The organism is Micromonospora solifontis (genome assembly GCF_003725545.1).
In the GTDB taxonomy this organism is placed as follows: domain Bacteria; phylum Actinomycetota; class Actinomycetes; order Mycobacteriales; family Micromonosporaceae; genus Micromonospora; species Micromonospora solifontis.
Genome location: NZ_RJLN01000042.1, coordinates 1 through 45,592, shown reverse-complemented (window position 1 = coordinate 45,592; position 45,592 = coordinate 1). Strand labels below are relative to the sequence as shown.

Genomic DNA, 45,592 nt, shown 5'->3' with positions numbered 1-45,592 from the left:
GTGGCCGCGAGGGCGGCGCGGACGAGGGCGAGGGCGCGGTCCGGGGGGATGCCGAGGCGGCGGGCCTCGGCGGCGTACTCGGTGGCGGCGCGGTGCAGCCGGTCGGTGGCGTCGTCCCGGCCGGGAGCGACCACGGTGCCGTGCCGGCCCCGGGTCTCCACCAGCCCCGCCCCCTCCAGTTCCCGGTACGCCCGGGCCACCGTGTTCACCGCCAGTCCCAGGTCGGTGGCGAGCTGCCGGACCGCGGGCAGCCGGGTGCCCACCGGCAGCCGGCCGTCACCGATCATGCTCGCGAGCTGCCCGCGCACCTGCTCGTACGGGGGCACCGCCGAGGTCGCGTCGATCCGGATGCGCGTGCTCATCCCGCCCCTCCCGGCGTACCCGGGTCGGTCTCCTCGTCCACCTCGACGTCCACCTCCCGGGCGGCGGCGCCGTCGGCCAGGTCGGCCACCCGCCCGTACCGGCTGGTGGCGGCGAGCGCGGCGCCGAAGAGCACCAGTTGGTTGAGCAGGTAGAGGTAGAGCAGCAGGCCCACCGCGGTGGCCACCACCGTGTACGCGGGGTTCCGCTCGGTGCGGACCACGTAGTAGCGCCCGACCGTGTTCAGCAGGGTGATGCCGATCGCCACCACCAGGACCACCGGGCGCAGCCGACGCCGGCTCATCCGCAGCCGGGGCACCGCGACCAGCAACGCCACCGCCAGTACGGCGTTGACCAGCACGCTGAGCACCGCGCTGACCGTGGTTAGCCCGACCGATCCGGTGCTGCGCAGCAGGAAGCGCAGCAGCGACTCCAGCGCGTCGACGGCGGCCACCGAGACGCCGAGCAGCACGAAGACCGCGACCAGTACACCCAGGTCGACCAGCCGGCGCACCACCAGGTTGCCGGGCTGCTGGTTGAGGCCGTACATCAGCCGCTGCGAGGAGCGGATCGCCTCCACCCAGCCGATCCCGGTGAAGACCAGGATGATCAGGCCAACCACGCCGACCGTGTTGCTGCTCTCGGCGATCTGCTGCGGGTCGAGGAACGGCAGGTTCCGCTCCAGGAAGTCCGCCGCCGCCCTGCTGACCTCGTGGTTGTCCTGGAGGATCGTGCCGAACACCCAGTACGCGACCAGGGCGAGCGCGAACACCGCGAAGAAGCCGTAGTAGGCGATCGCGGCGGCGAGCCGGCCGGCGAGCACGTTGGCGTAGAGCGCCCCGGCCCGCCACAGGTGGTCGAAGGCCGGCAGCCGGTCGCGCGCGGCGTCGATCCGACGGTTCGCCGCGGCCTCGATCCGGCCGATCACCTTCATCACGTCATCCTCGCCGATCCGCCGTCGCCCCGGAGGCGGGCGGGCCGCGTGCTCAGCTCAGCCGCCGAGCCGGAAGTCCCGGCGGGGCTGCCACCGGGTCGCCCCGCTGTGCGAGAAGAGGGTGAACCCCTCCACCTCGAACAGCGCGGAGAAGTCGGCGAGGTCCTCGTACGCCTTGTCGAGCACCTCGGCCGGGACGTCCTGGGCCACCGTGACGTGCGGGTGGTACGGGAAGCGCGCCTCCCGGTGCAGTTCGGGGGCCGAGTTGATGGCGGCGGCGAGCAGCTCGCACTCGCTGATCCCGGCCGCCACCGCCACGAAGACCACCTGGGTGACCGGCCGGAACGTGCCGGTGCCGCGCAGGTGCAGGGTGAACGGCAGGTGCGTGGCGGCCACCCGGGCCAGGTGCGCCTCGACGGCGGGCAGTGCCCGTACCGGGATCTCGGTGGGCCCGAGCAGGGTGACGTGCGCCGGGACGGCCTGCGGGTCGCCGGCCTCGATCCGGCGGCGGGTGAGCATCCCGCCCCACGGCTCGGGGATGTCCACCGCGATCCCGATCTGGATGGTGTCGCCGGCGTCCGGCGCCCCGTCCCTGCCATCCACGCTCCGCGCCACCCCTCCGGCCACCGACTGTGTCCACCCGTCCCGTCGCGCCCGGGCCGCTACTCGGCCCGCACCGGCGGGAAGAAGCCGATCCGCTCGTACGCGGTCGCCAGCGTCGCGGCGGCGACCGCCCGCGCCTTCTCCGCGCCGTGCGCGAGCAGCTTGTCGAGCTGCGCCGGGTCGTCCAGGTGGGCGCGGGTGCGCTCCTGGATCGGGGTGACGAACTCCCGGACCACCTCGCCGAGGTCCTTCTTCAGGTCGCCGTAGCCCTTGCCGTCGTACGCGGCGACGAGGTTGTCGATGCTCCGGTCGGAGAGCGCCGAGTAGATGGTGAGCAGGTTGGAGATGCCCGGCTTGCCCTCGGCGTCGAAGACGATCTCACGGCCGGTGTCGGTGACCGCGGAGCGGATCTTCTTGGCCGAGCGGGCCGGCTCCTCCAGCAGGTCGATGATGCCGGCCGGCGAGGAGGACGACTTCGACATCTTGGCCGTCGGGTCCTGCAGGTCGGTGATCTTGGCGGTGTCCTTGACGATGTGCGGCGCCGGCACGGTGAAGGTCGGCCCGAACAGCGAGTTGAACCGCTGGGCCAGGTCCCGGGAGAGTTCCAGGTGCTGCCGCTGGTCCTCGCCGACCGGGACCGCGTGGGCCTGGTAGAGCAGGATGTCCGCGGCCTGCAGGATCGGGTACGTGAACAGGCCGACGCTGGCCCGCTCGCTGCCCTGCTTCTGCGACTTGTCCTTGAACTGGGTCATCCGGCTGGCCTCGCCGAAGCCGGTGATGCAGCCGAGCACCCAGGCCAGCTGCGGGTGCTCGGGCACCTGCGACTGGACGAAGAGGGTGCTCCGCTCCGGGTCGAGGCCCAGCGCGAAGAGCTGCGCCGCCGCGACCCGGCTGCGCTGCTTGAGCACCTTCGGGTCGTGCCCGGCGGTGATCGCGTGCAGGTCCACCACGCAGTAGAACGCGTCGTGGCTGTCCTGCAGGGCCACCCAGTGCCGCAGCGCGCCGAGGTAGTTGCCGAGATGGAACGAGTCGGCGGTCGGCTGGATGCCGGAGAAGACGCGCGGGCGGGCGGGTACGTCGGACATGGCGGCAATTCTGTCAGCAACGTCCGGCGTACGTCATGACGGGCCGGCGGGTCGGCGCTCGGCGGCGGTGACCGGGCCGCTGACCTCGCGTCGCTGCTCCGGTAGGCGCGCGGCGGAAACCGCCAGGCGGGACACCCGCCGCCCCTCCAGGGTGAGCACCCGCAGCAGCCACCCGCCCGGCGGGTCCTCGGGATCGGGCCCGCCGGCGCCGCGCCGGTCCGGGGCCACCGGGACCTCGTCGCCGGCGACCGGGAGCCGGCCGAGCGCGGCCATCACGTACCCGCCCACCGTCTCGTACGGCCCGGCGGGCAGCGGGACCCCGGTGCGCTCGGCGAAGTCGGCCAGGTTGAGCCGCCCGTCGACGACGGCGGGCAGACCGCCGTGGGCCGGATCGGGCGGGATGTCGTCGTACTCGTCGTGGATCTCGCCGACCAACTCCTCGACCAGGTCCTCGCAGGTCACGATGCCGGCGGTACCGCCGTACTCGTCGATGACCACGGCCAGGTGGTGCCCCTCCCGGCGCATCTCGGTGAGCGCGGCGAGCACCCGCTTGCTGCCGGGGAGTCGCTTGACCTCGCGGGTCAGCTCCCCGACCGTGGCCCACCGGTCCCGTTCCGGGCGGAGCAGCACGTCCCGCAGGTGAACGAAGCCGACCACGTCGTCGTGGGTGCCGTCGACCACCGGGTAGCGGGTGTGCGTCTCGGCCCGGACCAGCCGTTCCGCCTCGGCGAGGGTGAGCCCGGCGGAGAGGAACACCACTTCGGTACGCGGCACCATCACCTCGCGGACCAGCCGCGCGCCGGCCACCAGCACCTCGTCGATGATCCGCCGCTCGTCGGGGTCGAGCACCGTGTTGGCGGCGACCAGGTCGCGCAGCTCGGCCTCGCTGATCCGCTCGCGGCCGGCGGCCGGGCTGGCGCCGAGCAGGTCGGTGACCAGGCGGGTGGCACCGTCGGCGGCGCGGACCACCAGTCGGGCGACGGTCCGGGCGACCGGTCCCGGCTCGCGTCGGGCCCGCCCCGACGGTCGTCGTCGGAGTCCGGGACCGCCTGCCTCCCGCATGACAAGGATGGTAGACAGCGCCCGCCGGGCACCCGCGCTGATGTTCGGATCTGTTCAATCATGACGGATTGTGGTGGAATAGCGGTGGACTGCGGGCAGCGGAGGCACAGCCGGCGGCCCTAGGGTGGTCGACGGACGGCCGGCGCGGGGCCCGGCCAGGCAGGGAGGACCCGACGTGAAACTGCTCGTCACCGGCGGCGCCGGCTACATCGGCAGCGTGGTGACCCGGATGCTGCTGGACAACGGCCACGAAGTGACCGTCCTGGACGACCTGCGCACCGGCCACCGGGAGGCGCTCGCCCCCGAGGCCACCCACGTCGACCTGCCGGTCCACGAGGCCGCCCGGGTGCTCACCCCGGACGCCGGGTTCGACGGCGTGCTGCACCTCGCCGCGCTGATCGCCGCCGGCGAGTCGATGGTCAAGCCCGAGCTCTACTGGCACACCAACACCGTCGGCTCGCTCGCCCTGCTCGACGCGGTCCGCGCCGCCCGGGTGCCCCGGCTCGTCTTCTCCTCCACCGCCGCCGTCTACGGCAACCCCAGCGAGCTGCCCATCCCGGAGACCGCCGTCAAGGCCCCGACCAACACCTACGGGGCGACCAAGCTGGCCGTCGACATGGCGCTCACCTCCGAGGCGATCGCGCACGACCTGGCCGCCGTCTCGCTGCGCTACTTCAACGTCGCCGGGGCGTACCTGCACGGCGGGCGGGCCATCGGGGAACGGCACGACCCGGAGACGCACCTGATCCCGCTGGCCCTCGACGTGGCCGCCGGCCGGCGCGAGAAGCTGCAACTCTTCGGCGACGACTACCCCACCGTCGACGGCACCTGCGTCCGCGACTACATCCACGTCGAGGACCTGGCCCGGGCCCACCTGCTGGCACTCGACGCCGCGACGCCCGGCCGGCACCGGATCTACAACCTGGGCAACGGCAACGGCTTCACCAACCGGCAGGTGATCGAGGTGGTCCGCGAGGTCACCGGCCACCCGGTGCCGGTCGAGGTGGCCCCGCGCCGCGAGGGCGACCCGGCCGAGCTGGTCGCCTCCGCCGCGCTGGCCCGCGCCGAACTCGGCTGGGTGCCGGCCAAGCCCACCCTGCACGACATGGTGGGCGACGCCTGGGCGTTCTACCGCGAGCACGTCCTGGGGCGGCGATGACCGGCGCGGCCGCCGCGTCGCCGCCCACGCCGTCCGGCGACGTCGCCGCCCGCGCCACCGCCGGCTTCCGGCAGCGGTACGCCGCGGAGCCGGCCGGCCGCTGGGCGGCTCCCGGGCGGGTCAACCTCATCGGCGAGCACACCGACTACAACGACGGCTTCGTGCTCCCCTTCGCGCTGCCACTGCGTACCGTGGTCGCCGCGGCCGGACGGGACGACGAACGTTGGACGGTCTGGTCGGAGCTGGACGACGACCCGGTCGAGTTCGGGCCGCGGGAGGCCGACGAGCCGGGCGCGGTCACCGGCTGGGCCGCCTACGTGGCCGGCGTGGTCTGGGCGCTGCGGGCCGCCGGCCACCGCGTCCCCGGCGCCCGGCTCGCCATCGCCTCCGACGTGCCGGTCGGCTCCGGGCTCTCCTCGTCGGCGGCCATCGAGTCCGCGGCGCTGGCCGCCCTGGTCGAGCTGGGCGGCCTGGACCTGCCGGCCGCGCGCTGGCCCCGGCTGGCCCAGCGGGCCGAGAACGAGTACGTGGGCGCACCCACCGGGATCATGGACCAGTCGGCGGTGATCCGGGGCCGGGCGGGGCACGCGCTCTTCCTCGACTGCCGCTCCGAGGAGGTCGAGCAGATCCCGTTCGACCTGGGCGCCGCCGGGCTGGCCATGCTGGTGATCGACAGCCGCGCCCCGCACCGGCACGCCGACGGCGAGTACGCCTCCCGCCGGAAGTCCTGCGAGGAGGCGGCGCGGATCCTCGGGGTGGCCGCCCTGCGCGACGTCGACGCGGCCGACCTCGACGCGGCGCTGGGCAGGCTGCCCGACGACGAGACCCGCCGGCGGGTTCGGCACGTGGTCACCGAGGACCAGCGGGTGCTCGACACCGTCGACCTGCTGCGCGCCGGCCGGATCCGCGACATCGGCCCGCTGCTGACCGCCTCGCACGCCTCGATGCGCGACGACTTCGAGATCACCGTGCCGGAGGTAGACACCGCGGTCGAGGCGGCCCTGGCCGCCGGGGCGTACGGGGCCCGGATGACCGGCGGCGGCTTCGGCGGCTGCGTCCTCGCCCTGGTCGACGCGGACTCCGCCGACGCGGTGGCGGCCGCCGTCACCGCCGCGTACGCCGCACGCGGCTTCGCCGCCCCCGGCACCCTGACTGTCCTCCCGGCCGCCGGCGCCACCCGCCTCGACTGACCACCGCACCGCGAGTGCGGCCTCTTACACGGAAAGAGTCGCCATTCTCGCGCTCATGGCCACTCTTTCCGTGAATCAGCGCCCGTGGTGGTCGGTCAGCCGGCTTCGACGATCATGCCGGCGCCGACCGTGCGGTTGGTGGTCTCGTCGATGATCACGAAGCCGCCGGTGGTGCGGTTGCGGCGGTACTCGTCCGCCAGCAGCGGCACGGTGGTGCGCAGGCGGACGCGGCCGATCTCGTTGAGTTTCAGCTCGCCGGCCGCCTCGTCCCGGTGCAGCGAGTTGATGTCCAGCCGGTAGTGCAGGCCACGCACGATCGCCCGCGCCGAGCGGGTGGTGTGCTTGATGGCGTACCGGCCGCCGACCTGCAACGGGCGGGTCTCGTCCATCCAGCAGACCATCGCCTCGATGTCCTGCGCGACGGCCGGGGCGTTGTTCGGCCGGCAGATCATGTCGCCGCGGGAGATGTCGATCTCGTCGGTCAGCCGGACCGTCACCGACATCGGCGGGAACGCCTCGGCCACCGGGCCGTCCGCCGTCTCCACCGAGGCGACCCGGCTGGTGAAGCCGGACGGCAGCACCATCACCTCGTCACCGGGCTTGACCACGCCCGAGGCGACCTGGCCCGCGTACCCCCGGTAGTCGGTGACGGTGGTGGACTGCGGGCGGATCACGTACTGCACGGGGAAGCGCACGTCGACCAGGTTGCGGTCCGAGGCGATGTGCACCCGCTCCAGGTGGTGCAGCAGCGACGGGCCTTCGTACCAGGGCATGTTCTCCGACCGGGAGACGATGTTGTCGCCCCGCAGCGCGGAGATCGGGATGACGGTCAGGTCGGGCACCTCGAGCTTCGCGGCGAACGCGGTGAACTCGGCGGCGATCCGCTCGAACACCTCCTCCGACCAGTCGACCAGGTCCATCTTGTTGACGCAGAGGACCAGGTGCGGCACCCGCAGCAGCGAGCAGAGGAACGCGTGCCGGCGGGACTGCTCGACGAGGCCCTTGCGGGCGTCCACCAGGATCAGCGCCAGGTCGGCGGTGGAGGCGCCGGTGACCATGTTCCGGGTGTACTGGATGTGCCCGGGGGTGTCGGCGATGATGAACTTCCGCCGCGGCGTGGCGAAGTACCGGTACGCCACGTCGATGGTGATGCCCTGCTCCCGCTCCGCCCGCAGGCCGTCGGTGAGCAGCGCCAGGTTCGTGTACTCGTCGCCCCGGGCCGCGCTGACCGCCTCGACCGCGGCCAACTGGTCGGTGAAGAGCGACTTGGTGTCGTACAGCAGCCGGCCGATCAAGGTCGACTTGCCGTCGTCCACACTGCCCGCGGTGGCGAAGCGCAGCAGGTCCATCGGCCGGGCCTCGGCGGCGGCCGGGGACTGGGTCTCGGCGCTCATCAGAAGTAGCCCTCCCGCTTGCGGTCCTCCATGGCGGCCTCGCTGACCCGGTCGTCACCGCGGGTCGCGCCGCGCTCGGTGATCCGGGTGGCGGCGACCTCCTCGATCACCTTCTCCACCGTGTCGGCGTCCGACCGGACCGCCGCGGTGCAGGAGGCGTCACCCACGGTCCGGTAGCGCACCTGCGCCTTGAACCGCTCCTCGCCCGCCCTGAGCCGGATGAACTCGTTGACCGCGTAGAGCATGCCGTCCCGCTCGACCACCTCGCGCTCGTGCGCGTAGTAGATCGACGGCAGCGGGATCCGCTCCCGCGCGATGTAGTGCCACACGTCCAGCTCGGTCCAGTTGGACAGCGGGAAGACCCGGATCGACTCGCCCGGGTGGTGCCGGCCGTTGTACAGCGACCACAGCTCCGGGCGCTGGTTCTTCGGGTCCCACTGGCCGAACTCGTCGCGGAAGCTGAACACCCGCTCCTTGGCCCGGGCCTTCTCCTCGTCCCGCCGGGCGCCGCCGAACAGCGCGTCGAACCGGTGCTTCTCCACCGCGTCGAGCAGCACCGGGGTCTGGATCCGGTTGCGCATGCCGTCCGCCGACTCGCGGACCAGCCCCGCGGCCAGGGCCTCCGGCACGCTCGCCACGATCAGGTGCAGGCCCATCTCGGCGACCCGCTGGTCGCGGTATTCCAGCACCTCGGGGAAGTTGTGCCCGGTGTCCACATGCATCACCGGGAAGGGGATGTTGGCCGGCGCGAACGCCTTCTGGGCCAACCGGAGCATCACGATCGAGTCCTTGCCGCCGGAGAAGAGCAGCACCGGCCGCTCCATCTCGGCGACCACCTCGCGCATCACGAAGATGCTCTCCGCCTCCAGGGCGTCGAGGTGGGAGACCTGGTACGCCGCCGGGGACGTCACGACACGAATCCGTTCATCGAATTCCAGACCTTTCCGGTCGGACTCGTCAGGAAGAACGTTCAGGCTACCCGGAATGCCGCTGCAACGCTGCAAGCAACCGGCTGGCGAGATCCTTACGGCAGACCAGCAGGTCGGGTAGGCGCGGGTCGGCCTCGTTGTATTTCAGCGCAGAACCGTCGATCCGGGAAGCGTGCAGTCCGGTGGCCGTCGCCACAGCGACCGGCGCCGCCGAGTCCCACTCGTACTGACCACCCGCGTGGATGTACGCGTCCACCTCACCGGTCACCACCGCGGCGATCTTCGCGCCCGCCGAGCCCATCGGCACCAGGTGCGCCCCGAGGTCCTCGGCCAGATCCGTCAGGAAGACCGGCGGGCGGCTGCGGCTGGCCGCCAGCCGGATGGTCCGCCCACCCGGCGCGGTCGCCGCCTCCAACGTCATCGGCGGGTACGCCGGCGGATAGTCGGTGGCCAGCACCCGGTGCTGCGCCGGCAGCCCCACCGCCCCGGCGACCAACCCGTGCGGCGTCGGCGCGTTGCGTGCCCAGAGCGCCACGTGCACCGCCCAGTCCGTGCGGCCCTCCTCGGCGAACTCGCGGGTGCCGTCCAGCGGGTCCACGATCCACACCCGGTCGGCGGTCAGCCGGGACACCGCGTCCGGGCTCACCTCCGCCGTCCAGGCCAACCGGGAACCCTCGTCCTCCTCCGACAGCACCGCGTCCGCCGGCCGCCACTTCGCCAGCTCGGTACGGATCAGGTCGTGCGAGACCTTGTCCCCGGCCGACTTCAACGCCCCCGGGTCGGCGAAGCCCATCTCCGTACGCAGGTTCATCAGCACCTGCCCGGCGCGCGCCGCCAACCAGCGGGCGAACGCACCGTCGATCATCGGAGGACTGCCCATGCTTTCCGCTCCCGTCGCTCGCCGTCGTCGGCCCCCGCCTCGTCGAAGGCGCAGCCTACCGGCACGGACCCGCAGCGGCGGCGCGTCACGCCCCGTGGAACAGGTTCTGCGTCGGCTCCACGCCCTTGGTGATCACCGACTCCACCACGTCCGCCGCCCGGTCGACCAGGAACTCCAACTCCTTGCGCTCGGCCGAGGAGAAGTCCGACAGCACGTAGTCCGCCGGGTCCTGCCGCCCCGGCGGCCGGCCGATGCCGAACCGCACCCGGACGTAGTCCTTCGTGCCCAGGGACTTCGACATCGAGCGCAGGCCGTTGTGCCCACCCTCGCCGCCGCCACACTTGACCCGCAGCTGACCGTACGGGATGTCCAACTCGTCGTGCACCGCGATCACCCGGCCCGGCGGGATCTTGTGGAACTGCGCCAGCCCGACCACCGGCCCGCCGGACAGGTTCATGTACGTCAGCGGCTTCACCAGCACCAGCTTCGGGCCGCCGAACCCCAGCCGCCCCTCGGCGACCTCCGCCACCGCCCGCTTGTGCCGCCCGAACTTCCCGCCCAGCCGCCCCGCCAACAGGTCGGCCACCATGAAGCCGACGTTGTGCCGGTTGCCCGCGTACTCCCGACCGGGGTTGCCCAGGCCGACCACCAGCCACGGCCCCGACTCGTCCGTCACGCCACGTCCTTCCGTCCAGCCCGACACCGGGCGACTCGCCCCGATACGCCGACAGGCGCCCCCGGGAACCGGGGACGCCTGTCGCGCACAGCCTGCGAACCGATCAGGCCTCGGTCGTCTCGGCGGTCTCCTCGCCACCCGCGGCGGCCGGCTCGCCGGCCTCGGCGCCCTCGGAGGACTCGGCGGTCTCCTCGCCGACGCCCTCCTCGATCTCCTCCTCGGCCACCTCGACCTCGGGGAGGGTGGCCTCGAGCTGCTCGGCGGTCGGGGCGGCGGTCACCGAGGCGACCGGCAGCTCCGAGTCGGCGGCCAGCTCGACGCCGGCCGGCAGCTCCACGTCGCCGGCGGTGATCTGGGTGCCGGCCTCGGCGCCCTCGATCGAGGCCTCCAGGTGGTCCGGCACCTTGGTGGCGTCGGCGGTCACCGAGAGGGTGTCGTGGTCGTGGACGATCAGGGTGTCCTTGGCGGCCTCACCGGTCAGCTGGACCGGGACCTCGACGGTGACCTTCTCGCCGCGGCGGACCAGGAGCAGGTCCACGTGCTCGAAGGTGTCCTTGATCGGGTCACGCTGGATCGCCTTCGGCAGCGCCAGCACCTGGGTGCCGTCGCTGACCTCGATCGCGAAGAGCTGGTTGGCACCGCCCTTGCGGATCGCGGCGGCGAACTCGCGCGCCGGAAGCGCGATGTGCTTCGGCTTCTCGCCGTGGCCGTACAGCACGGCGGGCACCTTGCCGGCCCGGCGGGTACGACGGGCACCACCCTTGCCGAACTCGGTACGGGGCTCGGCGCTGATCTTTACCTCGGACACGGGGAAACTCCTGATGCTTCGCTGCGGCGGCTTGTCGTCTTGCGGTGCTGGGGCGAGGGGCTCGCTGGGGCTCATGCGTCATGAACGACTGCCCGGAGCACCGCGTCGATGACGGCGCCTCCGTGCGGTGCTTTTCAGCGGCCCGCCGGGCACCCTCGCCGTGGCAACCGCACCAGTCTACCCGAGGGATTTCCCGGCTTTCCGGCAGTCCCCATATCACCGCCGGTGGCACTTCGCCGGCCGCTTCCCGGGCCGGCGGCGACCCACCGCGGCCGCCGCCGGCCCGGGACGCGACTCAGCTCAGGCCACCGAAGAGCGTGGTCACCGAACCGTCGTCGAAGACCTCCCGGATCGCCCGGGCCAGCAGCGGCGCGATCGACAGTACGGTGATCTTGTCGAGCTGCTTCTCCGGCGGCAGCGGCAGCGTGTTGGTCACCACGACCTCGCTGATCGGGCTGTTCTTCAACCGCTCGGTCGCCGGGTCGGACAGCAACGCGTGGGTCGAGGCGACCACGATCTCCGCCGCGCCCGACTCCTTGAGGATGTCCGCGGCCTTGGTGATCGTGCCACCCGTGTCGATCATGTCGTCGACGATCAGGCAGACCCGGTCCTCGACCTCACCGACCACCCGGTTCGCCACCACCTGGTTCGGCTTCAGCGGATCCCGGGTCTTGTGGATGAACGCCAGCGGGCAGCCACCCAGCCGGTCCGTCCACCGCTCGGCCACCCGCACCCGGCCCGAGTCCGGCGCCACCACGGTCATCGGCCGGCCCGCGTACTTGTGCTCGACGTACTCGGCCAGCACGTCCATCGCGAACAGGTGGTCCACCGGGCCGTCGAAGAAGCCCTGGATCTGCGCGGTGTGCAGGTCGACCGTGAGGATCCGGTTCGCGCCCGCCGTCTTCAGCAGGTCGGCCACCAGCCGCGCAGAGATCGGCTCCCGGCCGCGGTGCTTCTTGTCCTGCCGCGAGTACGGGTAGAACGGCAGCACCACGGTGATCCGCTTGGCCGAGCCACGCTTCAACGCGTCGATCATGATCAGGGTCTCCATGACCCAGGTGTTGACCCCGTGCGTCACGGACTGCACCACGAAGGCGTCCGAACCACGCACGGAGTCCTTGAACCGTACGAAGATCTCGCCGTTGGCGAAATCGTACGAGTCGGAAGGCGTCGGCGCGACGCCGAGCACCTCACCGATCTCCTTGGCCAGCTCCGGAAAACCCCGTCCGGAGAAGAGCATCAGGCTCTTGCGGTTTTCGGCGACGATGCTGCCCATGGGCCCGTCTGCTCCCGTATGTCGGTGGTTCCCGGCGGTCGAGGAGCCGGGCACTATTCGGTTGCAGTATCCCCCGTGTTCACCGCTCCACCCACGGCCCGGCGATCCCCGTGGAGTCAGTCACCTTCGCTTGCGGCTCCGGCCTCACCGGACGCACCCTCGCGAGCCCGCTCCGCCGCCTCGGCGGACACCGTCCCGGCCCGCTTGCGGGCCACCCAGCCCTCGATCGCGCGCTGCGGCGCCCGGGTCACCCCGAGCGCCCCCGGCGGCACGTCCTGGCTGATCGCGCTGCCCGCCGCGATGTACGCCCCCGCACCCACCTCGACCGGCGCGATGAGGCTGGTGTCGCAGCCGACGAAGGCCGCCTCACCGACCACCGTGCGGCTCTTCTTCACCCCGTCGTAGTTCACGAAGATCGTCGCCGCGCCGATGTTCGCCCGCGCGCCGATCGTCGCGTCCCCGACGTACGACAGGTGCGGCACCTTCGCGCCCGGCCCCACCTCGGAGTTCTTCACCTCGACGAAGGTGCCCACCTTCGCCTTCTCCGCCAGCTTCGCCGCCGGCCTCAGGTAGGCGAACGGTCCCACGGTGGCCCGCGGCCCGACCTCGGCGCCCGTCGCGTGGCTACGCACCACGCTGGCGCCCTCCCCGACGGTGGTGTCGATCAGCGTGGTGTCCGGGCCCACGATCGCCCCGGCGCCGACCACCGTCGCGCCCTGGAGCTGCGTGTTCTGGTCGATCACCGCGTCCCGCTCCACCCTGACCGTCACGTCGATCCACGTGGTGTGCGGGTCGAGGATGCTCACCCCGGTCCGCATCCAGCCCTCGTTCACCCGGTCCCGCAGCAACCGGCGCAGCCCGGCCAGCTCGACCCGGTCGTTGCAGCCCAGCGTCTCCACGTGGTCCGGGGCGCAGTGCACCGCCACCGGCTCACCGGCGTCGCGGAGCAGCCCGAAGACGTCGGTCAGGTACTCCTCGCCCTGGTCGTTGTCGGTGGAGAGCTTGCCCAGCGCGTCCCGCAGCCGGGCCACGTCGAACGCGTAGATGCCCGCGTTGATCTCCCGCAGCGCGCGCTGCTCCGGGGTCGCGTCCCGCTCCTCCACGATCTGCGCCAGCCGGCCGTCCGCGTCCCGCACGATCCGGCCGAGGCCGGTCGGGTCGGGCACCTCGGCGGCGAGCACGGTCGCCGCCGCGCCGGCACCCTCGTGCGCCTCGACCAGCGCCGCCACCGTCTCCGGCCGCAGCAGCGGGACGTCCCCGTTGATCACCACGACCGTGCCGGTGACCTCCGGGACCGCGTCCAGCGCGATCCGTACCGCGTGGCCGGTGCCGAGCTGGCGCTCCTGCAGCACCGGGGTGGCCTCCGGCGCGACCTCGGCCAGGTGCCCCCGGACCTGGTCGGCGCCGTGCCCGACCACCACCACGGTGCGGTCCGCGGCCAGCGGCGCGGCGGCGGCCAGCACGTGGCCGAGGAGGGTACGGCCGAGCAGCGGGTGCAGCACCTTGGGCAGGGCCGACTTCATCCGCTTGCCCTCACCGGCGGCGAGCACGACAACGGTGCGGAGGTGGGGCTGGGACACGACGTGGCTCCCGTCGGGACGGCGACAGTCTCGCGGCCATGCTAACCACGTGGCTTGCCGCAATTCGCATCCGGCCGCACAAATGCCGTCCACGCCTGTGAACTGACTGAGCTGGGGTGCCTGGATTCGAACCAGGAGCTCAAGGCTCCAAAGGCCTGCGGGTTGCCGTTACCCCACACCCCATCGCAGTGTCAAGACCTGACGGCCACTGATTCAGGCCCGCTTGTCGTCGGCGATCCGGAACAGCTCGGCGATCATACCTTCGATCCGCCAGTAGAGCGCGCGGCTACGCGGCACGGTGATCACCAGACAACCGTGATAGTCGTCGCCGGTGTTCCGGCGGACCGTGGTCGGGTTGTGCCGCTTGAGCGTCGTGCGGCCGAACCGCTCAGCGGGCAGCCTCAGCCGCTGCACCCACCAGCGGACCGCCGCGTCGGCATCGGCCGACTCGTGGATGCTCACCCGGTACGTCGGCGCCGAACGGTCGACGCCGCAGCTCTCCAGGAACCGGAGGAAGATCGCCAACAAGCCCGGATCACTGTTGATGAACTGCACCTTCTCCGACCGGCGCCACGGCTTGGACTTGGCCCCCTCGCACCAGTAGATCGCCGCACCGAGCATCAGCAGGACCCGCTCGTCGACCTCACCGACGACCTCGGCAGCGCGCTCATGCTCGGCCGCCTGCGCCGCGTCGCGCAGCTCGCGGTACGCGCCCCACCGGGCGTCGGTCATCACCTTCGAGTGCGCCCGTCGCCGCTCCGCCGCCGCCTCGTCCGGATCCAGCGGCAGGTGCCTCACCCACTGGTACGCGGTCGACTTCGCCACGCCGAGCTGCTCCGCGATCTGGTTGACCGACCGCCCGTGGGCGCGCAGCCGCACCGCCTCGGCGCGCAGGTCGTCCCTGGCCCGGGGACGGCGGGTCCAGTCGGGCGGTGGTACGCCGTGCAACAGCGCGTACACCCGGTCGCGGCCGATGCCCAGGCGGGCCCGGATGTCCCGGACGGACAGCTTTTCCTCGACGCGCAGGCGGCGCGCCTCGTCGGCGAGCGGGTCGGTCACGAGAGGACGCTAGAACGTGCGTACGACAGTCTGTCCATTCATGAACGACGGAGTGCGCTGCGATCTAGCACGCCTCTGGTTACGGTGACGTAGGCGTAACCCGTTTCGCTGGGAGGTGCCATGTCGACCGCCCTGACCGGCCCCGACGCGGGCCCGAAGCCGCTCACCCAGGGGCACCAGTCCCGGGGCATCCTGATCGCCCTCTGGGCCTTCGTGGTCATTCCGTTCCTGGCCCTGCTGGCCGCCGTACCGGTGGCCTGGGGCGGCTGGCTGGGCTGGAGCGACGTGCTCGTGGCGGCCTTCTGGTACGTGCTCTCCGGGCTCGGCATCACCGTCGGCTACCACCGCTACTTCACCCACGGCTCGTTCCGGGCGAAGCCGTGGCTGCGGGTGGGCCTGGCGGTGGCCGGGTCCTTCGCGGTGCAGGGCGAGATCATCCAGTGGGTGGCCGACCACCGGCGCCACCACGCGTTCTCCGATCTGGAGGGCGACCCGCACTCGCCGTGGCGGTTCGGGGAGAGCGTCGGAGGGCTGGCCCGCGGGTTGTTCCACGCGCACGTCGGCTGGCTGTTCGACCGGGAGCTGTCCAACCGGGAGCGGTTCGCGCCGGATCTGCTCGCCGATCGGGCCACCCGCCGGGTCGACCGGCTGTTCCCGCTGCTGGTGGCGGTGTCGCTGCTCGGGCCGGCGGCGATGGGCGGGCTGCTGACCTGGTCGTGGCAGGGCGCGCTGACCGCGTTCTTCTGGGGCGGACTGGTCCGGATCGCGCTGCTGCACCACGTGACCTGGTCGATCAACTCGGTCTGTCATGTGTACGGGGAGCGGCCGTTCGCGGTGCGCCAGGGGGACCGGGCGTCGAACTTCTGGCCGCTGGCGCTGCTGTCGTTCGGGGAGAGCTGGCACAACCTGCACCACGCCGAACCGACCAGTGCCCGGCACGGGGTGCTGCGCGGCCAACTGGACCCGTCGGCGCGGGTGATCTGGTTGCTGGAGAAGGTCGGCGCGGTGTGGGCGGTGCGCTGGCCACGGCCGGAACGGATCACCGCGAAGCTGGTGGGGTCGGGCCGGGCGCGGCGGTAACCGGTCGTCTGGGGCGACGCCGGCCTGGCAGGATGGCCGGATGACCGAGCTTCAGCCCGACCGCCGGGCCCCGGCCACGGGACGGGGCGGCAGGGTGAGCACACAGATTCCACGGCAGGGCGTCACCGAGCGCCGGCGAGGTGACGAGATGACCGAGGTTTCCGGCAACGACGCCAGCTCGGCCCGGCGGCGCGCCGTGCCGGCGGCCAAGCCTTCCTCCCGGGTACGGATGTCCGCGACCCAGCGGCGCGAGCAGCTGATCTCGATCGCCCGGCAGATCTTCGCCGAGCGCGGTTTCGACGCCACCTCGATCGAGGAGGTGGCCGCCCGGGCGAAGGTGTCCAAGCCGGTGGTGTACGAGCATTTCGGCGGCAAGGAGGGGCTCTACGCGGTGGTGGTGGACCGGGAGGTCCGGTCGCTGCTGGAGCGGATCACCACGGCGCTGACCGCGGGGCATCCCCGGGAGCTGCTGGAGCAGGCGGCGTTGACGCTGTTGACGTACATCGAGGAGGAGACCAGCGGGTTCCGGGTGCTGGTCCGGGAGTCGCCGTTGATGTCGGCGACGGGCAACTTCAGCAGCGTGATGAACGACGTGGCGCACCAGGTGGAGCACATCCTGGGTGCGGAGTTCTCCAGCCGGGGGTACGACCCGAAGCTGGCGGAGCTGTATTCGCAGGCGCTGGTGGGCATGGTGGCGTTGACCGGGCGCTGGTGGCTGGAGGTGCGCAAGCCGCGGAAGGAGACGGTGGCGGCACACCTGGTGAACCTGGCCTGGAACGGCCTGTCGCATCTGGAGGCGAAGCCGGGTCTGATCACCCGCCGGACGGGGTGAGCGGGCTCAGCGGTGGGCCTCGGCGACGGGGTGGTTGCGGCGGCGCCGCTCGTCCTCGGCGTGCTCGTCCGTGCCGACCTTGTCGTAGAGGCCGGTGGCGAGCAGGATCAGCCCGAACAGCATCGACACGATCACGGTGGACATCGAGAAGTTGAGAATGTTCGCCGAGGTCTGCAGCACGGCCATCATGAGGATGCCGGTGACCAGGAAGACCGCCCCGGCGGTCAGGTTCATGTAGTGGCCGAGATTGCCCCGCCGGGACGCGCCGATCAGCAGGAACGCGCCGAAGACCACGGAGACCAGCGCGAACGCCAGGTCGGTCCGGAGCCCGAGAACCCACTTGCCCTCCCGGCTGAACAACCCGTCTCCCCAGGTCAGGAAGACTCCGTACACACCGAAGACCAGGATGTAGAGGCCGATGAGCCCGGACAGCACCCGGTAGAGCGGGCGCGCGGGATGGTTCACCGGGATGTGTGCCATGGGAGCCTCCAGCCAAGTGACCAATTCGAGGCAATTGTCCCCCGAGTTGCCGCTCCCGTGCCCGGAAACGCCGAAGGCCCGGCCGGAGCCGGGCCTTCCAGGAGGCTGGGTTCAGAGCACCAGGCGGGCCTTCTGCCACTCCTCGTGCTCCTGGTCGGTGCCGACCTTGCCGTACATGCCGGCCATCAGGAGCACCAGCGCCAGGACCAGGACCACGATGTCGGTCATGATCGAGAAGTTGAAGATGTTGGCGCTGGTCTGCAGCAACGCCAGCTCGGCCAGGCCGAGCGCGATCAGGGCGTAGGCCAGCCACTGGTTGATCGCCACGTCGAGGTTGCGGCCGATCACCACGCCGAGCAGGATCATGGCCCCGAGCACGACGGAGAGGAGCGAGAAGCCGAGGTTGGTGCCCTGGCCGAGGACCTTGGTGTCGTCCTGGGCGAGTACGTCGTTGCCGGCGCTCACGATGATGCCGAGCACCCCGAAGACGACGAAGTACAGACCAACGAGCCCGCCGATTGCCCGGTAGATCGGCCGCGCGGGGTGGTTGACGGGGGTGTGGGACATCTCTGCGTCTCCAAGACCGAACGGGAAAGGGGGTCGACAGGGATTGTCCCGTACGCCGCGCTGTGACGCCGCACACCCCCCACCCCGTGTCGGGATCAGCCGGCCGGCAGTTCCTCGGCGAGGGTCAGCCAGGCCTCCTCGGTGCGTTCCCGCTCGGCCCGCAGCTCCTTCAACTGGGCGTCCAGTTCGGCGACCTTGGCGTAGTCGGTGGCGTGCGCGGCGAGCTGCTCGTGGAGGGTGGCCTCCTTCTGCTCCAGCTTGGCAACCTGCCGTTCCAGCTTGCCCAGTTCCTTCCGAGCGGTGCGTACCTCGGCGGCGGACCTGCCCTCGCGGTGCGCGACGGCGGCGGCGGGGGTGAGATCGGCGGGCGCCTGGCCCCGGCCGGCGGCGGCCCGGGCCAGGTACTCGTCGACCCCGCCGGGCAGGTGCACCAGCCGCCCGTCGCCGAACATCCCGTACGCGACGTCGGTGACCCGCTCGATGAGGTACCGGTCGTGGCTGGCCACGACGATGGTGCCGGGCCAGGAGTCGAGCAGGTCCTCCAGCGCGGCCAGGGTGTCGGTGTCCAGGTCGTTGGTGGGCTCGTCGAGCAGGAGCACGTTGGGTTCTCCGGCGAGCAGCCGCAACATCTGCAGCCGGCGGCGCTCGCCGCCGGAGAGGTCGCTGACCGGGGTCCAGAGCCGCCGGTCGTCGAAGCCGAAGATCTCGGCGAGCTGGGCGGCGCTGATCTCCCGGTCGCCCAACTGGACCCGCCGGGCCACCTCCTCGACGGCTTCGAGGACGCGCAGGTGGCCGGGGAGCTCGGCGAGTTCCTGGGAGAGGAACGCGGGCCGGACGGTCTGCCCGGTGGTGAACCGCCCGCCGTCGGGGCGGGTCACCCCGGCGAGCATGCGCAGCAGGGTGGTCTTGCCGGCACCGTTGCGGCCGAGGACGGCGACGCGGTCGCCGGGGCCGACCTGCCAGGTGAGGTCGTGCAGGATCTCCTTCGGGCCGGCGTGCAGGGTGACCTGGTCCAGGTCGTACACCTGCTTGCCGAGCCGGGCGGTGGCGAGCCGCTGCAGCGACGTGGTGTCGCGCGGCTCCGGCACGTCGGCGATGAGCGCGTTGGCCGCCTCGATCCGGAACTTCGGCTTGGAGGTCCGTGCCGGCGCGCCCCGGCGCAGCCAGGCGATCTCCTTGCGGAGCAGGTTCTGCCGGCGGGCCTCGGTGGCGGCGGCGACCCGCTGCCGTTCGACCCGGGCCAGGGTCCACGCGGCGAAGCCGCCCTCGTAGGCCCGGACGGTCTGGTCGGCGACCTCCCAGGTGGTGGTGCAGACGGCGTCGAGGAACCACCGGTCGTGGGTGACCACGACGAGGGCGCCCTTGCGGGTGACCAGGTGCTTGGCCAGCCAGTCGACGCCGCCGACGTCGAGGTGGTTGGTGGGCTCGTCGAGGATGAGCAGCTCGGCGTCGCGGACCAGCAGCGCGGCGAGGGCGACGCGCCGGCGCTCGCCGCCGGACATCGGCCCGACCGGCGCCTCAAGGCCGAGGTGGGGCATGCCGAGGCCGTCGAGGATGGCCCGCACCCCGGCGTCGCCGGCCCACTCGTGCTCGGCGCCCATGCTCTCGCCGAGCCAGGCGGTGCCGAGCACCACGTCGCGGACGGTCGCCTCGGGGGCCAGGTCCAGGGTCTGCGGGAGCCAGGACACCCGCAGGTCACGGCGGTGGGTGACGCGACCGTCGTCCGGTTCCTCGATCCGGGTGAGCAGCCGCAGCAGGGTCGACTTGCCGGCCCCGTTGAGGCCGACCACACCGACCCGGTCCGCGTCGTCGAGGCCGAGCGAGACGTCGGTGAGCAGCGGCCCGGCGGCCCCGTACCCCTTGGACACCCGGTCCAGGTTGACGATGTTGGCCACTTCCCCACCTTTCATGATCAAGGCGTCCCGGTGCCGGCCGGCACCTCAGGACGCCCACCTTCCAGGGTACGCGGACCCGCCGCCCGCCCGCCGCGGTCGGCCGGCCCGGCGGCGCCCCGCACGAGATCGCCGACGCGGCGGGGTCCTGCGGTGGCTGACACCGCCACCTCACCGATCTGCCGGCGGCCCGATGCGGCGAAGAGGTGGGTCAGACGATGCGAGCGCCGGCGACCGGGCCGTGGGCGACCCGCGCCTCCCGGCAGACCCCGGCGGCCTCCAACCGGGCGGCGATCCGTCCGGCGTCCGCCTCGTCGAGGGCGAGGAAGACGCAGGTCGGGCCGGAGCCGGAGACGATGCCGGCGAGCGCGCCGGCCGCCTCGCCCGCCTTGAGCGTCTCCGCTAGGGCGGGACGCATGGCCAGCGCGGCGTCCTGGAGGTCGTTGCCGAGCGCGGCGGCGAGCACCCGCGGGTCCCGCTGGCGCAGTGCGGCGAGCAGCCCGTCGGTGCTGCCCAGCGGCTCGCCCGCGATGCCGGCGTCGCGCAGCCGGTCCAGCTCCCGGTAGGCGGCCGGGGTGGACAGGCCCCCCTCGGCGACGGCCACCACCCAGTGCCAGGAGGTGGGGCGGGCCAGCACCGGGCTGACCGCCTCGCCGCGTCCGGTGCCGAGCGCGGTGCCGCCGTGGATCAGGAACGGCACGTCGGAGCCGAGGTCGGCGGCGATCCCGGCCAGTTCGTCCCGGGACAGGCCGGTGCCCCAGAGGGCGTCGCAGGCCACCAGGGCGGCGGCCCCGTCGGCGCTGCCCCCAGCCAGCCCGCCGGCGAGCGGGATCTGCTTGCGCAGGTGCAGCCGGGCGTGCGGCAGCACGCCCGCGTACCCGGCGAGGGCGTGGGCGGCGCGGATGACCAGGTTGGAGTCGTCCAGGGCCAGCTCGCCGGCGCCCTCGCCCTCCATGGTGAGGGTGAGCGTGTCGCCGCGGCGGGCGGTCAGCTCGTCGTAGATGGAGATCGCGTGGTAGACGGTGTTCAGCTCGTGGTAGCCGTCCCGGCGCAGCGGCCCCACCCCGAGATGCAGGTTGACCTTGGCGGGCACCCGCACCTTCACCGGGCCGCTGGCCCCGCGCCGCTGCCCGTCCTCGTCGTCCGGTCGCCAGGCCTCGGTCACGGGGCGATCTCCCGCGGGCGCAGGCGGATGTCGAACGGCTTCTCCACGGTCAACTCCTCGGCGGGGTCAGGCAGTGGCGCCAGCCTACTGGGCGGTGGCGGGACCGGTCGGGGCCGACGCGGCGATCGCGGTGAACTGCTCCACGGTCAGTGCCTCCCCGCGGGCGCCGGGGTCGACCCCGGCGGCGGTGAGCGCCTCGGCGGCCCGGTCGGCGCCGCCGGCCCAGCCGGCCAGGGCGGCGCGGAGGGTCTTGCGGCGCTGCGCGAACGCCGCGTCGACCACCGCGAAGACGGCCTCCCGCGGTACGTCGGGGCGGGGCGGCTCACGCCGGGTGAAGGCGACCAGACCGGAGTCGACGTTCGGCACCGGCCAGAAGACGTTCGGCGGCACCTTGCCGGCGGCCCGGGAGCGGGCGTACCAGGCGAGCTTGACCGACGGGACGCCGTACACCTTGGAGCCGGGATCGGCGACGAGCCGGTCGGCGACCTCCTTCTGCACCATCACCAGGCCGTGCCGCAGGGTGGGCAGCTCGGCGAGCAGGTGCAGCACCACCGGCACGGCGACGTTGTACGGCAGGTTCGCCACCAGCGCGGTCGGGGCGGGATCGGCCAGTTCGGCGGCGGTGATCCGGAGCGCGTCGGCCGGGTGCACGGTGAGCCGCGCGGCGTCCGGGCCGGCGAACCGGGCGGCGGTCTCCGGCAGCGCGGCGGCCAGCTTCGGGTCCAGCTCGACGGCGTGCACGTGCGCGGCGACCGGCAGCAGGGCCAGGGTGAGCGAGCCGAGCCCGGGCCCGACCTCGAGCGCCACGTCGTCCGGGGCCAGCCCGGCGGTGGTGACGATCCGGCGCACGGTGTTGGGATCGTGCACGAAGTTCTGGCCGAGCTTCTTGGTCGGCGTCACGCCGAGGCGGGCGGCGAGTTCCCGGATCTCCGCCGGGCCGAGGAGACCGGTCACGCCGGGCATCCTCTCACCACGGGCCGAACGCGCGGTCTCCGGTGGCGGAGATGGCGGCGCAGAGTTCGTCGAGGTCGGTGCCGGTGGTCTCGGCCAGGAACCGCACGGTCAGCGGGATCAGGTACGACGCGTTCGGCCGGCCCCGGTGCGGCATCGGGGTCAGGTACGGGGCGTCGGTCTCCACCAGCATCTGGTCGGCCGGGGTGACGGTGGCGGCCTCGCGCAACGCCCCGGCGCTGCCGAAGGTGACCGTGCCGGCGAAGCTGAGCAGGTAGCCCCGGCGGACGCACTCGCGGGCGAAGTCGGCGTCGCCGGAGAAGCAGTGCAGCACCACCGTGTCCGGGGCGCCCTCGTCGTCGAGGACGCGCAGCACGTCGGCGTGCGCGTCGCGGTCGTGGATGACCAGCGCCTTGCCGTACCGCTTCGCGATGGCGATGTGCGCGCGGAAGCTCTCCTCCTGCGCGGCGCGCCCCTCGTCGCCGGTGCGGAAGAAGTCCATCCCGGTCTCGCCGATGCCGCGTACCCGGTCGCGGGCGGCGAGCGTCTCGATCTCGCGCAGCGCCTCGTCCAGGTCGGCCAGGCGGGGCGCCTCGTTCGGGTGCAGCGCCACGGTGGCCAGCACCGCGCCGTACCGCTCGGCGACGTCGGCGCTCCAGCGGGACGACTCGACGTCCACGCCGACCTGGACCAGCCGGTCGACGCCGACCCCGGCGGCCACCGCGACGGCCGCCCCGACCGGGTCGTCGGCGGGACCGCCGGGTACACCGACCTCGCTGACGGTGATGTCCAGGTGGGTGTGGCTGTCCAGCACGGGTACGGCCAGCGCCTCCGGGGCGGGCGGGAACTCGCCGGCCCGGCGGGCGGCCCGCTGCTTACGGGTTTCGGTCTGCTCGGTCATCGCGGCCAGCATCACACACCGCCGGCGGGCGGCGTTCCCGGACCGCCACCGACTGTTCACACCGTCAACATCTGTCCCGCCTACCGTCCGGAGGGTGACCGTCACCCCTCAGGCCAGCGGGGCCGCCTCCGAGCGGACCGGGCTGCACGTGACGTACGACGGCCGGCGGTACCCGGCGGAGATGCTGGCTCGCGGGGCGGCGTACGAGTTGTTCAGCGCCGACGAGGCGCCCGGGTTCGAGTTCGTGCCCCGGCCCGGGATGGCGTACCCGTGGCGGCGGTTCGTGCACGCCACTGAGGTGACCGCGGTGCACGGCGCGGCCGAGCCGGCCGAGGACGCGGACCCGCCGCTGCTGATGCCGGTGCACCGGGAGCGCGGCTGGGCGTACCTGCACCAGCTCAGCCAGCAGCCGGCCGCGGCCGGCGACCCGACCCTCGCGGCGGTGCGCGCCTCGGCGGTGATCCGGCCGGGCACCCGGATGGTGAAGGTGCTCTCCGCCCGGCAGCTCGCCGGATACGTGCGGGGGTGGCTGCCGCACGGCTTCTGCTACCGGGAGCACGACGTGGCGCACCTGCGTACGCCGGCCGGGATGGCGGTGCTGCGCGGAGACGGCGACGGTGGCGACGTGGCGTACGCGCTGCGCTGGCGGGCCGCGGACCCGGCCGACTACGACGTGCCGGTGGGCCCGGCGCACCAGGGTCTGACGGTGCTGCCGCCCCGGGACCGGCTCGGCCCCCCGGTGCTGGGCACCGGGTTCGTGCCGAGCACCGCCCAGCTCATCCCGGAGTTCGTCACCCGGGACTTCGCCGACCTGCCGCTGCCGGCGAACGCCACCCTGCTCGCCTACCCGGCGGAGGGGGTGGAGGTGGTGCTCTACACCTACCAGGCGGAGCAACGCGGTTGGCTGCGGATGGTTGGCCCGCAGTGGCGGCACCTGCTGGCCGCGGTGCCCGGCCTCTCCCCCGACCAGGAGTACGTGCCGACCGGCGAGGCGCCGCGCTCCACGCAGCTCGTCGGCGCGTACGGCGGCGGCGAGTACGAGGCGGTGGCCGACCTGCCGGGCGGGTTCCGGGTGCTGGCGATGACCCGGGCGGCGCGCTACCCGGTGGCGGCGGCGGCCCGGCGGGTGCGCTTCGCCACCTGGCGTGGGGTGCCCTGCCTGGTGCTGCGGGAGGAGTCGGGCTGGCTGCGGCTGCGGCTGCGCCGGCCGGACCCGGACGCGGTGCTCGGCACCGGGGCGCAGTGCCACGAACGGGGCGTCTACGAGACCTGGGCGCCGGGTGCCGAGGTGACCGACGACCAAATGGTCGATCTTCCGTATCCGACGGCATAACGGGGGCCGGCCCGGGAAGACGCGGCTGTCCGAGAGTCAGCGCACCGGGAGATGATCATGCCCTTCATCACCGTGGGTACGGAGAATTCCGCCCCCATCGACCTGTACTACGAGGATCACGGCAGCGGCCAGCCGATCGTCCTGATCCACGGCTTCCCGTTCAACGGCGCGACGTGGGAGAAGGTGAGCGTCCCGCTGCTGAACGCCGGCTACCGGGTGATCACGTACGACCGGCGTGGTTTCGGCGCCTCCGCCCAACCGGCCATGGGGTACGACTACGACACGTTCGCGGCCGACCTGGACGTGTTGATGACCGAGTTGGACCTGCGCAACGCGATCCTGATCGGGCACTCGATGGGCACCGGTGAGGTGACCCGGTATCTCGGCGCGTACGGGTCGGACCGGGTGGACCGGGCGGTGCTGATGGCGCCGTTGGCACCGTGCCTGGTCCAGAAGCAGGACAATCCGGAGGGCGTCGAGAAGAAAATCTTCGACGGGTTCCAGCAGGCCATCATCCAGGACCGGTTCGCCTACCTGACCCAGTTCTGCGACGCGTTCTTCAACTACAGCGAGAACAAGGGCAGGTGGGTGAGTGACGAGGCGTACCGGGCGCACTGGGACATCGGCTCGCACGCCTCGGCGAAGGGCACCTACGACTCCGTCGACGCCTGGCAGACCGACTTCCGGGGCGACCTGCCGAACATCAACGTTCCGGTGCTGATCATCCAGGGCGACAAGGACAATGTGCTGCCGTACCCGAAGACCGGCGAGCGGTTGCAGCACATGCTGTCCGACTGCCGGCTGATCACGCTGAAGGGGGCGCCGCACGGCATCCCCTGGACCCACCCGAGCGAGGTCAACCAGGCGATCATGCAGTTCATCGGCGCGCCGTCGATGGCCCGCGCCTGACCCGGACACGCGGCGACCCCGGAGCGATCCTCCGGGGTCGCGGCGTAGCCGGCCAGCCTGATCGAAGCGACCCGCGGCATTCCGGGGTGTCCGGGGGCCCGCGACGCCGCGACATGCCGCAGGACGAGCGAGCGCGGGCCGGGCGCGCGGTCAGCCGGCCAGGCGGGCCAACTCCTCGTCGACGATCGACGGGTCGAGCTTGCGGAAGACCGGCTTGGGCGCCGCGAGCGGCCGGCCCACCTGCAGCGGTACGGACTCCCACCGCGCGCCGACCGTGTAGTCGCCGGTCAGCACCGGGTACGCCGGCCCGCCGTCGAGGTCCTCGACCTCCTCGATCACCGGCATCGGGGCGTGCACGCCGGTGCCGCCGAGCAGCTCGTGGATCTGCTGCGCGGAGTGCGGCAGGAACGGGGTGAGCAGGATGTTGGCGTCGCTGACCACCTGGAGGGCGACGTGCAGGATGGTGCCCATCCGCGGCTTGTCGTCCTCGCCCTTGAGCTTCCAGGGCGCCTGCTCCGACAGGTACTTGTTGGCCTCCGCCACGACCTTCATGGCCTCGCCGATGGCCTGCTTCTGGCGGTGCCGGGCGATCAGGTCGCCGACGGTGGCGAAGCCGGCCTTCGCGGTGTCCAGCAGCGCCCGGTCGGCCTCGGTGAGGCCGGCCGGATCGACCGGCGGGATCGCGCCGAAGTTCTTCGCGGCCATGGAGATCGACCGGTTGACCAGATTGCCCCAGCCGGCGACCAGCTCGTCGTTGTTGCGACGGAGGAACTCCGCCCAGGTGAAGTCGGTGTCGTTGCTCTCCGGCCCGGCGACCGCGATGAAGTAGCGCAGCGCGTCGGCGTCGTACCGCTCGAGGAAGTCGCGGACGTAGATGACCACCTTGCGGGAGGAGGAGAACTTGCGCCCCTCCATGGTCAGGTATTCGCTGGAGACCACCTCGGTGGGCAGGTTGAGCCGGCCCAGCTCGCCCGGCTCGCCGTCCCGGGAGCCCGCGCCGGAGTAGCCGCCGAGCAGCGCCGGCCAGATCACCGAGTGGAAGACAATGTTGTCCTTGCCCATGAAGTAGTAGCTGCGGGCGTCCTTCCCCTCGCCGTCGGCGGACCACCACTTCCGCCACGCCTCGGGGTCGCCGGTGCGGCGGGCCCACTCGATGGAGGCGGAGAGGTAGCCGATGACCGCGTCGAACCAGACGTAGATCCGCTTGTCGGGCCGGTCGCGCCAGCCTTCGAGGGGGATCGGCACGCCCCACTCCAGGTCCCGGGTGATGGCCCGGGGCTGGAGGTCGTCGAGCAGGTTCCGCGAGAAACGCAGCACGTTGGGACGCCAGCCCTCCCGGGTGTCCAGCCACTGCCGCAGCGCGTCGGCCAGGGCGGGCAGGTCCAGGAAGAAGTGCTCGGTCTCGACGAACTCCGGCGTCTCGCCGTTGATCTTCGACTTGGGGTTGATCAGGTCGATCGGGTCGAGCTGGTTGCCGCAGTTGTCGCACTGGTCGCCGCGGGCGCTGTCGTAGCCGCAGATCGGGCAGGTGCCCTCGATGTAGCGGTCCGGCAGGGTGCGGCCGGTGGACGGCGAGATCGCCCCGGTGGTGACCTTGGGGACGATGTAGCCGTTGCGGTGGAGCCCGATGAACAGCTCCTGCACCACCGCGTAGTGGTTGCGGGTGGTGGTCCGGGTGAACAGGTCGTACGACAGCCCGAGCGCGCGCAGGTCCTCGGCGATCACCCGGTTGTACCGGTCGGCCAGCTCGCGCGGGGTGACCCCCTCGGCGTCGGCCTGCACCTGGATCGGGGTGCCGTGCTCGTCGGTGCCCGAGACCATGAGCACGTCGTGACCGGCCATCCGCATGTACCGGGCGAAGACGTCGGAGGGAACGCCGAATCCGGATACGTGGCCGATGTGGCGCGGGCCGTTGGCGTAGGGCCAGGCGACCGCGGCGAGAACGTGACTCATGAGCGTCAAGCCTAGTGATTGCCTCGGGTCGCCCGCGAACCAATAGGGCCCGCGCCACGCCCCACCCCCGGCAGCCCGTCCGATTTGTCGCCGACACGCGGCCTGAGCTGCCCGGCCAGCCCCACCTGCCGGTGTCAAATGAACGGCGTGACCAGCAGACCAGCGGCACCGGGCCAGGACGGCTCCGCCGCCCCGACGACCGGTGTGGGCGGCCGGCCGCCCCGTCCGGGCGCGGCGCGCGGCGGTTCGGTCGCCCCGCAGCCCCGGCTGGACCCGGCGGACCCGCCGGTCGAGGTGGAACCGACCACCGGGGCGCCGGTGGACGCGGTGCCCCGCCGGGTGCCGGTCCGGCAGCCCCGCTGGCGGGTGCCCGTACCCGACAGCACGCCGGGCGGCGGGGAGGTCTTCTGGGCGCCGATCGAGGAGGTGCACTGGGACGGCACCCCGCTGCGGGAGGAGGCCCGGAAGGCGGTCCGGCCACCCGCGGCGGCCTCCCGGCGGACCCGGACCCGGCGGAGCCACCCGCCGGACCCGCTGCCCGGGCTGGCCGCGCTGGTGACGCTGAGCCTGCTGGCGGCCTTCTTCGGCTGGGTCAGCGCAGGGCCGCTCTGGTTGGCGGTGGGGCACTCGACGACCGGGACCGTGGTGATCACGGACTGCTCCGGCGGCGGCCTGACCCAGCGCTGCCGGGGCATCTTCCGCGCCGACGGGGAGCGCTTCGTCGCGCACGGCGTACGGGTGAGCGGGGTGCCGGCCGAGCGGAGCGCCGCCGGCACCGCGCTGCCGGCGCGGATGACCGGGCCGGACGGCGGCACCGCGTACGCGGACAACGGGGTCGGCCGGCACCTGCGCTGGCTGCTCGGCCTGCTGCTGGTGCTGGCCTGCGCCGCCGGGATCGCCCGGTGGACCGGCGCGACCCGGCTGCCGGACGTCTGGCAGCGCCGCTGGGCGGTGGCGGTGGCGCTGGCCGGCCCGCTGCTGACCACCGCGGGCTTCCTCGCCGCCGCCTGGTAGCCCGGGCCGGGCTGTCAGGCGTGCACGACCCCGTAGACCTCGCGGCGGCGCAGCCCGTACTCGGTGGCGACCTCGGTGATCGCGTCCCGCCGGGACAGCCCGGCCGCCTCCCGCGCGGCGACCGCGGCGCGCAGCGTGTCGTCGTCGGGCCGGGTCGCGGCGGCCGGCGGCGCACCGGCCACGACCAGGGTGATCTCGCCCCGGGGCTCGGTCTCGGCGGCCCACTCGGCCAGCTCGCCCAGCGGCCGGCGGACCACCTCCTCGTACGTCTTGGTCAGCTCCCGGCAGAGCGCGGCGGGCCGGTCCGGGCCGAACGCGGTGGCCAGGTCGGCCAGCGCGCCGGCGATCCGGTGCGGCGCCTCGAACAGCACCAGCGTGCGCTCCTCGGCGGCGAGGGCGCGCAGCCGGGACCGGCGGGCGCCGGGCGTGCGGGGCAGGAACCCCTCGAAGCAGAACCGGTCGCAGGGCAGCCCGGAGAGGGCCAGCGCGGTGGTCACCGCGCTCGGCCCGGGGGCGGCGGTGACCGGGCAGCCGGCGTCGATCGCCGCCCGGACCAGCCGGTAGCCGGGGTCGGAGACGCTGGGCATGCCGCCGTCGGTGACCAGCGCGATCGTGTAGCCGGCGGTGAGCACGTCGACCAGTTCGGGGGTACGCCGTTCCTCGTTCCCCTCGAAGTAGGAGACGATCCGGCCGGGGACGGTGACGTCCAGGTCCCGGGCCAGCCGGGTCAGCCGCCGGGTGTCCTCGGCGGCGACCACGTCCGCGGTGGCGAGCACCTCGCGGAACCGGGTCGAGGCGTCGGCCGGGTTTCCCAACGGCGCACCGAGCAACACCAGGCGCCCCACCTCGGACATTTCACCCACTCCAGCGCGCTCCTTCATCGACAGCCGTACCAATCTCGGAGACGACAGGCGCCACCGGGCACCTTCGCAGCCTACGATCGCCGGGTGACGAGTGCGTCGACAGCACAGAGCGCGGGCGCGGGTCGGGCCGGATCGGACCGGACGACCCCCGACCAGCCCACCGCCGACCAGGCCACCGGTTCCGCGACGAGCAGCGCGGGTGGGATCCCGGCCGTCGTCCGCCGGCGGCTCGCCACGGTCGACGCCCGCCTCGACGGGCACGCCTGGCTGGCCACCGCGGTCGTCGTGGTGATCGCGGCGATCGTGCGCTTCGTCGGCCTCAGCGGCCCGAAGGGCAAGATCTTCGACGAGATCTACTACGCCCGGGACGCGTACGGGCTGATCGACCGCGGCGTCGAGTGGAACTACAAGGACGGTGGCCCGTCGTACGTGGTGCACCCGCCGCTGGGCAAGTGGCTCATCGGGCTGGGCGAGTGGGCCTTCGGCTACCAGGACGCGGAGTTGAAGATCTCCGTGCCGGGGCACCTGATGACCACCGCCCCGGAGTTCGGCTGGCGGTTCGCGGCGGCCGTCGCGGGCACCCTGTCGGTGCTGATGCTGGTCCGGATCGGCCGGCGGATGTTCCGCTCGACGGTGCTGGGCTGCGCGGCCGGGCTGCTGCTCGCCCTGGACGGCTTCCACCTGGTGCTCTCCCGCACCGCCCTGCTCGACATCTTCCTGCTGCTGTTCGTGCTGGCCGCGTTCGGCGCCCTGGTGCTCGACCGGGACGCCCGACGGCGCCGCTGGACCCGCGCGCTGGAGGCCGGTCTCGACCCGTCGGCGCCGGGGCGGGCGGGCCGGCCGCCCTCGACCTGGCGGGACTGGCCGTGGTGGCGGCTCCTCGCCGGGGTGCTGCTCGGCTGTGCCTGCGCGGTGAAGTGGAGCGGGATCTACTTCGTGCCGGCCTTCGCGCTGCTGGTGATCTTCTGGGAGGTGGGCGTCCGCCGGTCCGCCGGCGCCCGCCACCCGTGGCGGGACGCCCTGCTCGACGAGCTGCCCTGGCTGCTGCTGGCCGGCGTGCTGATGGTCGGCACCTACGTCGCCACCTGGTCGGGCTGGCTGCTCAGCGACGACGGCTACTACCGGCTGGCCAGCCGGTACCCGAACGTCCCGGGGTTGAGCGACACCCCGGTTATCGGGCCGCTGATCAATCTGTGGGAATACCACAAGGCGGCGTACGGCTTCCACACCCAGCTCGACGACCCGCACAAGTACCAGTCGTGGCCGTGGCAGTGGCTGCTGCTGGGCCGCCCGGTCGCCTTCTACTGGTCCGGTGACGGCAACTGCGGCGCGCCGAGCTGCGCGTCGGAGATCCTGCTGCTGGGCACCCCGCTGCTCTGGTGGTCGTTCCTGCCCGCGCTGGCCGCGACGGCCTGGCTGGGGCTGGCCCGCCGGGACTGGCGGGCCGGGGCGATCCTGCTCAGCGTGGCCGCCGGCCTGCTGCCCTGGTTCTGGTTCGCCCTCGACGACCGGACGATGTTCTCCTTCTACGCCGCGCCGGCGGTGCCGTTCCTGGTGCTGGCGGTGGTCTACGTGCTCGGGGCGATCGTCACGCCCGCGCCGGTCACCGGCACGGCGGCGCCGCCGAGCGAGCAGGACGTCGCCGACCGGCGGTTGGTGGGCGGGATCGTCGTGGGCGCGTACGTGCTGCTGGTCGCCCTCTGCTTCGGCTACTTCTACCCGATCTTCGTGGGCCGGCTGCTGCCCTACGCGGACTGGTCCGCGCGGATGTGGCTGGACGGCCGCTGGATCTGACCCGTCCGGCATTTCGCGGCCCGGTGGCAGGTCCACCGGGCCGCGTTTTTTCGCTTGCGCGGGTGGGCCTGATGCCCTCGCTGGCCGGTGGCGGCACCAAAAAGCGCGCCCCGATCGCCTGCCACGGGGGAAGCGGGCGATTGGGGCGCGCAAGAAGAGCTTAACCAGACTCCGGCACTCGCACAACGGGTGGTCCCGGGTCAGATTTCCGACGAATGCGCCACCCCACAAATGGTTTACATCCGACAGGTGACGGTGGGTCACGCCGTGGAGACATTACGAATTACTAACAATCTTTCCGAAATCGATCACCAACGGAGGCGCTAGCTGATCACGGCATGCGTTGCATCGACCAGGCTTGATCAACGCACCCGAATGGTCTTCCAAAGTGGATCTCACTACACTTCGCCCGGTGATCAACAAGAGACGATCGGCGGCCGTCCTTTTCGGACTGCTGGCGACGACCGCGCTGATCGGTCCCGTCCCGGCCCGGGCCGACGACGAAACCGCCGAACCACCCAAGGTGGAACTCGTCCTCGACGTGAGCGGCTCGATGCGGGCCCGGGACATCGACGGACGCAGCCGGATATCCGTCGCCCAGCAGGCGTTCAACGAGGTCGTGGACGCGCTGCCGGACGAAACCCAGCTCGGCATCCGGGTGCTCGGCGCCACCTACCGGGGCAAGGACAAGAAGCAGGGCTGCCTGGACACCCAGCAGATCGTGCCGGTCGGCCCGGTGGACCGGACGCAGGCCAAGGCGGCGGTCGCCACGCTGCGACCGACCGGGTTCACGCCGGTCGGGCTGGCGTTACGCTCGGCGGCCCAGGATCTCGGCACGGGCAGCACCGCCCGCCGGATCGTGCTGATCACCGACGGCGAGGACACCTGCGCCCCGCCGGACCCCTGCGAGGTGGCCCGGGAACTCGCCGCCCAGGGCACCCGGCTGGTCGTCGACACCCTCGGCCTGGCGCCCGACGAGAAGGTGCGCCGGCAACTGCTCTGCATCGCCGGAGCGACCGGCGGCACGTACACGGCGGCGCAGAGCGCCGACGAGCTGACCGGCCGGATCAAGCAGCTCGTCGACCGGGCCCGAGACACCTACACCGCCGCCCCGACCGTGGTCGGCGGCTCCGCCGCCTGCGGGAACGCACCGCTGCTCGGCCCCGGCGTCTACACCGACCGGGAGGCGTTCTCCGAGCACCGCTGGTACCGGGTGCCGGTCCGGCCGGGCCAGGAGCTGCGCGCCTCGGTCAGCGTCGCGCTGGACCGGCCGGTCAACCCGGACTACGGGGTGCTGCTGCGGGCGACCGCGTCGGACGGGCGGGAACTCGTCCGGGGCGTTGACGCCGGCAGCGGGCGGACCGATGTGATCGCCACCGGCCTGCGCTGGTCGGCGGCCGAGGACACCCCGGCGCCCGCCCCGAGTGGCACCGTGCCGGCGCAGACCGTGTGCCTGGTGGTCAGCAATGCCTTCGCGCCCCGACCCGGCACCGAGGCCACCCCCGGCATGCCGCTGGAACTGACCGTCGACGTGGTCGCCGCGTCGCCCGCCCCGGACGGGCCGGACCTCGGCCGCGGCTGGGCCCTGCTGCTCCTGCTGAGCCTGGCCGGGCTGGTCACCGGGCTGGTCGCTGGGCTGCTCACCCGCTGGTGGGTCGCCACCTGGAGGGAGAAGTGAGGATGCGTACGCTGATCCGCGCCGCCGCGGCGCTGGCCGCCACCGGGCTGACCCTCACCCCGGCCGCCGCCTCGGCCGCGCCCACGCCGTCGGCGGGGGCGATCACCGTCACCAAGGCCGGCACCTCGTTCCTCACCGCCACCCCCGTCACCGCCGGGCAGCCGGTACAGGTGGGCGCCGCGACCGGGGACCACCTCTACTGGTCATTCCCAGCGGAGGCCGGTCAGGTCCACGGGATCGCCGCCACCATCTCCTTCCCGAAGGGCCGGACCGGTGCGTCCACCTGGACCGTGGACGTCTTCGACGGGCTACGCCGGCGGCAGGCGTGCGCGGCCGGGGCGCAGACGCCCACCGCCGACGCCTCGGCGACCAGCGTCGCCCTCGGCTGCACGCTCCGCCGGGTACGCCCCTGGGCCGAGCCGTGGTCGGGCGATCCGCTGCCCGGCACCTACTACGTCCGACTGGCGGTGACCGACCTGCCCGAGCCGGACCTGGGCCTGCCGATCGAGGTGAGCCTCCTGGTCAGCGCGGACGGCGAGGACGGCACGTCAGGCGACGACGGCCGGCTGACGGCACCGCTGGTGCCGAACACCCGGGCCGGGAAGGTGCTCACCGCCGAACCGGCCCCCGAGCCGGTGGCCGAGGAGGAGACCGACCTGACCGGCTGGCTGCCGGAGCCCGGCTCGCGCTGGGTCTGGACCACAGCCGGCGGGGTGATCGCCGCAGTGGCCGGCGTGGTCGGTTTCGCCCTCACCCGGCAGGCTCGCCGCCCCTGACCCGATACCGGTGGCCCGCGGCTCCAGGGCGGCGGGCCACCGGCGGTGGCCGTCAGGCGGTACGAGGGTTCCGCGGCACCCAGCCGATGAAGCGGTCCTGGAGCGAGGCGGTCGCCGCGTCGCGCAGGTCGTTGGTGGCGGCGGCCAGGCAGGCGCCGAGGTAGACGCTGAGCGAGGCGCGGTCGGCCTGGTACTCGGCCAGCAACCGGCTGCGCTTCGTGTCACAGGGCCAGTCGTCGCCGCACGAGCCGCAGGCCCAGTCCGGGGTGACCGGAGCGTGTTCCTCCGGCCACTGTCCCGACGCATCCGCACCACGCGTCATCGCACTCCCTCTCGCATATGGACATTCTTCGCCCCCGTGTCCTTCCTGAAGCGTTCCGGAGTTCTGCGGCGTTACATCACTGCGGTACCTTCACCACCGTGCGTGACCTCCTGCCGCCGGCGGTCGCGGTGGCGGTGGCCGGCTCCGCTGACTGGGCCGGCACCCTGCTCCCCGCCGAGCGGGCCTGTCTGGGCGAGCGGGCCGTGCCGGGCCGGCGTCGGGACTTCACGGCGGGCCGGGTCTGCGCCCGCCGGGCCCTGGCCGGGCTCGGGGTGCCGCCGGCACCGGTCCCGTCGGCGCCCGACCGGTCCCCGGTCTGGCCGCCCGGCGTGGTCGGCACCATCACCCACACCCGGGACTACTGCGCCGCGGCCGTCGCCCGCGCCGCCGACCTGCGCTCGGTCGGCATGGACGCCGAGCGCCGCCGGGAGCTGAACCCGGGGGTACGCCGGAAGGTCTGCCTGCCCGAGGAGGAGGCGGAACTGGCCCGGCTGCCCGTCGGGGTCCCCTGGCCGACCCTGCTGTTCAGCGTCAAGGAGACCGTCTACAAGGCCTGGTGGCCGGTGGTCGGGACCTGGCTGGACTTCCACGACGCCCGGGTGACCCTCGACCCGGACGCGGGCACGTTCACCGCCCGGATCGCCCCCGCGCGACTCGCCACCGCACCGGCACCTGATCCGCCGTCATCGATAGACGGTCGGTTCACCATCGACGCCGATCTGGTACGCAGCGCCGCCGTTCTGGTACCCCGGTGAGGGCCGGGCAGACAGCTTGCCCAGGACGGGTACCGTCAGTCCGACTGAAGATCTTCGAAGGTGCCAAGGAGTACGGTGAGCCACCCTCAGCCTCCGTTCGGACCGCAGGACCCGAACCAGCAGCCCCCGGAACCGCCGACCCAGCCGTTCCCCACCGCGCCGATACCGCCGGTGCCCGGCAACCCGTACGCCCCGCCGCCGGCCGACCCGTACGCGCCGCCGCCGACCTCGGGCACGCCGTACCAGTCGCAGCAGCCGACCCAGCCGGACCCGTTCGCGCCCCTGCCGCCGACCTCGGGCGCGCCGTACCCGCCGCAGCCGCCGACCTCGGGCGCGCCGTACCCGCCGCCGGCCGCCCCGGGTGGGGGCTACCCGCCTCCGCCGCCGACCTCCGGCGCGCCGTACCCGCCGCCGCCCGGGCAGTTCCCGTCGGCGCCGGGTGGCGCGTACCCGCCCGCGCCGGGCCAGCCGTTCGGGCCGCCGGCGAAGAAGTCCAACAAGGGACTGTGGATCGGCCTCGGCGTCGGGGCGCTGGTCCTGCTGCTGCTCTGCTGCGGCGGCGGGATCTTCGCCATCTACAGCGGCGGCAAGAAGGCGCAGGAGGCGATCGACAGCCTGCCCACCACGGCCCCCACGGCCGCGCCGTTCGACACCCCCACCCCGGAGGAGTCGGACGCGACGCCCGACAACCGTCCCACGGACGGCGAGACCTTCAACATGAAGCCGGGCGACACGCTGATCATCAACGACGACGACGGCACCGTCGAGATCACGCTGAAGAACTTCCGAACCAAGACCGACTCCTGCCAGCAGTTCATGCCCGGGCCGAAGAAGGGCATGTTCCTGATCGCCGACGTGACCGCGAAGGTCACCAAGGGCACCGGCTCGATCAACCCGTTCTACTTCCGGTGGAAGGGCGCGGACGGCAGCGAGGAGAGCGGCATCTCCGGCGCCTTCTCCGGCTGCGGCAAGCTGCTCAACTCGGGCAACAACCTGCCGGCCGGCACCACCCGCACCGGCCAGCTCGTGCTCGACGTCAAGGACAAGAACGGCGTGGTCGAGTACCAGCACAACTTCCGGCCGGCCGGGTCCTGGAAGCCCTGACCACCCCACGCCCCACGACGGGGGTCGGTCCCACCCGGGACCGGCCCCCGTCCGCGTTTCCGGGGTCCGCCGGTAAGGACCGGGCCGGTACCCGCATTACCTGGTGACGGCACACCTCCGGCGACAAGGAGCAGCAGCCAGTGGATGCAGCAGAAGCAGGGGCCCGGTTCACCGAGCTGTACGAGCGACACCACGCCGCGGTGTACGGGTACGCGGTGAGCCGCGCGGGCCGGCAGCTCGCCGACGACATCGTCGGCGACACCTTCCTCGTCGCCTGGCGGCGGCTCGCCGAGGTCCCGGCGACGCCCCTGCCGTGGCTGCTCGGGGTGGCCCGCAACGTGATCCGCGAGCGGTACCGCGAGGAGGTGCGCCAGGCGTCCCTGGCGGCCGAGATGCGGGCCTGGGTCGACGAGGCGGGCGGCGACGTGGCGGACGGGGTGGCCGAGCGGTCCGCCGTCCTCGGGGCACTGGCCCGGCTCGGCGACGCCGACCGGGAACTGCTGACCCTGGTGGCCTGGCATGGGCTGTCCCACCGGGCCGCCGCCCGGGTGGTGGGCTGCTCGGTCGCCACCTTCGCGGTCCGGCTGCACCGGGCCCGCCGCCGCCTGGAACAGGCCGTCTCCACCGCCGACGAGGTCGTCCGTCGGGTTCCGTCCGCGCTCAGTGTGAAGGAGTTCAGCCGATGAGTCGGCGTCGAGATGTGTTGCAGGTGCTGTCCGAGTCCCGCCCGGCGCGGCTGGACCCGGGGGACGGCCGGTTCGATCCGGCGGCCGTCACCGCGTACCCCCGGCCGGAGCCGGACCGGCCCGCGGCCCGGCGGGTGGCGCGGTGCCGGCTGGTGCTGGCGGCCGGTCTGGTTCCCGCGCTGGCGGCGGGGGCGCTCGCGGTGGTCGTGGCGGTACGGCCGGACACCTTCCCCACCCCGCGTCCGCGGGCGGCGGCCCCCTCGCCCGCCCCTGCCACCGCCCGGCAGCTCCTGCTGACCGCCGCCGAGACGGTCGGCGGCACGGAGGTGGGCACCGGTCGGTACTGGAAGACCGTCGTGGAGCACGGCGACGTGCGCCAGGTGGGCCCGTCCGGCGGCCGTTACGACGTCGTCCAACGGATGCGGGTGGACACCTGGTACGCCACCGACCCGGCCGACCGGACCTGGGTGTTCGTCCAGTCGCTCGGCGCCCGGCCGCTGGCCGCCGCTGACGAGGCGGGCTGGCGGCGGGCCGGCTCCCCCACCCGCTGGGGGGAGGTGTCCACCTCGTCCGGGGAGCGGAGGCTGCGTACCCCGGAGGGTCTCGACCCGGCGCGGAACTACCTCCTCGGCGGTCGGCCGGTCACCCTCGCGGAGCTGTCCGGGCTGCCCACCGACCCGGCCGCGCTGCGGGCGGCGCTGCTGAAGCGGCAGGCCGGTGGCAGCGAGAGCGACACCTGGTCCCTGTTCTGGAGTGCCACGCAGCTCGTGCTCGACCTGCCGACCACCCCGCAGGTCCGGGCGGCGGCCTACCGGGTGCTCGCCGGTCTGGACGGGGTGACCGAGCTGGGGCCGGTGACGGACCCGCACGGCCGGAGCGGCATGGCGCTGGGCTACACCCGGCGCGGTGACGGCGGTCTGGCGCAGCTCCGGCTGGTCGTCGACCCGGGTACCGGGCTGGCGCTGGCCCAGGAGTCCTGGGACGCCGGCACGGGGCGGCTGCTCAGCTACCAGGCCGTGGTCGACGCGACCTGGACGGACGCGGCACCGCCGAAGGCGTGACCGGTCCGGGCGGCCGTCCCCGCGCGGGGGCGGCCGCCGTCCGGCCCGTACCGGAGGGCCCGGGCGGTGGCGTCCGGGGTGGCGGGCAGCAGCGGCGGGCGGACCGCCGGCGTCGGGATCCGGCCCTGGGCGTGCAGCACCGCCTTGATCACCGCCGGGTTGGGCTCGGCGAAGAGGGCGCGCGAGAGGGTGGCCAGCCGGTGCCCGAGCGGCCGGGCGCGGGCGGCGTCCCCGGCCTGCCAGGCCGCGACCAGCGCGGCGAAGTCGGCCGTCGCGAGGTGCGCCGAGGCCAGGATGCCGCCGTGTCCGCCGAGGGCGAGCAGCGGCGAGACGTACGCGTCGTCGCCGCCGAGCACCGCGAACCCCGGGGGTACGTCGGCCAGGAGGTCGATGGTGTCCGCGTCGATCCCGCCCACCGCGTGCTTGATCCCGACGACCCCGGGGATCCCGGCCAGCCGGCGCAGCGCCCCGGCCGACAACTCCTGCCCGGTCCGGTACGGCACGTGGTAGACGACCAGCGGCACCGGCGAGGCCCCGGCCAGCCGGGCGAAGTGGGCCAGCACCGCCTCCTCGCCGGGCCGTAGGAACGGCGGCACCAGGCAGAGCGCGGCCGTGACGTCGTCACCGAGCCCGCGCAGCGCCTCGACGGTGTGCGCGCCGACCAGCAGCGCGGCCCGCCGTTCCCGGCAGACACCGGCGACCACGTCGAGCACCGCGCGCCGCTCCGCGTCGCTCAGCGCGTGCGGCTCGGCGGTCGTGCCCAGCGCGACCAGGCCGGCCGCGCCGGCCTCCAGCGCCTCGTGCGCCAGGGCGGTGAGGGCGTCGCGGTCGACGGCGTCCCGCTCGTCGAACGGCGTGATCAGCGGTACGTACAACCCGTGCAGCGTCATGCCTCCAGGCTGCTCGGGTTGACGCGTTAGGACCAGTTCAGGCTGCTCAACGGATCCGTAAGCTGAGCTTCATGCTCGACGTCCGCCGCCTGCGGCTGCTGCGGGACCTGGCCCGGCTCGGCACCATCGCCGCCGTCGCCGAGGCGCACACCTACACCCCGTCCGCCGTCTCCCAGCAGCTCGCCGCCCTGCAACGCGAGGCCGGCGTGGCGCTGCTGGAACGGGCCGGCCGCCGGGTCACCCTCACCCCGACCGGGGAGGCGCTGGTCCGGCACACCGAGGTGGTGCTCGCCGCGCTGGAGGCCGCCGACGCCACCCTCGCCGCCGCGCGCGGCGGGCTCTCCGGCACGGTACGCATCGGCGCGTACCCGAGCGCGGTGCGGACCCTGCTGCCGCCGGCCCTGGTCGCGCTGGCCCGCGACCATCCGGCGCTGGACCTGATGGTCACCGAGCTGGACCCGGTCGACGTGCCGGACGCGCTGCGCGACCGCCGTCTGGACGTGGCCCTCGCGCACGACTACGACGTGGTGCCGACCGCCCCCGATCCGGCGCTCGACTCGACGCCGCTGCTCGCCGAGACCGTTTACCTGGCCGTGCCGGCCACCCTGGTGGCGGAGACGCTGGCCGACGTCCGGCAGGCGGACTGGATCCTGGGCAGCCCCGGCACCCTCTGTCACACGGTGGCGCGGCACGCCTGCCAGCTCGCCGGCTTCCGGCCGACCGTACGGCACCACGCCGACGACTTCACCGCGATGCTCGCCCTGGTCGCCGCCGGGCAGGGCGTCGCCCTGGTCCCGGAGCTCGCCGTCGGCCGGCCACCCGAAGGCGTCCGCCTCATCCCCCTCGACCTGCGCCGCCGTACCCGGATCACGTACCGGAAGGGGGCGGGCGACCATCCGGCGGTGGCCGCCTGCGTGGCGGCGCTGCACGCCGCCGCCCGCGACCACGCGCCGGTTCTCCGCCCGGCCTGAGCTGTGCCGGCTGGTCCGCCGTGCCCTTCTCGCCGCTACGAACCTGACGCCGCGGACGACTCACCTGTCCGACGGCTGACAGCGCGGAACGAGCGCGTGCCGTCGCGGGCGGGTTTTCCCTCGCCCTGCGCGGGGACGCGGGTCGGGTGCGGTACGCGGATCGCCGATGACGGCAGGGAGGCGACATGAGCACCGAGCGGTCGAACGACAACCTCGAGCAGGTGGCCGGCCCGGCCCGGGCCCGGCTGGGTGACCTGACCCGGGCCGAACGGGCCGAGGCGGACCAGGCGGCACGGCAGGACGAAATCCGGGGCCGACAGCCCGGGGAGCACGTCCAGAAGGACGCCCGGGACGCCCGGGACGACTTCACCACCTGAGCGTCGGCGCACCCGGCGTCAGCGAACCCGGAACACCCCGCGCCTCAGCAGGAAGCCGTACGAGGGCTGCGAGACCTCGGCGGGCGCGTACCGGTGGTCCCCGGCGAAGCTCGCGCTGAACGTGACCTGCCGGTGCAACGGGTAGCTGGCGGTCAGCCGCCCGTTGGCGTCCACGGTGCCGCAGGTGAGCGTGACGCGGGGCCGCCGCTGCGGCTGGGCGTACAGGCAGACGGTGCGGTTGTTGTAGGTGGTGCCCAGCTGGGCGGTCACGGTCGAGCCACGGCCGGTGCGCAGGGCGGTCACCTTCGACGTGACGCTCAGCGCGGTGGCGGCGCGCGAGACCTGCACGGTGACGGACCGGCTCGCCGCCGGGTGGGTGGCGTCGCCGGGGAAGGTCACCGCGTAGGTGTTGGCCGCGCCGACCTGCGGGATGTCGGGGAAGGTGAAGGTCCCGTCCGCGGCGGTGGTGACGTCGGGCAGCGGGTGGCTGCCGGCGAGGTCCTGCTTCACCACCCGCAGCGTCCGCGGCGTCGACCCGGGCGTACCCGGGAAGCCCAGCGTCCCGCTGACGGTGAGCGTGGTGGCGCGGGCGCTCGCCGCGGGCGCGGCGAGCAGGAGCGAGGTTCCGGCGGCGGCGAAGTCGGTCAGCCGCAGCAGTGCCGGGTTCTGGCCGTCGGAATCGGTGGTGACCACGTAGAGGGTGCGGCTGTCGGCGCTCACCGCGAGGCCCTGCCGGTCGAGGTGGCTGCCCGGCGGGACGACGTACCGGCGGACCAGCGTCCCGTCCGGCCGCTCGACGTGGATCGTGCCGCTCTGGCTGGCCCCGAGGACGACGTAGGCACCGTCCGGCGAGGTCGTCACGGCGGTCGCCCAGCTACCCGACGGGTAGCTGCCCGCCGGCGACAGGTCCGTCGTCGAGTACGCGACGTGCGTGGTGGCCACCACGCGGGAACTGGTTTCCGGGTCCCACAGGTAGGTGCAGCCGAGGATCACCCGGTCGGCCGTCAGCGCGGCGTTGTGCAACCCGGTGCAGGTCTCCCCCGGCAGGGACGCCACGCGCGACGGCGTGCCGGACGACACGTCGTACAGGGCCGGCTCGCCCGAGATGGGGAACGAGACACTGGACCGGTTGGTCAGGAGCAGCAGGTCCGGGTTGGCCGAGGTGCCGCGCAGCAGCGGCGGGTAGTAGTAACTCCCGTCGAGCGGCAGGTCCAGCGCCAGCACCGGCGTCGGCCCGCGCAGGTCGAGCGAGCCGAGCTTGCCCTTCCCGACCTGGCAGCCGTGGCCGATGTAGAGCTTCCCGCCGGCCGGGGCCAACCAGGTGGGGCAGGTGGAGCTGCCGAGGCCGTAGCGGCGTTGCACGGTCAGCGTGGTGGTGTCGACGGCGGCGACCGCGTCCGCGTCGGCGAGGGCCACGTAGAGCGTCGAGCCGTCCGGGCTCAGCGCCATGCCGCTGGCGCCCGGCAGGTCCGGGATCGTCCGCTGCGCGCCGCCGGCCAGGTCCGTCACCCGCACCCCCGAGCGCTCCCGGCCCAGGCTGAAGAAGAGATGACCGCGCGCCGAGTCGACCACCATCTCCGCGTACGCGTCGATGCCGAGCCCGGTCGCGCCCTCCGCGTACGCCGGGCCGGCAGCCAGCGGCGCCACCACGCCGAAGGCGCCACCGAGCGCCGCGACCATGAGACGCGCGAACATCCTGACCCGCATCCGGCTCCGCCCCCGTTGAGAAAGATCGAAACAGTGTGGGCAGGAGCGTAGCTGAGGGGTGCCGAGCCCCCCGACCCCTAGCTCCGGACGGGCGGCATCGTGGTCGGGGCGCACTGGTTCTGGGGTCGGCGGCAGCCCCGGTCCGCCGGCGAGGTTCGTACTGCTCAGGGCACATCCAGCGAGGTGCTGGAGCCGGTCGTCGGGTACGGGTCGGTCCGCCGGCGATCGGTCACCGCCCGCCAGGCCGAAGGCAGCAATCTGAGCGAAGACGCGGCCCGGCCGCCTCTCCATGCTGGGTCCGGTGCCGAGCCGAGGTGGACGGGCTGACGGCGACGAGCACCTTGAGCCTCTGGAGGAAACGAGTGAGCAAACTGATGCGACGGGTCGCTGTCGTGCTGGTCGCCGCCGCCGTGGCGATCGGCGTCGCCGCGGTGCCGGCCAGCGCGCACGTCGTGACCACACCCAACACCGCCGACACGAAGTTCTTCCACACCGCCTTCCGGGTCGGCCACGGGTGCGCCGGCTCCCCGACCACGGCGGTGCGGGTGCAGATCCCCGAGGGCCTGCACCTCGTCACCCCGGATCCCGTGCCAGGCTGGGAGGTCCAGGTGACCCGCGCGCACGGCCAGGGCCACGGCTTCGGGCGGATCACTGAGGTGGCGTGGGTGGGCGGGCCGCTGCCCGACCACGACGTCCAGCTGTTCGGGCTGGGCTTCCGGATCGGCCGGAAGGCCCCCGAGGTGCTGTGGTTCCCGACCGTGCAGCAGTGCGAGGTCGGCGAGAGCGACTGGGTGCAGATCCCGCCCAGCGTCGAGGAGTGGCACAACGTCCCGAACCCGGCCCCGTACGTGATCAACACCGCCTGGTGACCGACGCCGCCCTCGGGGACCCCGCCGCGGCGGGCATCCCCGAGGGCGACCGGTGCCAGGCCGCCGGCACGCCCACGCTGCTGCCCCGGAGCCCCTGATCCAGCGCGCTTCTGCGCCGAAGGGGCAAGGGTTACGGAAGTCCGACAGCGCGCCGCCGAACCGCCAGATGATGCGGGAGTTGGCCCGCGGTTCATCCCCCAGGGCGGCCGGCGGGCTGGTCGACATGCCGAGCGGGAGGAAGCAGCGGTCGGATGAGCACGATGCACGCGGTGAGAGCTCACACCAGAGGCGGGCCGGAGCAGCTCGTGTACGAGGAGGCGCCGCGGCCTGAGCCGGGGCCCGGTGAGGTGTTGGTGGCCGTGAAGGCTGCCTCCATGACACCCACTGAGCTCACCTGGGCGCAGACGTGGACGTACAGCTCGGACGGGTCAGGACCTGAGCGCACTCCGATCATCCCGTCGCATGAGTTCTCCGGAGTCGTCGCGGCGTCCGGGACGGGGGTGGAGAGCCCCACCGAGGGGGCGGCCGTCTACGGCTTGATCCCGTTCAACCGCGATGGCGCCGCCGCCGAGTACGTCGCCGTGCCCGCGGCCGTCCTGGCGGCCAAACCCGCCACCGTTGACCACGAGCACGCCGCAGCGCTCCCACTGGCCGCGTTGAGCGCCTGGCAGGCACTGGTGGACCACGCCGACCTGCGGGCCGGCCAGCACGTGCTGGTGCAGGGCGGCGCCGGCGGCGTGGGGAGCTACGTGGTGCAGCTCGCGGCCGGTCTCGGTGCTCGCGTGAGCGCCACGGCGGCGGCGGCCGACCTGGAATTCGTCAAGGGCCTGGGTGCCGAGCGGGTTATCGACTACGCACACGACCGCTTCGAGGATCATGTCCGCGACGTGGACGTGGTCGTTGATCTTGTCGGCGAGGCCACCCAGTCCCGATCCTGGTCAGTTCTGAAACCCGGCGGCGTCCTGGTCTCCCTCGTCGCCCCGCCCGACCAGCAGGAAGCGGCCCGTCATGGCGTTCGCGGAGTGTTCTTCGTCGTCGAGCCCGACCGGAACGCGTTGCGGTCCATTGCCGAGCTCGTCGATAACGGCCAGTTGAGGCCGGTGCTGGACCGCGTGTTGCCCCTCAGCGAGACGCGCTCAGGTTACGAGGCACTCGAGACGGCCAAACGCCGCGGCAAGATCGTCATCCACGTCGCCGACTAGTCACTGCCGTCGGTGCCGCTGTGGGCACCTGCGGCCCGCTGGAGTTCCGAGACGTCAGGTCTCGGGGCGTGTGCGCCAGATCGGTGTCAGGACCTGGGTGGCCCTTCCCGGCTAGCCGGGTGGTGACGGCGGCTCCGGCGGGCGTCTGCGGGCGCGAACTGCGTCGGTTGCGGCGATCCCGGTCAGGACGAGGGCAGCGGCGGCGGCGACCACGACCGGCGGCAGGGGGAGCATCACCGGGATCAGGGCGGCCAGCGCGAGGACGCCGATCGGTCGGGACCAGGACACGCGGCCGAACACCGCGTGCTCGAAGCGGGCGCGCCCGGCCAGGTACAGCGCGGGTCCGCCGAGGATGACGACGATCCACGCCGGTGGGGTGTGCCCAAGTGGATGGGCGATGACAAGTTCATCGCCGACGGCCGCGGCGACCACGCCGGCCACCATGGTCAGGTGGGCGTATGACGCCGATCCGGCGAGGCGGACCGGGTCGGCAGACACGGCGATCGCTTCCGCCAGGACCTGTCCGGCGCGGTATATGTAGATCCGCCACAGCAGCACGGCGGTCGCGATCGACACGGTGAACGCGGCGACCGCGTCCAGCGCGAAGCCGCTGCTGCTCAGCGCCAGTCCGGTGACCAGGATCAGCTCGCCGAGCGCGATGATGAAGAACTGCCGGTAGCGCTCGGCCAGGTGCTCGCCCGAGATCACCAGGTCCTGGCTGGGCGTACGGCCCGCCCCGGGGGTGGGGAAGCCGATTCTGCCTGCCGTGTGGTCGAGGACCACCGCGAGTGCCCACAACGCGACACGTGCCGTCCCGTGCACGAGCGCCCCCGCGATCCACGGCAGCGCCGACAGGCCGTACCAGAACAGCCCGCGTACGGCGTGGCGCTGAAACTCCTGGGCACGCAGAACGGCCACGAGGACGAGCCCGCGGCCGAACTGGATGGCGACGTAGGCGCCCGCGAAGATCAGGCCCGTGTCCCCGAACGCCTCGGGCACCGCGGCCGCCATCACCAGGCTGCCGACCATGGTCGCGATGACCAGCCCCTGGATCACCAGTCGTTCCGGGTCCGTCCGGTCGGTCAGCCATGCGGTGCTGGACCAGACCCACCACATCGCCCCCAACAGCACCAGCGTCCGGAAGGCATCGCTCCACCTGAGATCCTCCGCCAGGCCACGCGAGAGCTGAACGAGCGCGAGGACGAACACCAGGTCGAAGAAGAGTTCCAGGAACGTGGCCCGCTCTGGATCCCCGGCTTTCCGGACCAGTTCGGCCGCCCCGCTCGTCGTCATCGGCTCGCCCGTTCTGCCCGTTCTGCCCGTTCCTTTCCAGGTCTGTGGGCATTCTGTCATGCGGCAGCGGCGGTGACCGTGGACCTGCCGCCGCAGACTGGATCGAGCGACCCGCGTTGCACCTGCACTGGATCGAAAAAGGCCGTCTCCCACCAGGGAAACGGCCTTTGAACTGGGTGGAGCTGAGGGGATTTGAACCCCTGACCCCCTCGATGCGAACGAGGTGCGCTACCGGTCTGCGCCACAGCCCCTCCGCTGGCGTACCAGCGTCGGTCCCACCCGGCTTGCACCGGGCGGGCCGGCGACAAGGCTAACAGGTCCGGCCCCTCCCCCGCGAACCACCCCACCGGATGAGGGGATCTTGGCAGGGGAAAGGCACCCAGAGAGCCCCAGACCTTCCTAGGCGGGCGCGTACGCCAGGTTCAGCACGCCGCTCTTGAAGGTCTCGCTGCTGAGCAGGCGCAGCGGGTACGTCGGCGCCTCCTCGAACAGCCGCTGGCCGCTGCCCACGGCGATCGGGTGGACCAGCAGGCGCAGCTCGTCGAGCAGCCCGTTGGCCAGCAGCCACCGGACGGTGGTGGCGCTGCCCGACATCGCGATCTCCCCCTCGGACCGCTCCTTGATCTCCCGCAGCCGCGCCGCGACGGAGTCCCCGGACAGCACCGTGCTGTTCCGCCAGGTCGCCTCGGTGAGCGTGTTCGACAGCACGTACTTCGGCACCGAGTTGATGAACCCGGCGAAGCCGCCGTCGTCGCCGTCGGCCTTGTTCGGCCAGTACCCGGCCCAGTCCTGGTACTGCTTGCGGCCCATCAGGAACGCGGTGGCCCGCTCCACGCCCCGGCCGACCGCGGCGCCCATCTCGTCGTCGAAGTAGGGGAAGTGCCACTGGTCGGGCCGCTCCACGACACCGTCGAGCGAGATGAAGAAGTTCGACACGATCCTGGCCATGGTGTGCTCCCTGTGCTCCGGTGGCGGCCGGCCCTGCGCCGGCCTTCACCAACCCGTCGAACGACCGCCGCCGGATTCGACATCCGGCGGACAGATTTTTTCAGGCGCCGCGGCCGGACTGGTAGGGCCGGCCCCGCAGGCCGCCGGCCCGGCGGTAGGAGACCGAGCCACCGCTCGCCGCCGGCGGCAGGTCCGCCGGCCGGTCCAGGCCCATCGCGGTACGC

At 73.0% G+C, this 45,592-nt stretch carries 43 protein-coding genes, 2 tRNA genes and 2 pseudogenes; 18 read left to right on the top strand and 29 right to left on the bottom strand.

All coding sequences use genetic code 11. The features are described 5' to 3' along the window. From EFE23_RS16215 to EFE23_RS16195, 5 genes are all read right to left on the bottom strand, one after another. The coding region (locus EFE23_RS16215; protein ID WP_123241766.1) for a GntR family transcriptional regulator at positions 1-362 on the bottom strand (362 nt) is incomplete at its 3' end. Then, positions 359-1,294 (bottom strand): YihY/virulence factor BrkB family protein, encoded by a 936-nt coding sequence (locus EFE23_RS16210; protein WP_123241765.1) that lies wholly within the window; start codon positions 1,292-1,294, stop codon positions 359-361. The genes EFE23_RS16210 and EFE23_RS16215, both read right to left, overlap by 4 nt. Positions 1,295-1,351: 57 nt before the next feature. Further along, positions 1,352-1,897, bottom strand: coding sequence for a 2'-5' RNA ligase family protein (locus tag EFE23_RS16205; RefSeq protein ID WP_199737101.1), 546 nt, complete (start codon positions 1,895-1,897; stop codon positions 1,352-1,354). Positions 1,898-1,956: 59 nt separating this feature from the next. Continuing rightward, positions 1,957-2,982 (bottom strand): tryptophan--tRNA ligase, encoded by a 1,026-nt coding sequence (gene trpS, locus EFE23_RS16200; RefSeq protein WP_123241763.1) that lies wholly within the window; start codon positions 2,980-2,982, stop codon positions 1,957-1,959. A gap of 33 nt (positions 2,983-3,015) precedes the next feature. Then, entirely contained in the window at positions 3,016-4,044 is a 1,029-nt protein-coding gene (locus EFE23_RS16195; RefSeq protein ID WP_123241762.1) for a hemolysin family protein, read from the bottom strand. A 175-nt stretch (positions 4,045-4,219) separates the two neighbouring features. Between EFE23_RS16195 and galE the strand changes: the two genes are divergently transcribed. After that, complete coding sequence (gene galE, locus EFE23_RS16190; protein WP_123241761.1) at positions 4,220-5,203, top strand: UDP-glucose 4-epimerase GalE; 984 nt, start codon at positions 4,220-4,222, stop codon at positions 5,201-5,203. Beyond that, on the top strand, positions 5,200-6,393 hold the full coding sequence (galK, locus tag EFE23_RS16185) for a galactokinase (protein WP_123241760.1): 1,194 nt from the start codon (positions 5,200-5,202) through the stop codon (positions 6,391-6,393). Before galE ends, galK begins: the two co-directional genes overlap by 4 nt. Before the next feature lie 95 nt (positions 6,394-6,488). On the opposite strand, the gene cysN is transcribed toward galK, so the two are convergent. From cysN to EFE23_RS16140, 9 genes and pseudogenes are all read right to left on the bottom strand, one after another. Beyond that, positions 6,489-7,787, bottom strand: coding sequence for a sulfate adenylyltransferase subunit CysN (cysN, locus tag EFE23_RS16180; RefSeq protein WP_123241759.1), 1,299 nt, complete (start codon positions 7,785-7,787; stop codon positions 6,489-6,491). Continuing rightward, positions 7,787-8,698, bottom strand: coding sequence for a sulfate adenylyltransferase subunit CysD (gene cysD / locus EFE23_RS16175; protein WP_123241758.1), 912 nt, complete (start codon positions 8,696-8,698; stop codon positions 7,787-7,789). The genes cysN and cysD overlap by 1 nt, the downstream gene beginning before the upstream one ends. A 64-nt stretch (positions 8,699-8,762) precedes the next feature. Beyond that, entirely contained in the window at positions 8,763-9,596 is an 834-nt protein-coding gene (locus tag EFE23_RS16170) for a 3'(2'),5'-bisphosphate nucleotidase CysQ (RefSeq protein ID WP_123241757.1), read from the bottom strand. An 85-nt stretch (positions 9,597-9,681) separates the two neighbouring features. Then, positions 9,682-10,272, bottom strand: coding sequence for an aminoacyl-tRNA hydrolase (gene pth / locus EFE23_RS16165; protein ID WP_123241756.1), 591 nt, complete (start codon positions 10,270-10,272; stop codon positions 9,682-9,684). A gap of 103 nt (positions 10,273-10,375) precedes the next feature. After that, entirely contained in the window at positions 10,376-11,080 is a 705-nt protein-coding gene (locus EFE23_RS16160; protein ID WP_123241755.1) for a 50S ribosomal protein L25/general stress protein Ctc, read from the bottom strand. 295 nt (positions 11,081-11,375) lie between these two features. Further along, positions 11,376-12,356 carry a ribose-phosphate diphosphokinase gene (locus tag EFE23_RS16155; protein WP_123241754.1) on the bottom strand — a complete coding sequence of 327 codons (981 nt, stop codon included), beginning with the start codon at positions 12,354-12,356 and terminating at the stop codon, positions 11,376-11,378. Between the two features lie 53 nt (positions 12,357-12,409). Next, positions 12,410-13,936: pseudogene (glmU, locus tag EFE23_RS16150) on the bottom strand (bifunctional UDP-N-acetylglucosamine diphosphorylase/glucosamine-1-phosphate N-acetyltransferase GlmU). Between the two features lie 111 nt (positions 13,937-14,047). Then, a tRNA-Gln gene (locus EFE23_RS16145) sits at positions 14,048-14,119 on the bottom strand. A 30-nt stretch (positions 14,120-14,149) separates the two neighbouring features. Further along, on the bottom strand, positions 14,150-14,995 hold the full coding sequence (locus tag EFE23_RS16140) for a helix-turn-helix domain-containing protein (protein ID WP_123241753.1): 846 nt from the start codon (positions 14,993-14,995) through the stop codon (positions 14,150-14,152). Between the two features lie 120 nt (positions 14,996-15,115). On the opposite strand from EFE23_RS16140, the gene EFE23_RS16135 reads away from it, so the two are divergent. Together EFE23_RS16135 and EFE23_RS16130 are read left to right on the top strand one after the other, a co-directional pair. Further along, a complete protein-coding gene (locus EFE23_RS16135) occupies positions 15,116-16,075 on the top strand; it encodes an acyl-CoA desaturase (RefSeq protein WP_123241752.1) in 960 nt (319 codons plus the stop codon). 148 nt (positions 16,076-16,223) lie between these two features. Continuing rightward, complete coding sequence (locus EFE23_RS16130) at positions 16,224-16,907, top strand: TetR/AcrR family transcriptional regulator (RefSeq protein ID WP_123241751.1); 684 nt, start codon at positions 16,224-16,226, stop codon at positions 16,905-16,907. Between the two features lie 6 nt (positions 16,908-16,913). Here EFE23_RS16130 and EFE23_RS16125 read toward each other — a convergent pair whose 3' ends face one another. The 6 genes from EFE23_RS16125 to EFE23_RS16100 form a co-directional block, all read right to left on the bottom strand. After that, on the bottom strand, positions 16,914-17,387 hold the full coding sequence (locus EFE23_RS16125; RefSeq protein WP_123241750.1) for a DUF4383 domain-containing protein: 474 nt from the start codon (positions 17,385-17,387) through the stop codon (positions 16,914-16,916). 111 nt (positions 17,388-17,498) lie between these two features. After that, positions 17,499-17,954 carry a DUF4383 domain-containing protein gene (locus EFE23_RS16120; protein WP_123241749.1) on the bottom strand — a complete coding sequence of 152 codons (456 nt, stop codon included), beginning with the start codon at positions 17,952-17,954 and terminating at the stop codon, positions 17,499-17,501. A 95-nt stretch (positions 17,955-18,049) separates the two neighbouring features. After that, positions 18,050-19,849 (bottom strand): ABC-F family ATP-binding cassette domain-containing protein, encoded by a 1,800-nt coding sequence (locus tag EFE23_RS16115; protein WP_123241748.1) that lies wholly within the window; start codon positions 19,847-19,849, stop codon positions 18,050-18,052. A gap of 208 nt (positions 19,850-20,057) precedes the next feature. Then, a complete protein-coding gene (locus EFE23_RS16110; RefSeq protein WP_123241747.1) occupies positions 20,058-21,011 on the bottom strand; it encodes a 4-(cytidine 5'-diphospho)-2-C-methyl-D-erythritol kinase in 954 nt (317 codons plus the stop codon). Positions 21,012-21,095: 84 nt separating this feature from the next. Further along, complete coding sequence (gene rsmA, locus EFE23_RS16105) at positions 21,096-21,965, bottom strand: 16S rRNA (adenine(1518)-N(6)/adenine(1519)-N(6))-dimethyltransferase RsmA (protein WP_123241746.1); 870 nt, start codon at positions 21,963-21,965, stop codon at positions 21,096-21,098. 13 nt (positions 21,966-21,978) lie between these two features. Next, on the bottom strand, positions 21,979-22,875 hold the full coding sequence (locus EFE23_RS16100) for a TatD family hydrolase (protein ID WP_123241745.1): 897 nt from the start codon (positions 22,873-22,875) through the stop codon (positions 21,979-21,981). An 82-nt stretch (positions 22,876-22,957) separates the two neighbouring features. Between EFE23_RS16100 and EFE23_RS16095 the strand changes: the two genes are divergently transcribed. Both EFE23_RS16095 and EFE23_RS16090 read left to right on the top strand, forming a co-directional pair. Then, positions 22,958-24,196, top strand: a complete 1,239-nt coding sequence (locus EFE23_RS16095) for a hypothetical protein (protein ID WP_123241744.1) — start codon at positions 22,958-22,960, stop codon at positions 24,194-24,196. A gap of 57 nt (positions 24,197-24,253) precedes the next feature. After that, positions 24,254-25,105, top strand: a complete 852-nt coding sequence (locus tag EFE23_RS16090) for an alpha/beta fold hydrolase (RefSeq protein ID WP_123241743.1) — start codon at positions 24,254-24,256, stop codon at positions 25,103-25,105. A gap of 150 nt (positions 25,106-25,255) precedes the next feature. Here EFE23_RS16090 and metG read toward each other — a convergent pair whose 3' ends face one another. Beyond that, positions 25,256-27,058 carry a methionine--tRNA ligase gene (metG, locus tag EFE23_RS16085; RefSeq protein WP_123241742.1) on the bottom strand — a complete coding sequence of 601 codons (1,803 nt, stop codon included), beginning with the start codon at positions 27,056-27,058 and terminating at the stop codon, positions 25,256-25,258. A gap of 138 nt (positions 27,059-27,196) precedes the next feature. Here metG and EFE23_RS16080 point away from each other — a divergent pair, with 138 nt between their 5' ends. Then, on the top strand, positions 27,197-28,072 hold the full coding sequence (locus tag EFE23_RS16080; protein ID WP_233601014.1) for a hypothetical protein: 876 nt from the start codon (positions 27,197-27,199) through the stop codon (positions 28,070-28,072). A gap of 14 nt (positions 28,073-28,086) precedes the next feature. Here EFE23_RS16080 and rsmI read toward each other — a convergent pair whose 3' ends face one another. Then, positions 28,087-28,953: a 16S rRNA (cytidine(1402)-2'-O)-methyltransferase gene (gene rsmI / locus EFE23_RS16075; RefSeq protein WP_204334799.1), complete on the bottom strand. Its 867-nt coding sequence runs from the start codon at positions 28,951-28,953 to the stop codon at positions 28,087-28,089. A 66-nt stretch (positions 28,954-29,019) separates the two neighbouring features. Between rsmI and EFE23_RS16070 the strand changes: the two genes are divergently transcribed. From EFE23_RS16070 to EFE23_RS16060, 3 genes are all read left to right on the top strand, one after another. After that, positions 29,020-30,729, top strand: coding sequence for a dolichyl-phosphate-mannose--protein mannosyltransferase (locus EFE23_RS16070; protein ID WP_123241740.1), 1,710 nt, complete (start codon positions 29,020-29,022; stop codon positions 30,727-30,729). A 412-nt stretch (positions 30,730-31,141) separates the two neighbouring features. Then, positions 31,142-32,407, top strand: a complete 1,266-nt coding sequence (locus EFE23_RS16065) for a VWA domain-containing protein (protein ID WP_123241739.1) — start codon at positions 31,142-31,144, stop codon at positions 32,405-32,407. Between the two features lie 2 nt (positions 32,408-32,409). After that, a complete protein-coding gene (locus EFE23_RS16060) occupies positions 32,410-33,183 on the top strand; it encodes a peptidase (protein WP_123241738.1) in 774 nt (257 codons plus the stop codon). Positions 33,184-33,235: 52 nt separating this feature from the next. Here EFE23_RS16060 and EFE23_RS16055 read toward each other — a convergent pair whose 3' ends face one another. Then, positions 33,236-33,505 carry a hypothetical protein gene (locus tag EFE23_RS16055; RefSeq protein ID WP_123241737.1) on the bottom strand — a complete coding sequence of 90 codons (270 nt, stop codon included), beginning with the start codon at positions 33,503-33,505 and terminating at the stop codon, positions 33,236-33,238. Positions 33,506-33,603: 98 nt separating this feature from the next. On the opposite strand from EFE23_RS16055, the gene EFE23_RS16050 reads away from it, so the two are divergent. The 4 genes from EFE23_RS16050 to EFE23_RS28190 all read left to right on the top strand — a co-directional run bounded on the left by EFE23_RS16050 (position 33,604) and on the right by EFE23_RS28190 (position 37,111). After that, positions 33,604-34,260, top strand: coding sequence for a 4'-phosphopantetheinyl transferase family protein (locus EFE23_RS16050; RefSeq protein WP_123241736.1), 657 nt, complete (start codon positions 33,604-33,606; stop codon positions 34,258-34,260). 75 nt (positions 34,261-34,335) lie between these two features. Then, a complete protein-coding gene (locus EFE23_RS16045; RefSeq protein WP_123241735.1) occupies positions 34,336-35,364 on the top strand; it encodes a hypothetical protein in 1,029 nt (342 codons plus the stop codon). A 140-nt stretch (positions 35,365-35,504) separates the two neighbouring features. Then, on the top strand, positions 35,505-36,050 hold the full coding sequence (locus tag EFE23_RS16040; RefSeq protein ID WP_199737100.1) for an RNA polymerase sigma factor: 546 nt from the start codon (positions 35,505-35,507) through the stop codon (positions 36,048-36,050). Then, entirely contained in the window at positions 36,047-37,111 is a 1,065-nt protein-coding gene (locus tag EFE23_RS28190) for a CU044_5270 family protein (protein ID WP_158675872.1), read from the top strand. The genes EFE23_RS16040 and EFE23_RS28190 overlap by 4 nt, the downstream gene beginning before the upstream one ends. Here the strand turns inward: EFE23_RS28190 and EFE23_RS16030 are convergent. Continuing rightward, entirely contained in the window at positions 37,057-38,001 is a 945-nt protein-coding gene (locus EFE23_RS16030) for a dihydrodipicolinate synthase family protein (RefSeq protein WP_123241734.1), read from the bottom strand. The two genes, EFE23_RS28190 and EFE23_RS16030, sit on opposite strands and share 55 nt — an antisense overlap. A 71-nt stretch (positions 38,002-38,072) precedes the next feature. Between EFE23_RS16030 and EFE23_RS16025 the strand changes: the two genes are divergently transcribed. Further along, on the top strand, positions 38,073-38,972 hold the full coding sequence (locus tag EFE23_RS16025; protein WP_123241733.1) for a LysR family transcriptional regulator: 900 nt from the start codon (positions 38,073-38,075) through the stop codon (positions 38,970-38,972). A 185-nt stretch (positions 38,973-39,157) separates the two neighbouring features. Continuing rightward, positions 39,158-39,349, top strand: a complete 192-nt coding sequence (locus tag EFE23_RS16020) for a general stress protein CsbD (RefSeq protein ID WP_123241732.1) — start codon at positions 39,158-39,160, stop codon at positions 39,347-39,349. A gap of 18 nt (positions 39,350-39,367) precedes the next feature. Here EFE23_RS16020 and EFE23_RS16015 read toward each other — a convergent pair whose 3' ends face one another. Next, on the bottom strand, positions 39,368-41,044 hold the full coding sequence (locus tag EFE23_RS16015; protein WP_148058458.1) for a YncE family protein: 1,677 nt from the start codon (positions 41,042-41,044) through the stop codon (positions 39,368-39,370). A 386-nt stretch (positions 41,045-41,430) separates the two neighbouring features. Here EFE23_RS16015 and EFE23_RS16010 point away from each other — a divergent pair, with 386 nt between their 5' ends. Both EFE23_RS16010 and EFE23_RS16005 read left to right on the top strand, forming a co-directional pair. Next, positions 41,431-41,925, top strand: coding sequence for a YcnI family protein (locus tag EFE23_RS16010; RefSeq protein WP_148058457.1), 495 nt, complete (start codon positions 41,431-41,433; stop codon positions 41,923-41,925). Positions 41,926-42,176: 251 nt separating this feature from the next. Continuing rightward, entirely contained in the window at positions 42,177-43,127 is a 951-nt protein-coding gene (locus EFE23_RS16005; RefSeq protein WP_199737099.1) for an NADP-dependent oxidoreductase, read from the top strand. Positions 43,128-43,238: 111 nt separating this feature from the next. Here the strand turns inward: EFE23_RS16005 and EFE23_RS16000 are convergent, their stop codons facing one another. The 4 genes and pseudogenes from EFE23_RS16000 to EFE23_RS29815 all read right to left on the bottom strand — a co-directional run. Next, positions 43,239-44,573: a low temperature requirement protein A gene (locus EFE23_RS16000; RefSeq protein ID WP_233601013.1), complete on the bottom strand. Its 1,335-nt coding sequence runs from the start codon at positions 44,571-44,573 to the stop codon at positions 43,239-43,241. A gap of 24 nt (positions 44,574-44,597) precedes the next feature. Beyond that, positions 44,598-44,671 (bottom strand) — tRNA-Ala (locus EFE23_RS15995). 148 nt (positions 44,672-44,819) lie between these two features. After that, on the bottom strand, positions 44,820-45,368 hold the full coding sequence (locus EFE23_RS15990; RefSeq protein ID WP_123241728.1) for a dihydrofolate reductase family protein: 549 nt from the start codon (positions 45,366-45,368) through the stop codon (positions 44,820-44,822). A gap of 100 nt (positions 45,369-45,468) precedes the next feature. Continuing rightward, positions 45,469-45,592: pseudogene (locus EFE23_RS29815) on the bottom strand (divisome protein SepX/GlpR); the annotation flags it as partial.

Coding starts and splice junctions, on each gene's coding strand:
- EFE23_RS16170 (WP_123241757.1), bottom strand. CDS start 9,596: ATGGGCAGTCCTCCGATGATCGACGGTGCGTTCGCCCGCTGGTTGGCG.
- EFE23_RS16125 (WP_123241750.1), bottom strand. CDS start 17,387: ATGGCACACATCCCGGTGAACCATCCCGCGCGCCCGCTCTACCGGGTG.
- EFE23_RS16100 (WP_123241745.1), bottom strand. CDS start 22,875: ATGCTGGCCGCGATGACCGAGCAGACCGAAACCCGTAAGCAGCGGGCC.
- EFE23_RS16090 (WP_123241743.1), top strand. CDS start 24,254: ATGCCCTTCATCACCGTGGGTACGGAGAATTCCGCCCCCATCGACCTG.
- EFE23_RS16055 (WP_123241737.1), bottom strand. CDS start 33,505: ATGACGCGTGGTGCGGATGCGTCGGGACAGTGGCCGGAGGAACACGCT.
- EFE23_RS16020 (WP_123241732.1), top strand. CDS start 39,158: ATGAGCACCGAGCGGTCGAACGACAACCTCGAGCAGGTGGCCGGCCCG.
- EFE23_RS16060 (WP_123241738.1), top strand. CDS start 32,410: ATGCGTACGCTGATCCGCGCCGCCGCGGCGCTGGCCGCCACCGGGCTG.
- galK (WP_123241760.1), top strand. CDS start 5,200: ATGACCGGCGCGGCCGCCGCGTCGCCGCCCACGCCGTCCGGCGACGTC.
- rsmI (WP_204334799.1), bottom strand. CDS start 28,953: ATGAAGGAGCGCGCTGGAGTGGGTGAAATGTCCGAGGTGGGGCGCCTG.
- EFE23_RS15990 (WP_123241728.1), bottom strand. CDS start 45,368: ATGGCCAGGATCGTGTCGAACTTCTTCATCTCGCTCGACGGTGTCGTG.
- cysN (WP_123241759.1), bottom strand. CDS start 7,787: ATGAGCGCCGAGACCCAGTCCCCGGCCGCCGCCGAGGCCCGGCCGATG.
- EFE23_RS16015 (WP_148058458.1), bottom strand. CDS start 41,044: ATGTTCGCGCGTCTCATGGTCGCGGCGCTCGGTGGCGCCTTCGGCGTG.
- EFE23_RS16005 (WP_199737099.1), top strand. CDS start 42,177: ATGAGCACGATGCACGCGGTGAGAGCTCACACCAGAGGCGGGCCGGAG.
- EFE23_RS16195 (WP_123241762.1), bottom strand. CDS start 4,044: ATGCGGGAGGCAGGCGGTCCCGGACTCCGACGACGACCGTCGGGGCGG.
- EFE23_RS16080 (WP_233601014.1), top strand. CDS start 27,197: ATGAACGGCGTGACCAGCAGACCAGCGGCACCGGGCCAGGACGGCTCC.
- EFE23_RS16010 (WP_148058457.1), top strand. CDS start 41,431: ATGCGACGGGTCGCTGTCGTGCTGGTCGCCGCCGCCGTGGCGATCGGC.
- trpS (WP_123241763.1), bottom strand. CDS start 2,982: ATGTCCGACGTACCCGCCCGCCCGCGCGTCTTCTCCGGCATCCAGCCG.
- EFE23_RS16120 (WP_123241749.1), bottom strand. CDS start 17,954: ATGTCCCACACCCCCGTCAACCACCCCGCGCGGCCGATCTACCGGGCA.
- metG (WP_123241742.1), bottom strand. CDS start 27,058: ATGAGTCACGTTCTCGCCGCGGTCGCCTGGCCCTACGCCAACGGCCCG.
- EFE23_RS16025 (WP_123241733.1), top strand. CDS start 38,073: ATGCTCGACGTCCGCCGCCTGCGGCTGCTGCGGGACCTGGCCCGGCTC.
- EFE23_RS16210 (WP_123241765.1), bottom strand. CDS start 1,294: ATGAAGGTGATCGGCCGGATCGAGGCCGCGGCGAACCGTCGGATCGAC.
- EFE23_RS16030 (WP_123241734.1), bottom strand. CDS start 38,001: ATGACGCTGCACGGGTTGTACGTACCGCTGATCACGCCGTTCGACGAG.
- EFE23_RS16130 (WP_123241751.1), top strand. CDS start 16,224: ATGACCGAGGTTTCCGGCAACGACGCCAGCTCGGCCCGGCGGCGCGCC.
- EFE23_RS16135 (WP_123241752.1), top strand. CDS start 15,116: ATGTCGACCGCCCTGACCGGCCCCGACGCGGGCCCGAAGCCGCTCACC.
- EFE23_RS16155 (WP_123241754.1), bottom strand. CDS start 12,356: ATGGGCAGCATCGTCGCCGAAAACCGCAAGAGCCTGATGCTCTTCTCC.
- EFE23_RS28190 (WP_158675872.1), top strand. CDS start 36,047: ATGAGTCGGCGTCGAGATGTGTTGCAGGTGCTGTCCGAGTCCCGCCCG.